Origin of the sequence: Streptomyces javensis (assembly GCF_039525925.1) — a bacterium.
Taxonomy (GTDB): Bacteria; Actinomycetota; Actinomycetes; order Streptomycetales; family Streptomycetaceae; genus Streptomyces; species Streptomyces asiaticus.
This window is the reverse complement of the sequence record NZ_BAAAIF010000047.1, coordinates 1-57,671: the sequence shown is the minus strand read 5'-3', so window position 1 is coordinate 57,671 and position 57,671 is coordinate 1. Positions and strand designations below refer to the sequence as shown.

The window sequence follows — 57,671 nt, the reverse complement described above, 5'->3', positions numbered from 1 at the left end:
CGGACGCGGGGCCGGTCCCCGGTGTGCTGACGGGTGCGGTACACGGAGTGATCCTGGTGTGACGGTTTCCCAGTGGGGAGCGGCAGGAACACCCAGTCGTTTGACTTCAAATGAAATGCATCCGGACCTCGCCTGTCAAGCCCCCGTTCGAGGCCCCGACTTCCCCACGGGTCCGCACACACCCCCGCGACCCTGCCCTGACCTGGACGGATGGGCGCAGCGTCGACGCCAGGCAGAGAGTGTGGCTTGAATGGATCATGAACACCCCCTTGTGCGGGGGTGGCTGGATCCATATTGTTTGGCTTCAAACAAGACGCGGCTCGGTGATGACGCCCTCCGCGTACCCCGATCGCCGCGCACCGTCGCCGCGACACCGCGCACCCCACTCCCCCTCCCAGGAGCCACCGGTGGATGCTCAACAACCCCCGACTGTCCAGCAGCGCGTCGACCAGCTCGCCGCCGAGGGCATTGACGTCGTACGCGTCGGGTATCCCGACCTCATCGGCGTCGACCGGGGCCGCGATGTCCTCCTGAGCCACCTGCCCTCCGCCATGGAACACGGACTGACCTTCTGCCAGGCCGTCTACCACACCTCACCCCGAGGAGACGTCGTCGACATCGCCGGCGGCCTGGCGGAGGGGCTGCCCGACGTCTGCGTGCACCCCGACCTGGACACCCTGGTCGCCCTGCCCTGGGAACCCGGAGTCGCCTGGTGCCTGGGCGACCCGACCGATCCCGCGACCGGGCAGCCCGTCCCCGAATCCCCTCGTGACCTGCTGCGGCGCGTCACCGGTGCGCTCGCCGGCTCCGGAATCAGCCCTGTCGTGGGGCCGGAACTCGAGTACTTCCTACTGGAACGGGATGCCGCCGCTCCGCGGGGGTGGCGCCGCTACCAGGGGCTGGTCGGCAACGTCTACAGCAGCGGACTGCGCGGCGACCCGGGCCGTCACCTGCTGCGCACGCTTCGGCAACTGGACCGCCTCGGCATCGGGGCCTCCGCCGGCAACCAGGAATTCGACGAGGGCCAGTTCGAGATCAATCTGACCCACTCGGACGCCCTGGACGCCGCGGACCGAGCCTTCCGCTTCAAGGCGGCGGTGCGCGAGTTGGCCCGCGCCGAGGGACGGCTGGCCACCTTCATGGCCAAGCCGTTCAACGACAGCGGTGGCTGCGGCTTCCATCTGCACGTCTCCTGCCTGGACAGGGAGGGCCGGAATGTCTTCGACGCCCCCAGCGGCACATACGGCCTATCGGCCACCGCACGCCATGCGATCGCCGGACTGACCGGCCACGCGCCCGCCCTCGCCGCGCTGCTCAACCCCACCATCAACTCCTACAAGCGCTTCGGGCGCGGCTCACTGGCCCCTTGGCTCATCGACTGGGGGCTGGACAACCGCAGCGCCATGCTGCGGGTTCCACCGGAACGAGGGCCGGGTGCGCGTCTGGAGCTGCGGCTGGGCGACGCCAGCGCGAACCCCTACCTGGCGATCGCCGGCCTGCTCGCCGCCCTGCGTCTGGGGCTGGAGGCCAAGGCAGAACCGCCCGCTCCCCTGGAGGGCTACGGCTACGACCCATCGCGCGCCGCCCGGCTGCCCCAGACGCTGGATGCGGCGCTGGACGCGCTGGAGGCCGACACCGAACTCACCGATGTGCTGGGCAAGCCGTTCGTCGACACCTTCCTCGGCTACAAGCGCAATGAGCTGGAACGTTTCGAGCGATATGTCACCGACTGGGAGTTCGGTGAGTACGTCCAGCACGTCTGACCCCCGCAGACAGCCCCAGACGGGATGCGGTTGTCGGCGAACCCCGAACCCCGAACCCCAACGAGGAGAAAACCATGGATCTGCGGCGATGGGTCAATGCGGCGGTCGACGAGATCACCGCCTGGCAGCACACATACGGACCCTACGACCGTCATGCAGCGCTGCGTGTTGACGACAAGGCGTTCGCCGACGCCTTCGGTGAGCTGACCTCCCGGCTCCACGACAACTACCCCTTCTTCCATCCCCGCTACGCCGGCCAGATGCTCAAGCCCCCGCACCCGGCCGCCGTCGTCGGCCACCTGGCCGCGATGCTCATCAACCCCAACAACCACGCACTGGACGGCGGGCCAGCCACCGCCCGCATGGAACGCGAAGCCGTCGACGCGCTCGCCACCATGTTCGGCTTCGGACAACACCTGGGGCACCTCACCACCAGCGGTACCGTCGCCAACCTCGAAGCGCTGTTCGTCGCCCGCGAGATCCATCCGGGCAAGGGCATCGCCCACAACGCCGATGCCCATTACACCCACGCCCGGATGTGTCACCTGCTCGGCGTCGAATCCTTCCCGGTGGCCACCGACACCGCCGGGCGAATGGACTTGGACGCCTTGGAGGAGCTGTTGCGCACCGGCCAGGTCGGAACGGTCGTGCTGACCGCCGGCACCACCGGCCTCGGCGCTATCGACCCCATCCACGAGGCGCTCGCCCTGCGCGAGAAGTACGGCGTACGCCTTCACGTGGACGCGGCCTACGGCGGCTTCTTCACCCTCATCGCCGACGACACCCCGGACGGTGTCACCGCCGCCCCCTACCGGGCCATCCCCCACTGCGACTCTGTCGTCGTCGACCCCCACAAGCACGGCCTCCAGCCCTACGGCTGCGGCGCGGTGATATTCGCCGACCCGGCCGTCGGCCGCTTCTACCAGCACGACTCGCCGTACACGTACTTCACCTCCGCGGAACTCCACCTCGGCGAGATCTCCCTGGAATGCTCCCGCGCGGGCGCTGCCGCCGCCGCCCTCTGGCTCACACACCGGCTGCTGCCGCTCACCCCGGACGGCCTCGGCGCGGTGCTGCGGCCCGGTCGACGGGCGGCCCTGCGGTGGACCGAGCTGCTGGAGAATTCCGATCTACTGGCCCCCTACCAGCAGCCGGAACTCGACATCGTCACATATCTGCCGCGCACCGGCCGCCTCTCGGAGATCGACCGGATCTCGGCCGCCGTCATGGAGGCCGGCATGTCAGCCCACCCCGACAAGGCGGTCTTCCTCGCCACGTATGGCATCGAAGGCCGGGCACTCGCCGACCGAGGCCACCAGATCGAGGCGGACGTGCCCACCGGGCGGATCTTGCGGAGTGTGCTGATGAAGCCGGAAAGCGAGAACTGGCTCGACGCGCTGCACGGCCGGGTGGAGGAACTGACCGCGGCCACCGGCTGACCCGACCCGGCCCCCCGGAGGCGCCCGCCCAGGCGCCGTCAGGGCCCCGACCACCGGAGGAGAAGCAGACCATGGCCACCGCACCGAAGCCGACCGCGCCCGCACGCGTCTATGACGTCATCGTCGTGGGCTCCGGCGGCGCGGGGCTCGTCGCCGCCTGCGCAGCCGCCGACCGGGGCGCATCCGTCGCCGTGCTGGAACGTGCCCCACTCATCGGCGGCACCACCGCGATCTCGGGCGGGCACCTGTGGATCCCGTGCCACCCACACCTGGGCGCGCTGGGCCTGACGGACACCCGCGAGGACGCCCTGCACTACCTCGACCGCATCACCCTCGGCAGTACCGCCGGCCCGGTGATCGAGGCGTTCGTCGACAACGGCCCCCGCCTCGTCACGTACCTGGAGCGGGACCTGGGTATCCCGCTGTTCGCGGTACGCCGTCCCGACTATCACCCGGATTTCCCCGGCGCCGCCGAGGCCCGCACCCTCGAACCACTGCCCCTGGACGCCTCCGCGCTCGGCCCCGGCCTGCCCGGTGTCCGCACCTCGCCCACCCGCCCCCCGCTCACCAGCGCCGAGGGCCGCACCGGCGTTCCCGCCGGACTTGCCGAGGAGCGCCGCGCCAAAGGGATCCTCACCCAGGGGGCCGCACTGGTGGCCGGTCTGGTGCTGGCAGCCGCACGACGGGGCGTGGACCTGTGCACCGGACAGCGGATGGGGGAGCTGATCGAAGAGGACGGCGCCGTGCGAGGTGTTGTCGTCCACACCGCAGAAGGGGAGCGGGTCGCGCTCCGGTCTCGCCGTGCGGTGGTTCTCGCCTCCGGCGGCTTCGAGTGGAACCCTGCGCTGCGCTCCGACTTCCTCCCCCGGGTGCCCGCGCTGCCCGTATCACCGCCCGGCAACGAAGGTGACGGGCTACGCCTGGCGATGCGGGCCGGGGCACGGATCGCCGGGATGTCGGAAGCCTGGTGGACGGCCGCGATCGCGGTCCCCGGCCAGACCTACGACGACCGGCCGATGACCCGCAACGCCGTCCGCGAACTCGCCTTCCCCGGCTCCATCCTCGTCAACGCGGCGGGCCACCGCTTCGCCGACGAGGCCAGCTCCTACAACGACCTCGGCAAGGCCTTCCTCGCCTTCGACCAGCAACGCCACACTTTCCCCAACGCGAGGGCCTGGCTGATCACCGACTCCGCGTTCCGTCGGCAGTACCCGATCGCCGGCCTCGCCCCGGGAACCCCAACCCCGTCGTGGATCCCCACCCACAGCGACCTCGGCGGCCTTGCCGCCTTGGCCGGAATCGACCCCCTGAACCTCACCGCCACGGTGAGCACCTTCAACACCCATGCCCGTAACGGCGTCGATCCGCAGTTCGAACGCGGGCACAACCCACATGACCGGTACAACGGGGACGGTGGCCACCAGCCCAATCCGTGCCTCGGCCCGATCACGACCCCTCCCTTCCACGCGGTGCCGGTGACCCTCGGCATCAACGGAACCAAGGGAGGCGTGGTCACCGACCACCTCGGACGGGTCCTCGGATCGTCGGGGAACCCCCTTCCAGGGCTTCTCGCCTGCGGGAATGTCGCGCAGAGTCTGATGGGCCCCGGCTACGCCGGATCAGGCGCCAGTCTCGGCCCTGCCCTGACAGCGGCCATGACGGTCGGCGGCGAAGCGGCCCGGCAGCTCCCGGCACCGCGCACCTGACCCGCTCGGGCCACCCCGTTCAGCTCCTGCGCTGCCGCAGAGCACCAGACCTCGTAAACCCCCCGCGCCCCTGTGTCCGCTCACCTCACACTCAAGGGTTCACCATGGCAGCACAACACGACGTTCCCGAAGGCAACGGGGGCGCCCCCGCGACGCGGCCCATGAAGATCGTGGGAGCCGCTTGCTTCGGCCACATGATCGAGTGGTACGAATTCGGCGTCTACGGCTATCTCGCCACGGTCATCGCCAAGGTCTTCTTCCCCGCTGCCAGCGACTCCGCCGGCCTGCTCGCCACCCTGGCTATCTTCGGCGTGGCGTTCTTCGCCCGACCTGTCGGCGCCGTGCTCTTCGGCAACCTTGGTGACAAGTTCGGCCGCCGCACCGTGCTGGCCAGCACCATCCTGCTCATGGGCGGCTCCACCGTGTTGATCGGTGTGCTTCCGACCTATGGCCAGGTCGGCGTCCTCGCCCCGGTCCTGATCGTCATCTGCCGGCTGATGCAGGGTCTCTCCGCCGGAGGAGAGACCTCCGGCGCTGCCACGTTCCTCGCCGAATACGCACCCCAGCGCCGCCGAGCCCTGTGGGCTACGAGCATCCAGGCGGTCGGCGTCATCGCCTTCGTCATCGCTGCCCTGTTCGTCGCCGGCCTCACCGCTGTCCTCACTGAAGACCAGCTCTACAGCTGGGGCTGGCGCATCCCCTTCCTGATGGCCGGTCCGCTGGCCGGCGTCGGGCTCTATCTCCGCTTCAAGATCGCCGAGACCCCCGCCTACCAGAAGGTCCAGGAGGCTGCCCCGGTCAAACAGCCGTCCCCCGCCAGGGAGGCCCTGGTCCGCCACTGGCGGCCGATCCTGCTGCTCTTCGCGATCGTCACCATCGAGTCGGTCGCCTCCTACACCGCCAAGACCTATCTGCCCACCTACCTCATCGCCACGGTCGGCCTCAGCAAGACCACTGCGCTGCTCACCACCTCCGCGACCCTGGTCCTCAGCGCCGTTCTGGTTCCCTGTTACGCGCTGCTCAGCGACCGTGTGGGCCGCAAACCGCTGTTGATCGGCGGCACGGTCACACTGTTCGCGGTCAGCGTCCCCAGCTTCCTGATGATCGGCAGTGGCAGCGTGGCGGGCGCCGTGGCGGGCCAGATGCTGGCGATTATTCCGGGTACGGCCATCTCGGTGGCCGTCGTGGTGATGCAGACCGAACTGTTCCCGACCTCCGTGCGCTACACCGGCGCAGCCATCGGCTACAACACCGCCTACGCCGCCTTCGGCGGCAGCGCGCCTTTTGCGGCCGCCGCCCTGATCACCGCCACCGGCACCAAGCTGGCCCCCGGGTTCTACTTCATGGCCATCGCCGCGGTGTTCTTCGTAGCGCTGGTCAAGATACCCGAGACCTTCCGCCGGTCGCTCTCTGCCGACGCCGACAGTGGCTTCGGCACCGGAGCCGACAGTGCTTCCAGCGCCCGCGAACAGCAACCCGCCTAGCCCAGTCCCGCACTCCGGTGGCGGGCGCGCCGTGTCACCGCCCGCCACCGGGTCCGTCACCAACCGAGAGAGACCACCATGACCTCCCCCACCGGACGTTTCCAGGACAAGACCGTGATCGCCACGGGCGTGGCTTCGGGCCTGGGCCGTGCCACCGTCAAGCTCTTCGCCGCCGAGGGCGCCTCGCTGGTCCTGGTGGACCGCGATGGGGACCGCCTCGACGTTGTCGCACGGGAACTCGACGCCATGGGCGCCAAGACCGTACCGGTCGTCGGCGACGTTTCGCAGGCCGCGACGGCTGACGGGGCGGTACGCGCCGCCGAAGGGCACTTCGGACGTGTCGATGTGCTGTTCAACAACGCCGGGATCGATCCGCTGGAGGCGCGTTCCCTCGTCGACACCACCGAGGAAGTGTGGGACCGCACCATGGGCGTCAACGTCAAATCCGCCTTCCTCTTCGCCCGCGCGGTGATTCCCCCGATGCGGCGGACCGGCGGCGGCTCCATCGTCAGCACGGCGTCCTCCGCCGGGATCAAGGCATCGCCCAAGGAGGCTGTGTACGGCATCTCCAAGGCGGCCCTGATCGCGCTGACCCGCTCCCTGGCGCGGGACTTCTCCTCCCAAGGCATCCGTGCCAACTGCATCTGCCCCGGCTTCCTGGAATGCGTCATGACCGACCGCCGTCAGGAGATGACCGAGGACGCGCTGGTCAAGCGATCCGCGCGGGCCGGAGATCTGGTGCCCATGGGACGCGAAGGCCAGTACGACGAGGTGGCCCACTCCGTGCTCTTCCTCGCCGGACCGGAGTCCAGCTACACCAGCGGCGCGGCCCTGGTCATCGACGGCGGCTGGATCGCCTGAACCACTCGGCGCGCCACCGGGCGCCGCGACTTCGAGCAGGCATTATTCGGGTTCTGCCGCCGCGCGACGTGCAGATGGGCGCCTTCCAAGCGGCATCCGCAGACAGCGGTCCAGCTGGTTGAGGCCCTAGGTGTGCGTTTGCGCGGCGGCCTCGAGAACGGCACCGATCTCGTCAGGTCTCATTGCCGACAGGCGCTCGAAGCTGGTGCTCGTGCGCAGGGCGATGACGCCGATCAGGCAGGCGATCAGGACCTCGGCCCGGCCGACGGGATCGTCGGCACCCTCGGCCGCCAGCCGGTTGGCGAGCGGAGATATCAGGCGGGTGCGTGCTTCGTCTGCCGCGGTGGTACGCGCTTCGGCGACGTCGCTCCGGGAGAGGAGCGCCTGGACGAGAGGGCCCGGCGCGCCTCTACGGTCGGCTCGGTGCAGCGCCTCAACGGTCGAGCCCATGAGTCGTCCTCTCCGGCTCGGGTCCGTCATCGGCCGGAGCCGCGGCGGACGGTACCCCACCCGGGCGCGGCGGCCATCCACCGGACCGAAAACCTCAGTAGCACCGCCGCTACCCCGTCATGGGGTACATCGCCCCGCGCCGCCCCTCCGGCGACGCCAGCCATTCCAGCTTGCCCGCGGTATCCGCCTCGTTCAGCGGCGTGTGCAGCACGATCGACAGATCCGGCCGCGCCGGCAGCCTCATCACACTGGACTCGAAGCACAGCGCCCCCAGCACCGGGTGGACCATCTCCTTGCGGATCTGGCCGTACCTCAAGCAGGTACTGGACGCCTTTGGAGCCGACCGCTGCATGTGGGGTTCGGTAGGTAATCGGGCCTGCGGAGCCGCAGCTCGTCTCCGCTCCGTAGTGGTCGTCGGCCACCATCCCCGCCGCGCGGGAACGGAGTTCCTCACGCGGCGCGGCGGACCGGGCATCAGTACTGCGGGGCGCTGGGCAGGCAGACGAACTGCCAGGTGGCGGGCGGACCGTCGTCTCGCCCACCTGGGTCGCCCGTGCCACCACCCGGATACCGCCGCACTTCCCAGGATCCGGGTCTGGGCCCCATCACCAACCGCCGCGGTACGCCGATCGCGGGTGCGACCACGACCTCTACTGGCGAAGGCTTCGCGAACGGCGCATCACTCCGCGGATCGCGCGTCGCGGCCAGGCCCGCGGGTCGGGGCCGGGCCTGCGAGATATTTCGGAGTTGGTCGCGAATCTTGCGAGAGGTATTGACGCCGTCCACCGGTCCCCTACCATCCAGGTTGCTCGACACTTCGACCCTTGTTCGATATCGCGAACACGCAAGGTCCGCTCCACGCGCACAGCAGGGCACCTCCGTCACGCCCACCGAAACGGCCGAGCCGCAAGGAGCACGCCGCTGATGTATATGTCATGGCTTCATCAGTCCTACTCCCGGCGCCAGCGCGAGGACGGAGCCAGGCGGACCGTTCCGGGCAGCCGCAGCTGGCCGCACACGAGCACGGACATCCGCTCCGGCAGCAATCCGCCGCCGAGGGTCTCGCAGGACCGGAATGCCGCAAGGGATCGGCCCGGTGCCCACGGACCGCCACGAACCGCACGCGCCACGTCGACAGTCCGGAAAGCCTCTGACGGGGCCAACCGGAACCGCTTACTCAAGGATCAAGGGGTCCTCATGAGCAGAGGAAGTTTCAACCGCAAACGTCTGTCTGTGATGCTCGGCGCCTCGGTCGCGGCCCTGGTCTCGTTGGCGGCGACGCTCGTCGCCAACCCGGCTCAGGCGGCCACCAGCGCGTGTTCTCTTCCGTCGACGTACCGGTGGACGTCGACGGGTGTGTTGGCGCAGCCTGCGAACGGGTGGGTCTCGCTCAAGGACTTCACCAACGTGGTGTACAACGGCAAGCACCTCGTCTACGCGTCGAACGTGTCGGGATCGTCCTACGGCTCGATGAGGTTCGCTCCCTTCACGAACTGGTCCGACATGGGGTCGGCCGGCCAGACCGGGATGAGCCAGTCCGCGGTGGCGCCCACGCTGTTCTACTTCGCGCCCAAGAACATCTGGGTGCTGGCGTACCAGTGGGGTGCGTGGCCCTTCATCTACCGCACGTCGAGCGACCCCACCAACCCCAACGGCTGGTCCTCGCCGCAGCCGCTGTTCACCGGTAGCATCTCCGGCTCCGGCACCGGCCCGATCGACCAGACCCTGATCGGTGACGGCCAGAACATGTACCTGTTCTTCGCCGGTGACAACGGCAAGATCTACCGAGCGAGCATGCCGATCGGGAACTTCCCGGGCAATTTCGGCTCCTCGTACACGACGATCATGAGCGACTCGACGAACAACCTGTTCGAGGGGGTGCAGGTCTACAAGGTTCAGGACCAGAACCAGTACCTCATGATCGTTGAGGCGATGGGCGCGAATGGGCGCTACTTCCGCTCGTTCACGGCCTCCAGCCTGAGCGGTTCGTGGACCCCGCAGGCCAGCAGCGAGAGCAACCCGTTCGCGGGCAAGGCCAACAGCGGTGCCACCTGGACCAACGACATCAGCCACGGCGACCTGGTCCGCAACAACCCCGACCAGACCATGACCATCGACCCCTGCAACCTGCAATTCCTCTACCAGGGCAAGTCCCCCTCCGCGGGCGGCCCCTACGACCAACTGCCCTGGCGGCCGGGTGTCCTTACCCTGCGGCGTTAACCTCGCGCTTTCAGCGGGTGGGCTGTCCAAGGCCTGATCACGAACACGAGAAGTGCTTCTGACCCGCAACGACAGGGCTTGTCGAGAGTCCTGTTGGTTGCGAGGAAAGAAGCACTTCTCAGGTGGAGCGCGCAGCGTCCGTGGGGCCGTCGGGGGTGCTGGCGAGGGCATCGCGCCGGCCGGTGGTGGCCATGCGGGCGTGGGTGGGGACCTCGCCTCGGGCGTAGGCGTCCAGCAGACGCCGGTCACGTCAAGGAGGCCGAACGATCACGGTCACCACCCACGGTGGACCGCGGCGGTCCAAGTCGGCGGGCGGCATTGCCGAGTGCTTCGGATCCCTCGACGGCGGATCCCCGGTGCGGGTCCCGTTCAGGCGCCGCACCCGCAGCTCCACCGGCCGCTCGGTCGGCTCAGCCGGTGGCCGGATCCGCGGGCCGGGTCGGGCCGCCGGGTGCGAGGTCCGTCCAGGTGCGCTCGATGTGGTCCAGGCACACGTCCCGGGGCGCGGCCGGGTGCGCCTCGTGCCATCCGTCGGGCACCGGGGCGAAGGTGGGCCACAGGGCGTGCTGGTTCTGGTCGTTGACCACGACGAGGAAGGTGCCGTCCGGGTCGTCGAAGGGGTTCACGTCTTCCTGCCGATCTCTGCGGGGTCGGGGTGGAGAAGCCGGTCCGGCGGCCGTGGGGCTTGGCCTGTATGGCTCAGCGTGGCGGGGTCGTCTCCGGCGCGCCGGTGTCGGCGCAGGTGGCGGCGGGGCCCCTGTCCTTGGCGAGGAAGATGGTCTGCGCCATCATCCGGTAGCCCGACATCCCCTCCCGCAGGGTCTCGATGGACTCCTCCGGGTGCACCGAGTCGATGACCGCGTTCGGACCGACCGCGTTGAACTGGTGCGAGACTCCGCGTGGTATCTGCATGTCCACCCAGGCGTTGGGCGGCACGATCACGTTGTGCCGCTCGCGGCGCACTCCGTCGGGGGTGCCGGGCAGGTCGTCGGCGAAGCAGGACAGCGGTGCGAAGCGTCCCGTCGGGGGGCGGACGGTGATCGGCGACAGGCTGGACACGCGGATCGTGGTGTCCGGGCCGGTCATCATCCGCACGAACCGCAGCCCGGTGTGCAGGTGCATGCGCGAACAGAGGTCGCGTGCGGCGGTGTCGTAGAAGTCCATGAGGTAGCGGTCGGCGAAGAAGCCCGGGAAGGGCGGCTCCAGCATGAAGACGTCGCCCTCCTCGAAGACCTGCGCCCGCTTCAGCTCGCCTGCCGGTGTGGTTCGCTCCCCCTCCTCCCGGTGGGCCGCCCGGACCAGGCCGGACAGAGCGTCGACAACGGTCAGGGCGGTCTCCGGGGGCAGTTGCACCACCGGGGTGAGCCGGTTGCGGTCGGGGTCCCGGTGGCCTCGGATGTCGAGGATCTCGTCCTCGTGGTCGGGCGACCGCTTCATCCGGCCGATGGTCTCGGTGGGCTGCGTCATCCTGTCGCTCCCATGTGCTCGTTCGGTCCGGAACCGGGGTGACGCGCCCAGAGCACGCCACCCGTGTCGTGTCGCCCGGCGCGGAGCACCGAGCAGCCGGTCAGGGCTGTCCCACCGCCCCGCTGCCGGGACAGCCACTCCCAGCGGTCCGCTCCCCCGCTGCCGGGGACGTCGAGGAAGGACAGCAGCGGGCCCAGCGGCCAGGCGGGACCGCCCGGCGCGGGCCCGTGCGGGAGGAGGACCAGTGTGCCGCCGTCGAGGCGGGTCTCGACGCCCCACGGCACCGGCCCCTCCTCGACGCCGTGCCGGGCGGCCAGCTCCGCGGCCAGTTCCCCGTGCACCGAGAGCGGCCATGCGGCGAGCAGCATCGCGCGCCACCTCGCCTTGGCGCGGGCGAGTTCCGCGTCGTCGGGGGCGTGCCAGTGCTCGCGCAGGAAGTCGTAGGCGGCCAGGACGGTGTCGTCCCCGGTCCCGGCGTGCCGGGCGGCGCTGTGTTCGGCGAGGGACCGCAGGGCCGGGTCGTTGGTCCCGGAGTCCAGGAGGTGGCGTGCGGTGGCCGCGGCGTGGCGCAGCAGTCGGTCGTACCGCGCGGGCGCCAGGCGGCGGGCGGCCAGCGGCCGGCTCATCGCCCGGCGTTGCGGCTTTCCGGTGGCGGTCGCCCGGTACCCGCCGAACTGGACGACCGCGGGCCGCAGCGGCGACCGCTCGTACAGGGTGCGGACCTCGGGCACCGGCTGTTCCGTCGCGACGAGGGCGACGTCGTCGCCGAGCGTGGGCTCGTCCACCGCGACCGCCGCGAACCGGCCGGTGAGGCCCGCCCGGCGCCAGCCGTGCTCGAGGTCGAGGGGGTGGTGCTTCTCCCCGCCTCGGTTGATGCGCTCGCCCGCGCGGCCCCGCAGGACGAGGAGTCCGTCCCGGAGCTCGCCCAGGTCGCCGGTGCGCAGCCAGCCGTCGTCGGTGACGGTGGCGGCGGTGGTGCGCGGGTCCTGCCAGTAGCCGGTCATCAGATCAGGTGTTCTGATCCAGACCTCGCCGGATTCCAGGTGGAGTTCGGTACCGGGCAGTGGTACGCCCACCGGGGGTGTCCGCTCCAGGTAGTGGGTGCGGAAGTCGGTGTCGTCGAGCAGCGGCATGGTGAAGCTGAAGTTGACCGCCTCCGTCAGGCCGTAGCCCTGCCGCAGCCTCGGGCCGTAGCGGGAGTGGAAGCGGCGGGCCAGGTCGGCGGTGAGCGGAGCCGCGGCGGTGATCAGATAATCCAGCCCGTCGGGCCAGGCGGGAGCGGCCTCGACCAGGTCCGCGAGGAGGGCCGGGACGATGGAGGCCGTCCTGGCGCCGGAGGCGTCCAGCGCGGCGAAGTAGCCGACCGGGTCGAAGGCGGGGTACAGGGTGAGCGGTGTGCCGGTGAGGTGGGTGCCGAGCAGGGACATGACCAGCGCGTTGCAGTGGTACAGCGGCAGGCAGGTGCCGTGCGGGCGGTCCGGTGTGATGCCGTGCAGGACCGCTGTGCGGCGTGCGTTGCCGAGAACCGCCCGGCGGCTGAGCACGACCCCTTTCCGCGGGCCGGTGGAGCCGGAGGTGAACATGATGAGCGCCGCGGCTTCGGGCGTCGGGTGCGCGTCGGGCAGTCCGGTGGGCCGGACTCCGTGGGTGTCCATGATGGCCGCGGCGGCGACCCGGGCGGCGCCGGCGGAGAGGTCCGCGTCCCCGGCCCGCGGGTGCAGCGGGACGGCGACGAGTCCCCTGTCGAAGCAGCCGAGCAGGACGTTCGCGAGGCGGTGGCCGCCTGGAAGCCTGATCACCACCCGTGCTCCTGCGGGCAGTTGGTCGAGTGCGGCGCTGTCCGCCTCGTACGTCGCGTCCTCGGTGGCGGTCAACGGGCCCTCCCGAGGGCTTCGGTGAGCTGGACGCCGACGGCGTCCACGTGCTGGGGCTGCATCACTTGGTGGTGCCGTGCGTCGACGTGCCCTACGGTCAGCTCGCCGCCGGCGTACGGCCGCCACAGTTCGTGCGAGGGCGCCGAGCGCCGGGGTTCGCCGGCGGCCTCGATGTAGGTGGTGGCGCCCGCGTAACGCGCGGGGCGGTAGGCGCGCAGCAGAGCGTCGTTGTGCCGGGAGACGGCGATGACGCGGGCGATGTCGTCCTCGGTGAGGCGGGCGAAGAGGCTGCCCTCGCGGCGCAGCAGTGCCGAGACGGTGGTGAAGTCGAGGGTCTCCGGGGCGAGGCGGTCGTCGTCGAACCCGGCGGCCGTCAGCAGCAGCCGGTGCACACGGTGCTCGTCGATGGGCTCGGCGGGCCCGGCCCCGGTGGCGGCGACGGCGTCGACCAGGAACAGCGTCCCTTCGGGCTCGCCGAGTTCCCGCAGCCGGACGGCCATGGCGTGCGCCACCAGTCCGCCGAAGGACCAGCCGACCAGGTGGTACGGGCCGGACGGGCGGACCGTGCGCAGCAGCCGCAGGTAGCGCTCGGCCATCTCCTCGATCGTGCCGGGCAGGTCCGCCACTCCCCCGGCGCCCTCGGCCTGGATGCCGTGGACCGGGTGGTGCCGGCCGATGTGCCGCAGCAGGCCGGCGTAACTCCAGCTCATCCCGGTCAGCGGGTGGACACAGAACACCGGCGCGGCCGCTCCGGTGGCCCGGAAGGGCACGAGGTGTGCGGGGGCGGGGGCGGACGCGGTCGGCGGCCCGTCGAGCAATCGGCTCAGGGCGGCCGGGGTGGGGGCCTCGAAGACGTTCCGGAGGGCGGGTGCGAGGCCGAGGACGGCGCGTACCCGCTCGGTCAGCCGGGCGGCGAGCAGCGAGTGGCCGCCGAGTTCGAAGAAGTTGTCCTCGGGGCCGACTCTCGGTACGTCGAGCACCTCGGCGAACTGGCGGCACATCAGGTCCTCACGGAGGTCGCGCGGCGGCTCGGCGCCGGTGGCGGCCGCCCAGTCGGGCTCGGGCAACTGGTCGCGCAGCAGCTTGCCGTTGACGCCGAGGGGCAGCCGGTCCAGGGTGAGCAGCCGGGCGGGCACCATGTAGTCCGGCAGGTGCCGGGTCAGGTGCGCCCCGACCGCGCCCAGATCCACGTCTTCGGGGGTGACGTAGCCGACGAGCCGACGGTCATCGGCGCTGCGGTCGTGCACGGCGACCGCTGCGGCGGTGACCTGCGGATGCCCGCCCAGCACGGCTTCGATCTCGCCGAGTTCGACGCGGTGACCGCGGATCTTCACCTGGTCGTCGGTCCGGCCGTGGAAGCGGAGCACCCCTTCGCGGCTCCATGACGCGAGGTCGCCGGTGCGGTACATCCGCCGGCCGGCCGGTCCGAAGGGGTCCGGCAGGAAGCGGGCGGCCGTGAGGCCGGGGCGGCCGAGGTAGCCGGTCGCCAGGCCCGCGCCGGCCAGGTACAGCTCGCCTCTCGTGCCCGGGGGGACGGGGCGCAGCCGGCCGTCGAGGACGTAGGCGCGGGTGTTGCGCAGCGGTCGGCCGAGCGGCACGGTGCCATCGGTGCGCGCGCCGACCGGGTGGGTGGTGGACCAGACGGTGGTCTCGGTCGGGCCGTAGCAGGCGAGCAGCGACGCGGTGGCGGCGGCCAGCTGCCCGGCGAGTTCCGCGGGGACCGCCTCGCCGCCGACGACGGCGCGTACGTGGCGCAGTTGTCGCGGTCGTCGTGCCACGAGCGTCCGCCAGAGCGACGGGGTCGCCTGCATCACGGTGACGCGGTGCCGGTCGAGCAGCGCGCACAGCTGGTCGGGGTCGCGCAGCGCGTCCTGGTCGGCGAGGACCATGGCACCGCCGGTGATCAGCGGCAGGTACAGCTCGGGCTTGCACATGTCGAAGCCGATGGGTGCGGAGGCCAGCATCCGGTCGTCGGGGCCGACCGCGAGCTGCTCGCGCAGGGCGAGCAGCAGGTTCACCAGCGCGGCCCGTGGCACGACGACGCCCTTGGGCCGCCCGGTGGAGCCCGAGGTGTACGTGACGTACGCGGTGTCCGGTGGCACCGGCAGCGGCTCGGCCGCCCCGGTCGTGACTACGGGTCCGGCAGCGGGTCCGGTGGCGTCGCGCACCACGAGGAGGGGTCGGGCGTCGGTCAGGAGCGCCGTGACGCGCTCGGCCGGCAGGGTGGGGTCGACGGGCAGGTAGGCAGCGCCGGTCGCCTGGACGGCGAGGAGGGCGGCGGGCAGGTCGGGGCCTCGGCGCAGCACCACGGCGACCAGGGCGCCGGGTCCCGCGCCGTGCGCGCGGAGTTCCCCGGCGAGGTGTTCCGCCCGCTCGGCCAGGTCCCGGTGGCTGAGCACGGTGTCGCCGTGCAGGACAGCGGGTGCCTCCGGGGTGCGGTGTGCCTGGGCCGCGGCGAGCGCCGCCACGGTGGTGCCGGGCGTCTCGCGGCCGGTGCCGCTCCCCTGCCCGGTCAGCCGCTCGTGCTCGCCGTCGACGAGCACCGGCAGGTCGGCGACGGGGAGCTGAGGATCGGCCACGGCCGCGCGGAGCAGCCCCTCCAGGCGGGCGAGCATCAGGCGCGCGGACGCGGGGGTGAACAGTTCGGTGTCGTACTCCAGAAGACCTTCGATCCCGGCCTCGCCGCCGTGGTCCGTGTAGTGCTGCCGCATGCTCCACAGCAGGTCCATCCGGGAGGCGCCGCCGTGCACGGCGACCGGTTCCGCCCGCAGGCCCGGCAGGTCGAACTCGGCCGCCGGGGTGTCCTGGAACGCCAGCATCACCTGGAAGAGGGGGTGGGCGGCGAGGGAGCGCGGCGGGTTGACGGCCTCGACCACCCGCTCGAAGGGGACCTCCTGGTGCGCGAAGGCGTCGAGGTCGGTGGCGCGTACCCGCTGGAGGAGTTCGGCGAACGTCGGCGCGCCGCTCAGGTCGGTGCGCAGCACCACGGTGTTGACGAAGCAGCCCACGGTGTCGTGCACCGCGGCGTCGTGCCGTCCTGCGACGGGTGTGCCGACGGGGATGTCATCACCCGCCCCGAGCCGGTGCAGGAGTGCGGCGAGCGCGGTGTGCACCACCATGAACAGGCTGGTCCTGGTGGTCGCGGCGAGCCGGTTCAGGCGGGCGTGCAGCGCGGCGTCGAGTGTGAAGGGGACGGTCTCCCCGCGGTGTGCGGAGAGCGGCGGCCGGGGGTGGTCCAGCGGCAGCCGCAGCACCTCCGGGGCGCCGTGCAGGATCCGCGTCCAGTGGTCGACGCCGGTGTCCGGGTCGCGGTCGAGCAGGCGGATCGTGTGGTCCGCGTAACTCACGGGTGCGCTCGTCCACCGCGGGGCGTCGCCCGCGGCGCGGGCCCGGTAGGCGGTGGACAGGTCACGGGCCAGCGGACCGAGCGACCAGCCGTCGGCGGCGATGTGGTGCATCAGGAGCAGCAGTACGTGCTGCTCGGGCGCGGTCTCGTGGAGCACTGCGCGGACCGGGAGTTCCGTCTCCAGGTCGAAGACGTGCGCGGACGCGGCGGCGAGCAGTCCGGGCAGTTCCGCCTCCGAGGTGACCACCGTCTGAAACGGCGGGCCGTCGGCGTCGCGGATCCGCTGGTACGGCTCGCCGTGGTGTTCCACCACGGTGGTGCGCAGGCTCTCGTGCCGGTCCAGCAGGTCGCCGAGGGCCGCCCGCAGGGGTTCCACCCGCAGCGGCCCGGTGAACCGGACGGCGAAGGACATGTTGTACACGGAAGTGGGGCCGGCGAACCGGTCGAAGAACCACAGCCGCCGCTGCGCGGGCGAGAGCGGTACGCGCTCCGGTCGCGGGGCGGTGGCAGCCCGGGCGGGAGCCTCGGCGGCGCCCTGCGGGAGGTGGCGTGCCAGGTCGGCGACGACCGGGGCGTCGAACAGGGTGCGGATGCTCAGCTCGCGGCCGGTCTCCGCGCGCAGCCGGTTGATCAGACGGGTGGCGAGCAGCGAGTGCCCGCCGAGGTCGAAGAAGTTGTCCTCGGCGCCGACCTCGGCAAGTCCCAGGGTCTCGGCGAACAGGTCGCACAGCAGCCGTTCTTGCGGGTTCTCCGGCCCGCGGCTCACCAGCAGGGCGGTCTGCGGGCGCGGCAGGGCGGCGCGGTCCAGCTTGCCGTTCCCGGTCAGCGGGATCTCGTCTACGGGGACGACGAAGGCGGGCACCATGTGCGCGGGCAGCACCGTGCGGGCGTGGGCGCGCAGTTCCGCGGCCCACGGCGCCCCGGCCGGGCCGGGCGCCACCGGCAGCGTGGCCGGGACGGCGTAGCAGAGCAGGCGGCCGCCGTCGGTGCCGGTGTCGGTGTCGGCGAGCACCACGGCCCGGTCCACGGCCGGGTGCTGTTCGAGGACGCGCTCGATCTCGCCGGGCTCGATCCGGTAACCGCGGATCTTCACCTGCTGGTCGATCCGTCCGAGGTACTCCAGCGTGCCGTCCGGTCGCTGCCGCGCCAGGTCCCCGGAGCGGTACATCCGGGTGCCGGGCGCGCCGAACGGATCGGGGACGAACCGGCTCGCGGTGAGCGCCGGCCGGTCCAGATAGCCGCGGGTCACGCCGGGGCCGGATACGTGGATCTCGCCGGGGCAGCCCGGCGGCACCGGTCGTAGCGCGTGGTCCAGCAGCCGCAGGCGGAGGTCCGGCAGCGCGGTGCCGATGACGCTCGCGGTCTCTTCGGGGTCGGTCAGCTCGGTGTACGTCGCGTGGACGGTGGTCTCGGTGATCCCGTACATGTTGACCAGGGCGGGTCGGCCCGGGCCGTGCCAGGAGCGGACGCGGGACGGTTCCAGCGCCTCCCCCGCACATACGATCACCCGCAGGTCGGGCAGAGCGTCCGCGCCGGCCTCCGCCTCGGCCCGCAGGAGCTGGTAGAAGGCCGAGGGAGTCTGGTTCAGGGCGGTGACTCGCTCCCGGCGCAGCAGCGCCAGGAGGTCCCTGGGCGAGCGGGCCACGTCGTCCGGCACCACCACCAGCCGCCCGCCGCGGCCGAGAGCGGTCCACATCTCCCAGACGGAAACGTCGAAGGCGTAGGAGTGGAACAGGGCGTGTACGTCGGCGTCGAACCGGAACCACTCGTCGGTCGCGGCCAGCAGCCGTACGACGTTGTGGTGGGTGACCAGGACGCCTTTGGGCCGGCCGGTGGAACCGGAGGTGTGGATGACGTAGGCGACCGCCTGGGGGTCCACGGTCACGGCGGGCGGGTGCGCCGGGTGGGTGGCGGCCGTGTCGGGGCCGTCGAGGAGGATCTGCGGGTGCGGGACCGGCAGCGGGGCGCCCGTCACGACGAGCACGGGGCCGGCTTCGGCGAGCACCCCCCGGATGCGCTCCTCGGGGTACGCCGGGTCCAGGGGCAGATAGCCGGCGCCCGACTTCAGCACCGCCAGGATCGCGATGACGAGGTCCGCCGAACGCTCCAGCACCAGGCCGACCAGGCGCTCCGGTCCCGCGCCGCGCTCGATCAGGAGGTGGGCGAGACGGTTGGCGCGCGCGTCGACTTCCGCGTAGGACAGGGTGGTGTCGCCGTGGGTGAGGGCCGGGGCTGCCGGCCGGCGGCGCACCTGCGCGGCGAACAGGGCGGTCAGCGTGGCAGGCCCGGTGTCCCGGTCCGGGGCGGGGGCGGGGGCTTCGAGGTCGGCGCGCTCGTCGGGCAGCAGCAGGTCGACGCGTCCCAGTGGTGCCGCCGGATCCTCGGCCATCCGGTCGAGGACGGCGCGCAGGCGGTCGAGCAGACGGCCGGCCGCGTCGCCGTCGAACAGGTCGGTGCTGTGGTCGAGTTGGAGCCGCAGTCGGTCGCCGGGCACGGCGATCAGGGTCAGCGGGTAGTGGGTGCCGTCGCGGCCCTGGACCTCCCGCAGCTTCAGGCCGGGTACCAGGGTGGCCAGTTCCTCGTCGTCGACCGGATAGTTCTCGAAGACGACGACGGTGTCGAAGAGTTCGGCGTGCCCGGTGACCGTTTGCAGGGTCGTCAGGTCGGCGTGCTGGTGGTCGAGCATGGACAGTTGCTGGGCCCGCAGGTCCGCCAGGCAGTCGGCGACCGGCCGGCGTGGGTCGAGGCGGACCCGGACCGGCACGGTGTTGATCAGCAGGCCGACGATCCGTTCCGCGCCGGGCAGTTCGGCGGGCCGGCCGGAGACCGTGGCGCCGAACACCACGTCGTCCCGGCCGGTCAGGGCGCCGAGCAGGACCGCCCAGGCCAGTCGCACGACGACGCTGGTCGTCAGGCCGCCTTCCCGGGCCAGGGCCTCGACGCGGGCGGTGGACTCGGGGTCCAGCTCGGCCGTCGTGCGGCGACGTGCCCCGGTCGCGCCGCGCCGGCCGGGGCCGCCGACCAGGGTCGGGCCGTCCACGGACGCCAGCAGCGCGCGCCAGGCCGATTCGTCCGCGCGGGCGTCCCTTGCGGCCAGCCAGTCGAGGAAGTCGCGGTACGGCGTGGCGGGCGGCAGCGGGTGACCGGCGTAGAGCGAGAACAGTTCGTGGACGAGGATGGGCATGGACCAGCCGTCGACCAGGAGGTGGTGCGTGGTCAGGACGAAGGTGTGCCGGTCGGCGGACCTGCGCAGCAGCGCGGCGCGCATCAGTGGGGGGTCGGCGAGGTCGAAGCGGCGCCGGCGGTCGGCGGCGAGGAAGTCCTCCAGGTCCTCCGGTGCGGGCGTCTCGCGCCACTCCACGGCGGAGCCCGGTACCACCGCCTGGACGGGCCGGCCCGACGCGCCGGGCCGGACACCGGCGGAGAGCTGCGGGTGGCGGCGCAGCAGGCGGTGCAGCGCGTCCCGCAACGCGTCGGCGTCCAGTGTCCCGTCGAGGTCGAAGACGAACTGGACGAGGTAGGGGTCGACCCCGTCGTGGTCGTAGAGCGAGTGGAAGAGCAGGCCCTGGGCCAGCGGCGGCAGCGGCAGTTCACCGGTGGCGCGGGACCGGGCCCGGTCGACCAGCGCGCCCAGGACGTCGAACCACCGCCCGGCCAGGCCGGCGACGCGCGTCTGGTCGAGCAGGCCGCCGGGCCAGGACCAGTGGGCGACCAGTTCGGGGCCGTCCGGGCGGTCGGTGATCAGCGTGTCCAGCTCGACGGCGTGGCTCATGGCCGGCCCGGCCTCGGTGGTCGGGCCGTCGTCCGAGGGGGTCCCGGCAGCGGTCACGTCGGCCAGCACCGACCAGGGGCCGTCGCCGCCGACGCCGAAGCGGCCCAGGTAGTTGAAGGCGAACTGCGGCGTGGGGCGGGCGGCGAGAGCGGGAGCGCTCTGCGGGTTGAGATGGCGCAGCAGACCGTGGGTCAGTCCCGCGCGGCCGGAATCCCGGGTGCGGGAGCGCACCTGGGCGACCGCGCCGTCCAGGGCGATCGGGTCGGTCCGCGCCTCGGCCCAGGAGCAGCCGGGGTCGAGCACCACGGGATACAGGGTGGTGAACCAGCCGACCGTACGGGACAGGTCGAGGTTGTCCGCGAACTCCTCACGTCCGTGACCCTCCAGGTCCACCAGGAGCGCGTCCGGGCCGCCCCGCCAGTCGGCGGCGGCCAGGGCGAACGCGGTGAGCAGCAGGTCCTGTACCGAGCAGTCGAAAGCCGCGGTCGCGTCGCTCAGCAGGCGCGCGGTGAGCGCGCCGGGCAGGGTGGCGGTGTGACGGCGCCGGGTGTCCTCGGTGTCCGACGCGGGATCCAGGGGGCGCGCGGCGACCGGTGGTTCCACGGGCTCCGGCGGCTGGTGGGCGAACGCGTGCAGCACGGCCGGGTGATGGGCGTACCCCACCAGCGCCTTCGCCCACTGCGCGAAGGACGTCCCGGTCGGTTGCAGCGTCGGGGTCCGGCCGCGGCGTACCGCGTCCCAGGCGGTGTCGAGGTCGTCCCGGAGGATGCGCCAGGAGACGCCGTCGACCGCGAGGTGGTGCACCGTGAGGGTCAGCGCACCCGCCGCCCCGGGTCCGGGGTCCGACCAGCGCGCGTGCACCATCCGGCCGCGCTCCGGGTCGGTCGGCGGGCCCGGCCGGTTCAGCTCGACCGGCACGGTGGGCAGCACCTCCAGCGACCAGATCGGGCCCGTGACGGTCAGGGCGAGCCGCAGCATGGGGTGGTGGTCGACGAGGGCCTGCACCACCGAGCGGACCTGCTCCCCGGTGATGCCCACCGGGGTGCGTACGGTCAGGGACTGGACGAACCCGTGGAGTGTGCCGCCGCGTTCGCGCAGCCAGTGCATGACGGGCGTCAGCGGCACCGCGGAGTCGTCCGCGTCGTCCAGCGCGATCCGGTGTGCGGGGAGCCTGTCGTCCGCGAGTGCGGCGGCGAGTCCGGCGACGGTGGGGGTGCGGAAGACGTCCGGGGTGGTGATCGCCAGACCGGCGCGCTGCGCCGCCGCCGCGAGCTGGATCGCCTGGATGCTGTCCCCGCCGAGCCGGAAGAAGTCCTGGTCGAGAGGGACGTCCTGCACGCCGAGCAGCTCGCCCACCAGCCCGGCGAGCAGCTTCTCGGCGGGCGTGCGCGGGGCCGGGCCCCTTCCGGCGCTCCGAGCGGCGACCGCGGACTCGAGCGCGGGCAGCGCGGCCCGGTCCAGCTTGCCGTTGCGGGTCAGGGGCAGCCGGTCCACGGCCACCACCGCGGCCGGCAGCATGTAAGCGGGCAGCCGGTCCCGCGCCCGGTCGAGCAGTGCCACCGTGTCGAGGCCGTCCGCCGCACCGCCGGACGCGGTCACGTAGGAGACCAGCCGCCGCCCTCCCGGGTGCTCCTGTGCGACGGTCGCGGCCTGCCGGACCCGCGGGTCGGCGCGTAGCACCGCGTCGATCTCGCCCGTCTCGATCCGGTGGCCGCGCAGCTTGACCTGTCCGTCGGCACGACCGGCGAATTCCAGCCGACCGTCCGCACTCCACCGGGCCAGGTCGCCCGTGCGGTAGACGCGCGCCCCCGGCGGCCCCGACGGGTCGGGGACGAAGCGCTCCGCGGTCGCGCCCGCGCGCCCGACGTAACCGCGCGCCACCCCCGTTCCCCCGAGATACAGCTCCCCCACCGACCCCGGCGGCACGGGCCGCAGCGCGTCGTCGAGAAGCAGCACCCGCTTGCCGTCCAGCGGGCCGCCGATGGGGACGGACACGGCGTCCGCGGGTAGTTCCGGGACCGCGTACCGGGTCGCGAAGACCGTGGTCTCGGTGGGCCCGTAGCCGTTGACGACGGTGAGTTGCGGCAGTGCCTGGGACACCGCGCGGACGGCGTCCGGGGACACCACGTCCCCTCCGGTCCACACCTGGCGGACACCTGCCAGGCAGGCCGGGTCCTCGGCGGCGATGGCGTGGAAGAGTCCCGCGGTCAGCCACAGCCCGGTCACCCCGGTCTCCGCCACGGTCCGAGCCAGTTCGGCCGGGCCGAGATGTCCCGGCGCGGCGACGACCACCTCGCCGCCGGTCAGGAGCGGCACCCATAGCTCCAGGTTGAACGCGTCGAAGGCGTGCGGCGAGTGCAGCAGCACCCTGTCCGCGCCGCCCTCGGACCACCAGCGGTCGGCGGCGAGCCCGGCCAGGGCGCCCTGGGTGATGCCGACCCCTTTGGGCCGGCCCGTGGAACCGGAGGTGAACATCACGCAGGCGAGAGCGTCCGGTGACGCCCCGGCCCCGGCGGGCGCGTCATCGGCGGGCGCGTCATTGACGGCCGCGTCATTGACGGGCGCGTCGGAGCCGACTCGCACGTCCAGCAGGCGCAGACCGCGGTCGCGGGCGTACGTCACGATGGCGTCGCCCCCGGTGTGCCGGTCGGTGACCAGCAGCCGCGCGTCCGCGTCGGACAGGACGGCCTCCTGCCGGGGCAACGCGTCGTCCCGGTGCAGGGGTACGTACGCCGCGCCCGCCCGCACCACAGCCAGAGCGGCGACGACCAGATCCACCGAGCGTTCCACCAGCAGGGCGACCGTGCGCTCCGGTCCCGCACCGGCGGCGACCAGCGCACCCGCCAACGCGGCGGCACGCCCGTCCAGTTCGCGGTAGGTCAGCCGCTCACCCGTTCCGGCGCGGCGCACCGCGAAGGCGTCCGGGGTACGGCGTACCCGGTCCGCGAACCGGCCGACGGCGGTGTCGGCGGGTGCGGCCGAGGCGGGCGCGCCCGTGCCCAGGGCGACGAGACGGCGGAGCTCCGCCGTGGTGGTGGTCGCGATTCGTGCCAGGGGTGTGTCGCGTTCGGCCCGCGCCACCTGCCTCAGCACGTGCGGGAAGCGGTCGGCGACGCCTCGCAGGAGCTCCTCGTCGTGGTTGGCGGGGTTGGCGTCGAAGTCGAGGCGCAATTCGCCGTCACCGCGGTCGTGCGCGAAGAATGAGAGGTCCTCGGACGGCGGCGCCTGGAGGTTGCGGACGGTCGCGGTGACCGAACCGAAGCGCAGCGGCCGGTCGAACCGCTGGATGTTGAGGACCGGCCCGAAGAACCTGCGGCCGTCGTCGGGACAGTCCACCTCCCGGCGCAGGCGCTCGCCCCGGTAGCGCTGATGCCGACGTACCGCCCGCAGTTCTTCGGCCACTTCGTCGAGCAGGCGGCCGATGGACGCGGCCGGGTCGACACGGAGCCGCAGCGGCAGGACGTTGGCCGTCATCGCCGGGACGCGGCGGGCGAGTTCGGCGGACCGGCCGGCGACCGGCAGGCTCAGGACGACGTCCCGGTCACCGGTCATCGCGTGCAACTGGATCGCGGTAGCCGCGGTGAACAGCCGGGTCCAGCGGTGCCCGAGGCGCCGCGCGCCGTCCCTCAGCTCGTTGAACTCCGCCGCCGGCACGTCCCTGCCTGCGCGCAGCGACCGGTCCGACGCCGCCGCCGGACCCGCTCCGAGCGTCGGGAAGTGCGACCGGCCCGCCAACCGCTCCCTCCACCGGTCGCCGTCCACGTCGTGCTCGGCGGAGCCGCGGTATGCCTCCTCGGCGTCGATCAGCGCCCGAAGCCCGCTCCAGCCACTTGGCGGCACCGGGCTGCCCGCGCACAGATGGCTGTAGACCTCAGCGGCCCGTTCGGCGAACAAAGCCATGCCCGCCCCGTCGAGGGCGATGTGATGGACCCGGTGGAACAGCAGCGTGCGGTCGTCGCTCACGCGCAGCACCGCGCCGAAGAACACCGGCCCCGCGTCGCAGCCTCCCGCCTCGGCCATGGCCGCCCGCATCCACTCCAGCGCCGCGGCATCCGGGTCGGGCGTCTCCCGCAGGTCGACCGTCTCGACGACGTGCTCGACATCGGCGACGAGCCACTGCACGGGGGCCGCCGAACCGGCCGCTTCGATACGGACGTTCACCGCCTCGCAGTCGGCGGCCGTCCTGGCGACCGCGGTCGCCAGCAGATCGACGGCGACCGGGCCGTCCAGTTCGAGATACTCCGCCCACTGGTACGCGCCCGGCTGGCCGAACCCTCCCCGTTCGGCGAGCCATACCCCCAGCTGCGCGTCGGTGAGCGGCAGTTCGACAGGGTTGTCAGGCATATGTGTGAGGGTCCCCATCCGTCCCGTCGGCGGTATGCCGACAACTGCCGTCCGATGTGTCCGTGTCGGTCGAGAAACGATGCACACCATCGAAACACGGAAGGCAATGAATGGGTAAAGCGATGGCAATGTGAGAGATCTCACGATTAATCAGCTAACGGTCAAAGGCGCAGGTGAAGAGAGTCTTACGAGACAGGAAGGAGGAGTTTCAGCCGCGCCTGCGGCTGCTTTACCTTCCTCGCTGGGAACTCGGCCAAAAAGTCACTCCGATGGCCGATTGATCTCTCTCGCCGACAAGGAATCCTTTCCGGCCTCAGTGCGAGCCGGCGGCGAGGATGGCTTGGACAAGGGCGGTGACAGGAGGCTCGGACGTGCGCTGGTCGGTGTCCTTGCGGCCAGGTTCGCTCACTGGTGCACCAGCTTTGTGTCGGTGGTCTTGACGCGATCGCGGTGCGGTGCGGTGCGCGTCACTTTCGACGAGGTCGACCATCTTGTCGCGGCCCTACCTCGACGGTGGGGCACCCGTTTCACCGCCACCGGCAAGCGCATCTGGACGGAGCGAACGCCGCCACGCGGCACCGCGCCGCCGCTGATCCACCGCAACACCTGTCACACGTGTGGAGTTGCTCCTCCTCGCCCGTGGCACCACAACCTTGTCGGATCGTGGGTGGGTTGGCGGGTTATGGTGCCCGCATGAGCGGACGGTTCACCGGCTGGCCTGAGCGCGCCATGGACGTGTTGCTGCATCTGGAGGGCGAACCGTCACGCACGGTGCGCGAGCAGTACCGTGCGGATCGCGAACGTCTCGTCCGGCAGCCGATGATCGCGCTGCTGAACGATGTGGCGGACGCCGATCCCCGGTACGAGGACTTCTCCGTCTGGCACTACCGCACAAACTCCTGGTGGTGGCAGCACCAGGGCGCGGTGATCCGGCTCGGTCGCAAGATCGAGATCGGTCTGCGGTTCGACCTGGACGGCCTGCGGGTCCAAGGCGCTTGGTGGTATCCCAACCCTGGCCAGGTCACCATGTTCCGCAAGGCGGTCGCCGCCGAGGGAAGCGGCCACGAACTCTCGGCCATCGTCGAGGACTTGAAGGCGAAGGGCTACGACATCTCCGGGGACGTGATGAAGCGCCCCCCGCGGGGCTATCCGTCCGACCACTCCCGCACGGACCTGCTGCGCCACCGCTCACTGATCGCTGCCCAACCCCTCGGCTGCGACGAGTGGCTCCACACCCCTGAGGCTGTCGGCAAAGTCCTCGCGGCCGCCGATGACCTCGACGCCATGCTCACGTGGCTGGTCCGTCATGTGAACAGCACCGCACACGACGCCTGAGGAAGCCGCGTTCACAACCGACGCGGAGTCATGGCGAGCTGACCAGCGCAAAAGAAACATGGGATGGATTGGGTTCCGATTGAGGGGGACATGCCTATTGACAGTGCGAGGAACCGGTGGAATCACTATGGGACATGGGATGTCTGAGGGTTCTCTGTGGATGCTCTCGGACACCCTTGCCTCCAAGGGAGAGTCACCCATGACCTCATCCGGATCACACGCTCGCCCGCGCGCCCCACCCCCGACCGGACCCTGATGGGATGGCGACGGCTACGCGCGGCCGGCCTTCCCGTGAGCCGAATGGAAGGGCAAGCCGAACGCACTGGCGGCAACGCCAACAGGAACGCCCTGGCCCCGCATCCATACCGGTGGCAACGGCCTTGAGCGTTTCCCTCGGGACGGACCCGGCACCCTCTGTCCCTTCCTCACATATTCAAGGGACCAAATGCGGCTTTCATCTGTTTCGCTCCGGAGCCCCGCGGCTCGTGGACCACGCTTACCGGCGGCGGCCGCCGTATGCGTGATGGCGCTGCTGACCATGTTGTCGGCGACCGCGCCGACATGGTCGGCACCGGCGCCGGCGGTGGCGCTCCCCCTGGTGAGCCCGGCATCGGGGCGGTGTCTGGACGTCAAGGGCAACGTCGACACGCCGGGAACGGCATTGGACATCTGGGACTGCAACGACCAGGTGAACCAGGCGTTCGAGTTCACGTCGGCGGGCGAGCTGAGGACGATGAGCGGCACCCGGTGCGTGGACACCCGCGACAGCCAGAAGGCTCCGGGGATCCCGGTGATCATTTGGTCGTGCGACGGGCGGTCGACCCAGATGTGGAGACAGAATTCCGACGGGTCCATCACCAGTGCCCAGTCCGGCTTATGCCTGGACGTCAACGGGGCGGGCACCACCAACGGTACGGCGGTCATCCTGTGGACCTGCAATGGCCAAGGCAACCAGATGTGGAGCAAGCCGATACCTCCACCCGGGTCCGGCGGGCCCGGCCCGTGTGACATCTACTCCGAGGGCGGTACGCCGTGCGTGGCCGCGCACAGCACGGTGCGGGCGCTCTACGGTTCCTACAACGGCGCCCTGTACCAGGTCAGGCGCTCCTCGGACAACGCGACCAGGGACATCGGCGTGCTGGCGCCCGGCGGCTTCGCCGACGCGGCGGCACAGGACTCGTTCTGCGCGGGTACCTCGTGCGTGATCACGGCAGTCCACGACCAGTCCGGACGCGGCAACGACCTGTGGTACCAGGGATCGGCCCAGGTCCCCGGATCGAGTCAGAGCAGCCCCGCGAAGGCGACCTCCGAGTCGCTGACCGCCGGGGGCACCAAGGCGTACTCGCTGTACATCAACCCCGGGAACAGCTACTGGCGGGACGGTCACCTGACGGGCGTGCCGACCGGTGCCGCACCCGAAGGGGCGTACATGGTGACCAGCGGTACCCACGTCAACAGTGGCTGCTGCTTCGACTACGGCAACAGCGAGACGACCAGGAAGGCCGACGCCGCCGGGGCGATGGACGCGATCAACTTCGGCACCCAGTGCTGGTTCGGCGGCTGCGCCGGCAGCGGTCCCTGGGTGCAGGCCGATCTCGAATGGGGCCTGTACTCCGGCGGCAGCCAGTCCTGGAACACCAACCAGCGGGCCTTCACCAGCAAGTTCGTCACCGCGATGCTCAAGAACAACGGGACGTCGAGGTTCGCCCTCAAGGGCGGCAACGCGCAATCCGGCGGCCTGACCACCTTGTGGAACGGCGGGCTTCCCAGCGGTTACAGCCCCATGAAGAAACAAGGAGCCATCGTCCTGGGCAGCGGCGGCGACTGCTGCAAGCCCGGCGGCGGGGCCAACCTGAGCGCCGGCACCTTCTACGAAGGAGCCATCGTATCCGGCTACCCCTCCGATGCGACCGACAACGCGGTCCAGGCCAATGTCACGGCGGCCGGCTACCGCTGAGCTCCTTTCACTTCCGCGGGAGGTGGCGGCCCCCGGCACGTCCAAAGAACGGCCACGAAACCTGCCCCGCTGCCAGGCATGCCCCGCTCCCGCGGCGACCGCACCGTCCGTGGCCGTCGCTGGCTCCCTCGGCGGCGGACGTGCCGCAGGGGTGGGCGCCTCTCGACTCCCGTGCGGCATCCGACCGCTGCCCCGGCACGTCGCCGCGCCGCGCCCCGTACCCACGGGAGGCGGCCCCCGTCCAGCACTCGCGCCGCGGCACAGCGGCGCCGAACCGCAGGAGGATCGGATGAGGACGAGAGCGAGACCCGCCCGTCTGGGGCTGGTGGCCGGCATCGTGCTGGCACTCGTACTGCCGCTGCTGGCGACGGACACGAGCCAGGCCGCCTCGGCCACATCGCTGAGCGTGAACCTGGCGTCGACCCGCGGGCCGTCGACCGGCGTGGGGGAAGGCTTCCTCTACGGCTTCAGCGAAGACGGCAGCCGGCCGGCGGACCAGTTCATCCAGCCGCTGGGGATCAACGCCTTCCGCGGCGGCGGATGGTTCTCCGGCGGCTGGATCAGGGACGGCTACCAGTACGGCTCGGCCACCCGGGCCGACCTCGACTCGATCATCGCGCAGGCGAAACGGCTCACCCGGCCGCCCTACCACGCGCAGTACCAGGTGCTCGTCAGCGACATCTATGGCGCGAACGGCGGCCAGCCGTCGAACACGAGGTACCCGTGCGACAACGGCGACTGCTCCAACTGGGTCGGCTTCATCGATTCCACCGTGGGAGCGCTACAGGCTTCGGGGCTCCCGTTCTCCTACGACATCTGGAACGAGCCGGACATCTCCGCCTTCTGGACCCGGGGTGTCAACAGCGCCCAGTACTTCCAGATGTGGGACACCGCCTACCGGGAGATCCGGCGCATCGCCCCCGGGGCGCAGATCGTAGGACCGTCCTTCGCGTTCACCCCGGAGCGCAACCGGGGTGAATGGCGGACCTGGCTCGCGCACGTGAAGGCGGCCGGGACGGTGCCGGACATGATCGCCAACCACAACGAGGGCGATGTCGACGACCCGGTCACCGTCGCGCGGGCCCTGAACGGCGCCCTGACCGCGGCGGGCATCGGTCCGCTGCCGCTGTCCTCGAACGAGTACCAGCCGGCCGACCGGCAGACCGCCGGGGTGACGGCCTGGTACCTGGCGCGGTTCGCGCAGTCCGGGTACACCAACGCGATGCGCGGCAACTGGGTGTGCTGCGTCACCCCGAACCTGACCGGGGTCCTGACCCAGAGCGGGGGCAGCTGGCAGCCGACCGGCAACTGGTGGGCACTTCGGGACTACGCCGACATGACCGGCACCCTCGTGGACACGTCCGGCCAGGTCGGTTCGATGGCGATCTCGGCCTCCGTGGACTCCACCGCCAAGCGAGCGGTGGCGGTCATCGGCGACTCGAACGGGTACAGCGGCGCCGCGTCCGTGACCTTCAACGGGCTGGCGTCCCTGCCCTGGCTCACGAACGACGGCCGCGTGCACGTCACCGTGCACCGCATCCCCGACCAGGCGCCGCTCGGTGCCCCGTACATCGTGTACGACCAGAACGTGAGCGCCTCGGGCGGCTCGATCACCGTGCCGTTCACGTTCCAGGGCTCGCACGACGCGTTCGCCGTCTATCTGACACCCGCCTCGTCCAGTGGCGGCGGCTTCCCGGACGGCTACCACCAACTCCAGAACCTCATCCTCCGCTGACCGCGGCTGAACGGACGCCGACCCGTGAGCGACCTCCGGCAACCGTGGAGCCACGGCCACCACGAGCAGCACCGCCACCACGAGCAGCACGAGCACAGCACAGTCACCGCGCCCCGTGGCCGGACCCGGCGGCCACGGGACGCCTCCGACCGGCGAAAGGAACCCATCGTGTCAGCATTCACACGGCTGTTCCGGCGTCTGCGCGCCTCGACCGCCGTGCTCACGGGCCTCGTCCTGGCCGCCGGCGGCCTCGTCGGCACGGCTGCCGTGCCGGCCCAGGCAGCCACCTCCATCACGATCAACGGCGCATCCGGCGGCCGGACCTTCGACGGCGTCGGCGCGATCAGCGGCGGAGGCGGCAACAGCAGACTCCTGATCGACTATCCCGAGCCCGAACGCGGCCAGATCCTCGACTACCTGTTCCGGCCCGGCTACGGTGCCTCCCTACAGATCCTCAAAGCGGAGATCGGCGGCGACACCAACTCCACCTCGGGGGCCGAGCCCAGTCACCAGCACACCCGGTCCGACCTGAACTGCGACCGGGGCTACGAATGGTGGCTGATGGAGCAGGCCAAAGCGCGCAACCCCGACATCAAGCTGTACGGGCTCGCCTGGGGCGCGCCCGGCTGGATCGGCGGCGGGAACTTCTGGTCCACCGACACGATCAACTACCTGCTCTCGTGGCTGGGCTGCGCCAAGCAGCACGGGCTGACCATCGACTACCTCGGGGGGTGGAACGAGCGAGGCTACAACGTCTCCTGGTACGAGCAGTTGCGCAGCGCGCTCGACGGCAACGGCTACGGCAACACCAAGATCGTCGCGGCGGACTCCGACTGGGCCGTGGCGAACGACGTCAACTCCAACCCCGCGTTCGCCGCCGCGGTGAACATCATCGGCACGCACTACCCCTGCGGCTACCGGTCGTCCCAGTCCAACTGCTCGGTGCCGTCGGCCGCCACATCGTCCGGCAAGCCGCTGTGGGCCAGCGAGAACGGCTCGGACGACTACAACGCGGGCGCCCCGGCCGTGGCCCGCGGCATCAACCGCGGATACATCGACGGCCGGATGACCGCGTATCTCAACTGGCCGGTGGTCGCCGCGATCACGCCCAACCTGCCGTACCCCACCATGGGGCTCGCCGTGGCCGCTCAGCCGTGGTCCGGGCACTACAGGATCGGCAAGAACGCCTGGGTGATGGCTCAGACCAGCCAGTTCACCAGCCCGGGGTGGAAGTACCTCGACGCTTCCAGCGGCTACCTCGGCGGCAACCGGAACAACGGCAGCTACGTCTCGCTGAAGTCCAAGAACAACTCCGACTACTCCACGGTCATCGAGACGATGGACGCCGGCGGCGCCCAGACGCTGAACTTCACCGTCACCGGAGGGCTGTCCACCGGGACCGTCCACGTCTGGTCGACCGACGTCAACTCCAACAACCCGGCCGACTACCTCGTGCACGCCACAGACATCACGCCGTCCGGCGGCGGCTTCAGCCTGACCGTGCAACCCGGTCGCGTCTACACCCTGACCACCACGACTGGTCAGGGCAAGGGCACCGCCACCGGCCCCGCCCAGGGCACGATGAGTCTTCCGTACGGCGACTCCTTCGACAGCTACGCGACCGGCACCGAGGCCAAGTACCTCATGGACTGGCAGGGTGCCTTCGAGGAGGTGGGCTGCGGCGGCGGCCGCGGCGGCAAGTGCGTGCGCCAGATGAGCCCGCAGAAACCGATCACCTGGGACGCGCTGTCCGATCCGCACGCCTTGCTCGGTGACGTGGGCTGGAGCAACTACACCGTCTCGTCCGACGTGATGCTCGAACAGCCCGGATACACCGAGCTGATCGGCCGTGCAGGCGCACAGGACTACAACAGCACCGGCGGGCTCAACGCCTACCACCTGCGGGTGAGCGACACCGGGGCCTGGTCGATCCTGAACTCCAACACGGGCGGCAATGTCTCCACCCTGGCCCGCGGCACGACCGCGGCGCTGGGCACCAACCGGTGGCACACCCTGGCCCTCACCTTCTCCGGCACCACCATCACCGCCGTCATCGACGGTGCCACGGTCGGTTCCGTGAACGACCGCACCTGGGCCGGCGGGCAGATCGGCTATGCGACCAGCCAGGGCGAGACGGCGCAGTTCGACAACCTGTCCATCACCCCCGGCAGCGGCGGAAACGACGGCACGACCGGCGCGATCGTCGGGGTCGGCTCCGGGCGTTGCGTGGACGTGCCGAACCAGTCGCAGACACCCGGAACCCAGGTGGAGCTGTGGGACTGCAACGGCGGCGGCAACCAGCAGTGGACGGACACCCCGGCCGGCGAGCTGCGGGTCTACGGCAGCGACTGCCTGGATGCCTCGGGCCAAGGCACCAGCCCCGGCACCAAGGTGGACATCTGGGACTGCACCGGCGGAAGCAATCAGAAGTGGACGATCCATGCCGACGGCACGATCACCGGTGTCCAGTCCGGCCTGTGCCTGGACGCCACCGGCGCGGGAACGGCCAACGGCACCTTGCTCCAACTATGGACCTGCAACGGCAGCAGCAACCAGAAGTGGACGCGCGAGTGATCCGGTGACCGGCTGACGATCACCGGCTCCCGCACCACCTCCGTCGATTCCCCCGAGAGGCCCCACATGTCTTCCTCTTCCCTGCCGCTCAGCCGGCGCCGACTGCTGGCGGCGGCCGGCGCGGCCACGGCCTTCGGGCTGCTGCGGTTCGCCCCCGAGGCCGCCGCGACCGACGGTCCCGGAAGCTACACCGCGAGCTGGTCCTCCGTGGACCAGCACCCCCCGGCCCCGGCCTGGTTCCAGGACGCCAAGTTCGGCATCTACTACCACTGGGGCGTCTTCAGTGTTCCCGCGTTCGGGAACGAGTGGTACCCGCGCAACATGTACATCGGCGGCTCGGCCGAGAACAGGCACCACATCGCCACCTACGGCGACCCCTCGGCCTGGCCGTACAACAACTTCATCGACGGCGCCCGCGACAAGGCCGGCAACTACGTGCAGTTCGCTCCCAAACCCGTCTCCCAGGGCGGCAAGTGGGATCCGGACGCCTGGGCGCAGCTGTTCAAGGCCGCGGGCGCCAGGTTCGCCGGGCCGGTCGCCGAGCACCACGACGGCTTCTCCATGTGGAACAGCCGCTCCAACCCGTGGAACTCGGTCCAGCACGGTCCCAGACTCGACCTGGTGGGTCTACAGGCGCAGGCCATCCGCGGGCAGGGGCTGAAGTTCATGGCTTCGCTGCACCACGCCTACCACTTCAACGGCTACTACGACCACGTGCCGTCCCAGTCGGACCCGACACTCCGCGTCCTCTATGCCCAGCAGGGCTCGGCCGCGGAGAACAAGCTCTGGTACGACAAGCTGATCGAGATCATCGACGGCTACCAGCCGGATCTGGTCTGGCAGGACTTCGACCTGAACCTGGTGCAGGAGTCCTACCGGCTCGAGTTCCTCGCGCACTACTACAACCAGGCCGTCTCGTGGAACAGGGACGTGGTCGCGACCTACAAGGACGGCCTCAACAACAAGGGTGAGGTCTTCGACTTCGAGCGCGGCGGCCCGGCAGGGCTGCTCACCCCCTACTGGCTGACCGACGACAGCATCTCCTCCTCCAGCTGGTGCTACACGGAGGGCATCGGCTACTACTCGACGCAGGCACTGCTGCACTCGCTGATCGACCGGGTCAGCAAGGGCGGCAGCATGCTGCTGAACATCGCCCCGATGTCCGACGGCACCATCCCCTCCGGGCAGCGGTCCATCCTGCTCGCCATGGGCGACTGGCTCGGCCGCTTCGGAGAGGCGGTCTACTCCACCCGCTCCTGGACCAGTTACGGCGAGGGCCCCACCAAGATGGGCGGAGGCTCGTTCAGCGGACCGGTGGCCGGCAAACCGCAGGACGTCCGGTTCACCCGCAGCCGGGACAACAAGGTCCTCTACGCCACCGCGCTGGGCTGGCAGGGCGGCACCATGACCATCACGACACTGAACTCGAACCAGATCAACCTCAGCAGCCTGACGGGCGCCAAGCTGCTGAACAACACAGCCGGCACCTACATCGACCTGCCCGCACCGGTCCAGGACGCCTCCGGCCTGCACCTCACCATGCCCTCGTCCAACCCGCCGTTCAGCGCCCTGGCGTACACGGTCAAGCTCACCTTCTCCGGTGAGATCCCCGTCCTGGGCGCGCCGGGCGGCTCGACGACCTGGGTGAAGATCGCCAACGTGACCAGCGGACTGGCGCTCGACAGCGGGGGCAACGTCGCATCCGGCTCCAACCTCAAGCAGTGGAACTACGACGGGAGCACCAACCTTCAGTGGCAGCTGACCGACCTCGGCAACGGCTACTACCGCATCATGAACCGCACCAACGGCATGGCCGCCGACAGCTGGGGCGATTCCACCAACGGCGCTCCCGCCCGCCAGGAGGCCTGGAACGGCGGCGACAACCAGCAGTGGTCGCTGGGCAGCCTCGGCGGCAACCGCTACCAGATCATCAATCGGGGCACCGGTACCGCCCTTGACGGCAATGGCAGCACCACGGCCGGCTCGACCACGGTGATGTGGACTCCCAACTCCAGCACCAACAACGAATGGACCATCACCGGCGTCTGAACCATCCCCCCACAGGCGGTGCGGCCCGCGCCGGCCACGCCTTGCCCTCGGTATCCGCATGCCAGAAACGAAGGAACCCGCGATGAACAGCTTCTCCGGACGACGCCGTCTGACCGTCGCAGCCCTGACCTCCCTGGTTCTCGCCGCCGGTGCCACCGCCTGCGGCTCCGGCTTGGGCGGCACCGAGACGAGGACCGCGGACAGCGGCACCTACACCATCTGGGACCCGTACCCACAATTCGGCAAGGACTCGGCTTGGGCGAAGCTGCTGAACGGCTGTGGCGACAAGGCCGGCGTGAAGATCAAACGGACCGCTTTCGACACCAGCGACCTGTCGAACAAGGTGCTCCTGGCGGCCCAGCAGGACAACTCCCCGGACGTGCTCATCGTGGACAATCCTGTGGTGCCGACCTTGGCGGAGGCCGGAGTCCTCACCACCACCGACGACAACAAGCTGGACACCTCCAAGGTCGACCCGAACCTGCTCGGGGCCGGCCAGTCGGGCGGAAAGACCTACGGAACACCAGTCGGTGCCAACACCCTCGCCCTCTACTACAACAAGGACGTCCTCAAGGTCGCGGGCGTGGACATCACCTCGGTCAAGGACTGGACGTCGCTCACGGCGGCGCTCGAGAAGGTGAAGAAGGCGGGGAAGAAGGGCATCACCTTCTCCGCGATCGGCACCGAGGAAGGGAGCTTCCAGTTCTTGCCCTGGTTCTGGGGGTCGGGCGCGAAGCTGACCCGCCTCGACTCTCCCCAGGGCGTGTCGGCGCTGTCCCTGTGGACCGACTGGCTGGAGAAGGGCCACGCCCCGAACTCGGTGATCAACAACACCCAGACCACCAGCTGGCAAGAGTTCGCGAGCGGCGACTACGCGTTCGCCGAGAACGGCACCTGGCAGCTGGCCAACGCCGAGAAGGCCGGCTTCGGCTACGGCGTCCTGCCCATCCCCGGCGCCGAGGGCGGCACCGCCGCGGCGCCGACCGGCGGCGAATTCGTCACCATCCCCGTCCAGAGCGACACAGGCCGCTACACCACAACGCGGAAGCTGGCCTCCTGCCTGACCGGCGCTGAAAACCTCTACACCACCGACACCACCCTGTCCTACATGGCACCCACCAGCGAAATCCAGGACAAGCAGGTGGCGGCCGACGCCAAGCTCAAGCCCTGGGCGGAGGCGGTCAAGGCGGCCAAGGGCCGCACCAGTGGCGGCCTCGGCACCAAGTACCCCAAGATCTCCGAGCAGATGTGGAAGGCGGTCCAGTCCGCCCTCAGCGGAGCCAAGTCGCCGAAGGACGCGCTCGCCGCCGCGCGGAGCGCGGTCAACCAGCCGTGATTCCGGGGGTTGTTGATGAGCCGTACGACACACCTGCCGGACCGCCGGGCTGTGCCCGACCGGGACGAGGCGGCCACCACCGCGCCGGACCGTACGTCACCACGGCACCACGCCCACTCGCGGCACTGGACCGCCTGGGGCTTCCTCGCCCCGGTGACCCTCTACCTCATCCTCTTCTACGCCTATCCGCTCTACCGGAATCTCGACCTGAGCCTGCGCGACTACACTGTCCGTTCCTTCGTCCAAGGAGGCGCGCCCTTCACCGGTCTCGCCAACTACCAGACCGTATTCGACGACCCGACGTTCGCACCGGCGCTCGCCCACACCGTGATGTTCACCGCTGTCTGCCTGTTCTTCCAGTACGCCATCGGTCTGGCCCTCGCGGTCTTCTTCAACCAGCACTTCCGGCTCTCCACGACCCTGCGTGCCCTGTTCCTCGTGCCGTGGCTGCTGCCGCTGATCGTGTCGGCCTCCACCTGGTCGTGGATGCTCAACAGCGACTCGGGCATCGTCAACGCCGTCCTGAACGCCGTCGGCGTCGACTCGGTGAACTGGCTGACCTCTCCGTCCTGGTCGCTCACCTCGGTGATCATCGCGAACATCTGGATCGGCGTCCCGTTCAACCTCGTCGTGCTCCACAGCGGGCTGCAATCGATTCCCTCCAGCCTGTACGAGGCTGCCGCCCTCGACGGCGCGGGCGCCTGGCGACGCTTCTGGAGCATCACCCTGCCGCTACTGCGCCCGGTGTCCGCCATCACCCTCCTGCTGGGCCTGATCTATACGCTCAAGGTCTTCGACATCATCTGGATCATGTCCAAGGGCGGCCCGGCGGACTCGTCCACCACCTTCGCCACCTGGTCCTACCGGCTCGGCTTCGGCAACCTGGTGCCCGCGTTCGGTCCCGGCGCGGCCGTCGGTAACCTGCTCGTCGCCGCCGCTGTCGTGTTCGGCCTGGTGCACCTGAGGGTCCAGCGAAAGCAGTACGCCTCATGACAACCACCACGCCCCCACCCCGCCCGCGCCGGATACGCACCACTTGGTGGAAGACGGCCACGGGCCTCCTCCTCACCGGCGTCATGCTCTTCCCGGTCTACTGGATGCTGAATGTGTCCTTCACCCGCGACCAGGACATGCGCAAAAGACCGCCGGACCTGTTCCCCGTGCACGGCACGCTAAGGGGCTACCGGGCCGTCCTGGACCAGCAGCTGCCCTACCTCGGCACCAGTCTGGCCATCGGTCTGGGCACCGTCGTCCTCACCGTGGCGCTGGCCGCACCCGCGGGCTACGCGCTCGCCAAACTACGCCCGCGCGGCGGCAGCGTGCTCAACTTCCTCTTCCTGATCGCCCAGATGATCCCCGGCATCGTCATGGCGATGGGCTTCTACGCCATCTACCTCAGCCTCGGCTTGCTCCAGTCGGTGCCCGGCCTGATCGTCGCGGACTCGACCCTGGCCGTCCCGTTCGCGGTCCTGATCCTCACCGCGTTCATGTCCGGCATCCCCGAGGAGCTGCTCCAGGCCGCGAAGACCGACGGAGCCGGCCCGCTGCGCACCTTCCGGTCGATCGTGCTGCCCATGAGCCGCAACGCCGTCGTCACCGTGTCGCTGTTCGCCTTCCTGTGGTCCTGGTCCGACTTCGTCTTCGCCAGCACCCTCGCAGGCGGCGGCAGTCACGAGCCGATCACCCTCGGCATCTACCACTACATCGGGAACAACAATCAGGAGTGGAACGCCATCATGGCCACCGCCGTCGTGGCTTCGCTGCCGGCGACGGTCATCCTCGTCCTCGCCCAGCGTTACGTCGCCGCCGGCGTGACCGCCGGCGCGATGAAGGACTGACCCCGCGCCGATCGCCCGTGATCCCCGCTGAAGAAACGAGTGGCCTCACGAGTGGCCTCCCCATGACCGCCGCTCGAACGGCATGCGGGCGTCCTGCGGCTCCTCCCCTTCGACCCCGCAACGGACAACCGGGCCGTCACCCGTGTCGAGACGGCGCCCGGCCTGTGACCGGGCGCCGATACCGGATCACTGCGCTGTCCGGCGCCGACGCCGAGGTCTTGGGCGGCCAGGCTTTGGGCAGCGGCGACCGGACCTCGCGATGCCCTCGCCCTGGCGCCCGGGGCGCCCGAGCTGGCCTGGGACCAGTTCTTGCTGCCGTTCGACCCACAGGACGAGAGCGGGTCGCCGCCCGACTCGGTGACCCACTCCGAGGTCCTCTCCAACTTCGTCAAACCACCCGTACACGGCTGGGCTCCGGCCCGGCTGCGCCGACGGTCGCCCGAACCGCCGGGGCGCACGGAAGTCTCCGAGGTCTACCGTCGGCTGCAACGCCGGCGCTCCGTGAACTCACCGCGACGGCAGGCGCGGGGAGCCGGGCGCCCGTCGGCGCGGCCGACTGCCTCAGGAAGGTCTCGACATCAGCGGGTCAGGCGAACCGCCGAGGTCGCACACCAGGCTCAGAGGCCGAAGAACTGCACGGCTGCCGCGGCCATGCCGCCCATCGGCAGTTGGTGCCCGGCCCCGGAGACGCTGATGGCCTCCAGCCGCACGGCGCCGTCGGTCCCGGCGAAGCGCTGCCGCGTCCAGCTCGGCTGCGGCTGGTCCGTCGAGGTCGGCGTCTGGCTCAGTCCGAAGACATCCGTCCACTGCTTGGTCTCTTCCTGCATGAGCTGGAAAGGCACGAGTGTGTCGTTGGTGCCGTGCCAAAGCTGCACGCGAGGACGGGTGCCGGAGTAGCCCGGGTACGCCTGCCGGACCAGGTTGCCCCACTCCTGTGCCGTCTTGTGCATGTTCCCGCCCACGCACTTGCTCGTCCACGGCGGGAAGTCGGCCTCGTTCGCGAAGCAACCGAAGGGGACGCCCATGAACGCCGAGCCGGCCTTGAAGACGTCCGGGTAGTCGGCCAGCAGCGCGGTGGTCTCCATGCCGCCGGACGAGCTGCCGGTGACGAAGACCCGCTGCGGGTCGCCGTTGTAGTGCTGTTCCACATAAGACACCATGGAAATGACCGAGGCCGGGTCGCTGCCGCCGTTGTGGTGTTTGGAGGCATCGGACCACACGTCGAAGCAGTTGCTCATCGCCGTCTGCTTCGTGGCGGTCGGGTAGATGACGACGAAGCCGCGCTGGTCGGCCAGCGACGCGAACTCGCTGCTCTGGTAGAACCCCGGCCCCGAGCCGCCACAGCCGTGCATGGCGACCACGATCGCCGGCTTGGCCGGGCGGGAGTCCGGCACGTACACATGCATGCGCAGGTTGCCCGGGTTGCTGCCGAAGCCGGTCACCTCCACGAGCGAAGCCGCCGTTGCCTGCGGCGCGAAAACGAGTCCAGAGACGAGAAGTGTCAAGACGCCGGCGACAGCCGCCAGCACGGTTCTGATTGCGGTCATGGTGCAACCACCTCCTGGTGATCACGAGATTCGCTCACGAGGTTAGGCATGGCCATGACAGCCGACAACATTCCGCCCCATATTGGCTGAAGGCGCTCCCGGGAACTCCCGAGACCGGCACACTTCCCGCTCGGCGTCCGAAACTCGCCCCTGCTCGCCCATCGCGATTCCCCACGTCACGATGACGGGCGCCCCCCACAGGTCCGCCCGCCCGCCACCGAACGCGCTGGCCACCGGGGACGCCGAACACCGTCTGAAAACTTTCGGAACGTTCCTAGATCCTTTTCACTGGCCGCGACTCCCCCGGCGAGTCGATACCCATTTCCACCACGGCCCAACAGCTCTCAGGTCAGCTACGCAATCCGGTATCAGCCATCCACACAGGAACGAACAGCGACCGGTAATTTCCGGAAGCATCCGATGGCGCCGGTCATTGACGCGCTCGATGAGCCGCCCACCATGCCCACCGTTCAGCAGTCCGGTCGCCCGGCGCCCGCACCTTCCTCTTCGCCATGTGATGGCCAGTCAGCTCATCGCACAAAAGCGCACCCTCGAACGGGCAATGGCGAGCTGTAGCGGGAGCACTAGCCGCGCCGGGTCGGCACTGCTATAACCAGCACTGGTTGAATCGTTTTAGCCGCCCTGCCGACGGCACCTGGCCGAGCCCCCTGCGAAAGGTCCTCAACGTGTGCGGACGCAGCAGACTCGCATCTGCCCGACGTGTGCTCGCGCCTCTTGGTGCCGCCGCACTCCTGGCCACGGCGCTGGTCACCGGCAGCCCAACTGCCGTCGCCGACAGCGGACTCCACGTCAGTGGCGCCACCGTCGATGGCCGGGCCGGACCGCTCGGAGTCGACGCTGCTCGCCCTCTGCTGGGTTGGAAGCTGGACACCGAGTCGCGCAACGCCATGCAGACGGCCTACCAGGTCCTGGTCTCCACGTCCGCCGAGCGATTGGCGCACAACCAGGGCACCGTCTGGGACAGCGGCAAACGACACTCCGACGAGTCCGCAGGGGTGCCGTACGGCGGTCAGCGGCTCAGCCCACGCACGCGCTACCACTGGAAGGTGCGCGTCTGGGACGAGCACGGCAGAGCGTCGGCGTGGAGCGCCCCATCCTCCTGGGAGACGGCGCTGCGCGCGCCCGAGGACTGGGAGGGCGCGCGGTGGATCGGGCCATCTGATCCACAGGCCGGGGCTCCCCTGCTGCGCAAGGAGTTCTCGCTGGACAAGGAGGTGGCCGGAGCGCGGGCCTACGTGGCCGGTCTCGGCTTCCACGAGCTGCGCCTCAACGGCGCGAAGGTCGGCGACCGCGTCCTCGCACCGGCGAACACGCCCTACGACCGGCGGGTGCTGTACGACACGTACGACGTGACCAAGGCACTGCGCAAGGGTGGCAACGCCGTGGGGCTCTGGCTGGGCCACGGCTACGGGGAGAACTTCAGCCGGTACGGCTTCCGTTGGAATGGTCAGCGGCAGGCGATCGCGCTGCTGGACGTCACCTTCACCGACGGCACCCGGCGTCGCCTCACCACCGACCCGTCCTGGAAGTGGTCCACCGGGCCGATCACCGCGGATGATCTGTACGACGGCGAGTCCTACGACGCCCGGAAGGAGCAGGATGGCTGGGACGAGTCCGGCTTCGACGGCCGTTCCTGGGAAAGCGTGTCGGTGGTCGACGCCCCGCAGGGCTCACTGCGGTCCAACACCATGCCGCCGGTCCGGGTGACGGACACCCTGAGGCCGAGGAAGGTGTCCGAGCCCCGACCGGGCACCCACGTCTACGACTTCGGCCAGAACATCGCCGGCTGGGCACGCCTGAGCGCCAAGGGAGCGGCCGGCACGCGCATCACCCTGCGTACGGCCGAGGAGCTCAACGCCGACGGCACGCTGGACGCCGCCACCAATCGGGATGCCGCGGCGACCGACACCTTCACCCTCGCGGGTACCGGCCGTCGCGAGACCTATGAACCGCGCTTCACCTACCACGGCTTCCGCTATCTGGAGGTCACCGGCTTCCCCGGGACGGCGGGCCTCGGGGACGTGCGCGCACGCGTCGTCCACGCGGATGTGCCGTCGACCGGCGCCTTCAGCTCCTCCAGCGAGGTTCTCAACCGCATCTGGCGCAACAACCGCTGGAGCGTCCTCAACAACTCCATGAGCACGCCCACCGATACCCCGGTCCGCGACGAGCGCACCCCTCCGGCCATGGACGTCCAGGCCTACCGGGACGCCGCGACGCGCGAATTCGGCATGGGGGGTTTCTACGCGAAGTATCTGGGCGACCTGCCGCCGGGCACGGCGCTGCCCTCCGACGACGTCAAGGCGCAATACCCCGACATGGCCGGCGGTCAGGTCACCTTGGCCTGGACCCTGTACGAGCAGTACCGCGACCGGAACGCGCTGGAGACGGCCTATCCGGACATGAAACGGTTCGTGGACCGCAACGCCACCGAGGTGCCCGGGCTCATCTGGCCCGCGGACAAGGGCTTCGGCGACTGGTGCCCGCCCGATCACGGGCCGCAGGCCAACGACGGCATGGGCAGCCCGACGGCCGGGGACTGCTTCAGTGAGGTCTCCCTGGTCAACACCGCCCTCTCCTACCAGCAGGCCCGGGCCACGGCGAAGGCGGCGGACGTGCTCGGGCACCGGCAGGACGCGCGCCACTTCGCGTCCCTGGCAGGCCGCGTCAAGGACGCGTTCAACGCGCACTTCCTCAACGAAGCCGGTGATACGTACGGCAGCGGACGCCAGGTGACCAGCGTCCTCCCGCTGGCGTTCGGGCTGGTGCCCGCCGACAAGGTCGACGACGTCGGCGACCAACTCGCCCGAACCATCGTCGAGCACGACGACGGCCACCTGGACACCGGCATCTTCGGCACCCGCTACCTGGTCGACGCGCTGGCCCGCACCGGGAGGGTCGACCTGGCGATGACCATGCTCCACCAACGCACCTATCCCGGCTTCGGCTTCCAGCTCGCCAACGGGGCCACGACCACCTGGGAGCAGTGGCTCTACCGCTCCTCGATGGAAACCCATGACCACGCGATGTTCGCCGGTATCAACACCTCGTTCTACACCGTTCTCGCGGGGATCAGGCCCACCGAGCCCGGCTACCGCGACATCGCGGTCGAGCCGCGGATCCCCGGCTCCCTCGACCAGGTGTCCGCCGCGCAGGAGACGGTGCGTGGCCGCGTCGCCAGCAGTTGGAAGAAGACCCGGGGCACCTTGCGGCTGACCGTCACCATCCCGGCCAACAGCCGCGCGGTGGTACGGGTACCTCTGACCGACGAGGACCACCGCGTCCAAGCCCCCGCCGGAGCGAGGAGGACACAGGTCACCGACCAAGCGGTCTCGTACCGAGTCGGCTCCGGGACCTGGGTGTTCACTGTCCGAGCCCATTGAGAGCCGTGACCTGAAACGGAAAACGCCTCAAGTGGCGACGGGCGACCTCAAGGCTGACTCACTAGGTGAGGGCCGCTTGCCAGGAAGTGCCGTTGCTGGTGGCGTCGCTCCGCAGGCGGTCGCGGGCAGCGGTGTCGCCGTACAGGCTCCAGCGGAACCAGTCCAGGAAGGTGTTCTTGGTCTGGGCGTAGTACCGGTAGTCCGGGGTCAGGTACTGGCCGTGGTCGGCCCCGACGTGAGTGAGGAACGCCTTGGGCGACGGAAGCTCCGCGTACGCGGCGCGCGCCGAGTTGTAGTCGCAGGTCGGGTCATGGTCACCGTGGATGAACAGCACATTGGCGTGGAGTCCGGCGGGGTTGCCCATGTCCACGCAGGCGACCGGGACAGCGGCGGCGATGCGGTTGTCCGGCCAGGCGGTGAGCAGGCCGTGGGTGGTCATCCCGCCCATCGAGTGACCTGACACACCGACACCGACCCGGGTGTCCATGTGCCCGGCGAACGGGTCGCCCGTGGTGCTGTTGAGCGCCAGTGTCCGGGTGAGGACCTCGGAGACGTCCTTCGACCAGTTGCCGTTGTAGACGCTGCCGATGTTGGTGTTGTCGGAGAACGAGGGGGCGGGGCAGATGAAGCCCGCGGCGGCCAGATCGTGGGTCTGGGAGGAGTAGCAGTCGGAGTTGCACCCCATGCCGTGGCTCCATTCGGCGATGGGGAAGACGCCGTTCGCGATGGGCGCGTTCGGGATGGGGTTGCCGCCCGCGGTGCCGGCGGCCGGGTAGAAGATCTTCGTGTTCAGTTGGCGGTTACCGCGCGACCAGAAGAACTGCCGCACGCCGATGGCGAACTGCGCGGTGGGTGCCTGCCGCGGTGAGGCCATCCGTGGTGACAGGGCGCCGGCGGCCGCGCTGCTCCCGAGCAGGGACATGCCCACGCCCGTCGCCGCGGCCGCGCCGAAGCCCAGTAAGGTACGCCGTCGCATCGACATGGGTGACTCCTTGTTGTCGTAGGGGTGAGCGGGGCACGCAGGCGCCGTGCGCCGGCGTGAGGGGGGATCTCGCGGAAGTTGCTCAGGGGCCGGGGTCGCTGCTGGTGGGACCGGCCTCGGCAGGAGCGGCTGACAGCGCCACTGTCAAGCCGAGCAGGAGAGTTACCGCGGCGCGAACGTATCGCGAACGCGGTCGGCATCCTGGATGCATGGAAGGCTCCATGTGGTCGGCTAACCGGTACGGATGGTGCCAGTACTGCCGTGGTCGATCTGGAGGAGGAGCGTCGCAAGCGGGATCGCGAGCGGGTCCAGCCACCCGGTGCGGAGGCGGGGAGCGCACATACGGGACGGGCAGCATGGGGCGCCGATACATCCCATGTCTCTCTAGGGGTCCCATGGGATCTTGGGAGCTGTCAAGAGGCCTGACGTCGAACGATCCAGGGGTCTGTGGCGACGTTCGGAACGACGACTCTGCGACATGGCGGCGGGAGGAGGTCAAACATCACATGTCGCCGATGATTTCGCCTTGCGGGACCACCTCCGGACTGCGGTTTCGTCGCGATCACCGAGCCGGTCCGGTGCGGGGTATTGACAGTTTTCAGCGCTTCCCTATCATCCATCTCTGTCCGATGCTTCGACAGTGATTCGAAATATCGAACAATGAACCGCCCCTGCGACATCCGGTGGACATACGGCGCCCCTGCGGCATGTCATGTCCACGATGACCTACAGGAGGAGACGGTGCTGTCTTCATGGGTTTCCGTGCCGGGCGGCGTGTCCCGCGGACGGCGTTCGCCCGCCGCCTTGGCCACGGGCTCGGCGCTGATGTTGATCGCGGTACTGGTGGCGGTGTTCGGCCGACCGGCACCGGCGTCCGCCGCCGGAACCGGCCCCTGTGACATCTACGCGTCGGGCGGCACGCCTTGTGTGGCCGCGCACAGCACGGTGCGGGCGCTCTATGGCTCGTACACCGGCAAGCTGTACCAAGTCAGGCGCTCGTCCGACAACGCGACCCGGGACATCGGCGCCCTGACGGCGGGCGGCGTCGCCGACGCCGCCGCCCAGGACTCGTTCTGCGCGGGTACCTCATGCGTCATCACCTGGGTCTACGACCAGTCCGGGCACGGCAACAACCTGGGCTACCAGGGGCCGGGCGGAGTCGGTGGCTCCGACACCGCCGCGAACGCGACGAGTGAATCCCTGACAGTCGGGGGAAACAGGGCCTACTCGCTGTACATCAACCCCAGGAACAGCTACTGGCGCGACGGCCACACGACGGGCGTCCCCACCGGCAGCGCGCCCGAGGGCATGTACATGGTAACCAGTGGCACGCACGTCAACGGCGGCTGCTGCTTCGACTACGGCAACAGCGAGATCACCCGCAAGGCCGACGGCCCCGGAGCCATGGACGCGATCAACTTCAGCACGCAGTGCTGGTTCGGCGGGTGTGCGGGGAGGGGCCCATGGGTCCAGGCAGACCTCGAATGGGGCCTGTACTCCGGGGGCAGCCAGTCCTGGAACCCGAACCAGAGGGCCTTCACCAGCAAGTTCGTCACCGCCACACTGAAGAACAACGGGACGACCCGGTTCGCGATCAAGGGCAGCAATGCGCAGTCCGGGGGTCTGACCACGCTGTACGCCGGCTCCCTCCCCGGTGGCTACAACCCCATGAAGAAGCAGGGGGCCATCATCCTGGGCAGCGGCGGTGACTGCTGCAACGGCAACACCAACCTCAGCGCGGGCACGTTCTACGAGGGAGCCATGGTCTCCGGCTACCCCTCCGACCAGACGGAGAACGCCGTGCAGGCCAATATCACCGCGGCCGGCTACCGCTGACCGGGAAGGAACCATCTCGTGTTGAAACCAGGCGGACGATTACTCCGCTTCCTCACGGCTGCCGCGCTGATCGGCACCGTCTTCACCACGGCCTCGGCCCACTCGGCCGCCCAGGCGGCCCCGGGCAGTCCGGCGCTCACCCCGCCACTGGGCTGGAACAGCTGGAACAGCTTCGGGTGCGGGGTCACCGAGGCACAGGTGCGTCAGGCCGCGGACGCGATGGTCTCCTCGGGTATGCGGGACGCCGGTTACCGATACGTGGTGGTCGACGACTGCTGGTTCGACCCGCAACGCGACACCGCGGGCAACTTGCGGGCCAACCCGACAAAATTCCCGAGCGGAATGAAGGCGCTCGGGGACTACATCCACGGGAAGGGCCTGAAGTTCGGCATCTACCAGGTGCCCAACGAGCGCACGTGCGCCCAGGGCGGGGGCAGTTACCCGGGGTCCACCGGCAGCAAGGGGCATGAGACCCAGGACGCTCGCACGTTCGCCTCATGGGGTGTGGACTACCTCAAATACGACTGGTGCTCCTCCGCCGGTACCCGGGACGAGCAGGTCGCGCGGTTCACGCTCATGCGCGACGCACTGCGCGCGACCGGGCGCCCGATCGTCTACAGCATCAACCCGAACAGCTACCACGCCATCACCGGCGACACATACAACTGGGGCGACGTCGCCGACCTGTGGCGGACGACCGAGGACCTGCTCGACATCTGGCAGAACGGCAACACCAACAGCTATCCGATGGGCGTGGGCAACGTCGTGGACGTCACCGCGCCGCTGGCCGCGCAGTCGGGTCCGGGCCACTGGAACGACCCCGACATGCTCGTCGTCGGCCGCCCCGGGCTGTCGCTGACCGAGTCCCGCTCCCACTTCGCCCTGTGGGCGCTGATGGCCGCGCCGCTCATGGCGGGCAACGACATCCGCACCATGTCGGCCGATGTGAGCGCGGTCCTGCGCAACCCGCGGCTGCTGGCGGTGAACCAGGACCCGCTGGGCGCGGGCGGGCGCAGGGTGCGCGACGACGGAGACACCGAGGTGTTCGCCAAGCCCCTGTCCGACGGCTCGGTCGCCGTGGGCCTGTTCAACCGGGGGAACGGCACGGCGACCGTCACCGCCACGGCGGCACAGATCGGCCTGTCCGGCGGGTCGTTCACCCTCACCGACCTGTGGACCGGCGGCACATCGAGCACGACCGGACAGGTCTCGGCGAGTGTGCCCGCACACGGCGTCGCCGCGTTCCGGGTGACCGGCGGCACTCCCCTGGCCGCCACCACGTCCCGGCTGCGCGGTGACGGGTCCGGCCGTTGCCTGGGCGTGGAGAACGCCTCGACCGCGGCCGGGGCGAGGGTGCTGATCCGGGACTGCCACACGGCCGCCGACCAGCTGTGGACCACCTGGACCGGCGGCGAGATACGCGTCTTCGGCGACAAGTGCCTGGACGCCTATGACCAGGGCACCGCCAACGGCACCCGCATCATCACCTGGCCCTGCAACGGACAGGACAACCAGAAATGGACACTCGACGCGAACGGTTCCATCCGCAACGTCCACGCCGACCTGTGCCTGGATGTCGACAACGCCGGCACCGCCAACGGAACCCCGCTGATCCTGTGGACCTGCAACGGTCAGGGCAACCAGCGGTGGAGCCGCACATGAGAAGGCGACCACAACCCACTCGTACGAGACTCACGCGAGCGGTCGCCTGGGCGGCCAGTCTCCTGCTGGCCTTCGTCCTCGCACCCGCAGCGGTACATCCCACGGAGGCCAGGGCGGACAACCCGATCGTGCAGCACGTCTACACGGCCGACCCCGCGCCTCTGGTCCATGACGGCCGCGTCTACCTCTACACCGGACACGACGAGGACAACTCGACCAACTACACCATGAAGGAGTGGCGGGTGTGGTCCTCCGCCGACATGGTCAACTGGACCGACCACGGCTCTCCGCTCAGCGTGGCCTCCTTCAGCTGGGCGTCCGCCAACGCGTGGGCGGGCCAGGTCGTGGGCCGCAACGGAAAGTTCTACTGGTACGTGCCGACAACGGAGCGCGCGACCGGCCGCATGGCCATCGGCGTGGCGGTGTCGGACAGCCCCACCGGACCGTTCCGCGACGCCCTCGGCCACCCGCTGGTGGGAAACGGCGAGATCGACCCGACCGTCTTCATCGACGACGACGGACAGGCGTATCTGTACTGGGGCAACCCGAACCTGTGGTACGTCAGGCTGAACGCCGACATGATTTCCTACTCCGGCAGCCCGGCCAAGATCCCGCTCACCACGGCGGGCTTCGGCACTCGCACCGGTGATCCCAACCGGCCCACGCTGTTCGAGGAAGGGCCCTGGGTCTACAAACGAGGCGGCCTGTACTACATCGTGTACGCCGCCAAGTGCTGCTCGGAGTTCATCGCCTACTCCACCGCCCCCGGCCCGACCGGACCGTGGACCTACCGCGGAACGATCATGCCCACGCAGGGCTCCAGCTTCACCAACCACCCGGGCATCGTCGACTTCAAAGGCAATTCATATTTCTTCTACCACAACGGCGCACTTCCGGGCGGGAGCGGCTACACCCGCTCGGTCGGCGTGGAGAAGTTCTCCTACAACCCCGACGGCACGATCCCGACGATCAACATGACCAGTACGGGGGCGCCCCAGGTCGGCACGCTCGACCCGTACATCCGTCAGGAGGCCGAAACGATCGCCTGGGAATCCGGGATCGAGACCGAGCCGTCCAGCGAGGGAGGCATGAACGTCGGGTACACCGAGAACGGCGACTACATCAAGGTCAAGGGTGTCGCTTTCGGCACGGGCCCGTCCTCCTTCACCGCACGCGTGGCCTCGGCGACCGGCGGCAGCACCATCGAACTGCGTCTGGGCGGCCCCAATGGAACGGTCGTGGGCCGGTGCGGCGTGCCGAACACCGGCGGCTGGCAGACCTGGACGACGGTGTCCTGCCCGGTCGGCGGCGCCACGGGCACCCAGGACCTGTACCTGCGGTTTGTGGGCGGCAGCGGCTACCTGGTCAACGCGGACTGGTGGCGGTTCACCGCCGGCGCCCCCACTGCCCCGCCGGGGCGGCCGGTCGGGGCCCCTCGTAAATGAGGGGGGGTTCCTACGGCTCGCGCCGTAGGTGCGGACGCCGAGCGGCATCTTCCCTCGCAGGGTGCCGCGGGCGGAGCACGGCTCGAAGGAGGAAACAGCGCGTTGGCGCCGTCGCCCGCGCGCACGCCGTGTCCGGGTGCCGCCTGGCCTGAACGGAGATCCGATGCGCCCCGTCATCACAGCCTCGGTGCCATTGCTGGAGCCACCGGGCTGGGCCACCGCGCAGCGGGCGCTCTTCGACCTGCTCGACGACGCCTGGCGCCGGTTCGCAACGGACTTCACGGAGGGCGACGGGCGGCTGAGGTACCGCAGCCGGCTGAGTTCCCGCGACGGCGCGGACGACTTCTACGAGGCCTTCTTCAACTGGCCGCAGCTCTATCTGCTCGGCGGGCACAGCGATCTCCTCACGGCCTCCGAACGGCACTGGGAAGGAGTCACCCGGCAGCTGACCGAGCTGGGCATGCTCCAGGACGAGTTCGAACGGGGCTACGACTGGTTCCACCAGGGCGAGAGCATGCTGCCATTCTACTTCCTGTGCATGGCCGCTCCCGAGCGCTTCGCCCGGCGGGCGCGCCGCTTCGCGGAGCTGTACGTGGACCCCGGGCACGGCAATTACGATCCCGCACACCGCATTGTCCGCCGGCCGCACAACGGCAGCGACCCGCGCCGCGAGGGGCTGTTCGACGGCGACGCGTATCCCTGGCTTGCCCAGGAAGCCCGGATGTACGGCTTCCCCCTGGAGTGGACGCTGGAGGCGGGGTCCGAGACACCGCCACCGGCCGGTGACCCGCGGCTGGGCGAGGAGATGCGCCGCAGGATGGGCGCGGGAGACACCGCGGTCAATCTGGCAGTGACCGGACTGGTCCTCAACGCCTGGATCCTCACCGGGGAGGACCGCTACCGCGATTGGATCGCCACGTACGTGGGTGCCTGGCGGGAGCGGGCGGCTGCCCGCGGCGGCGTCCTGCCGGACAACGTCGCCCCCGACGGCACGGTGGGCGGCCTGCTGGAGGGCCGCTGGTACGGCGGTCACTACGGCTGGTCCTGGCCACACGGGTGGTACAGCGTCGGGCATGCCGCGATCATCGCCGCCCTGGCCGGGGCGGCAGCCACGGGCGACGACTCCTGCCTGGACCTCGTGCGTCCCGCCCTGGACGAGATCATCGCCCAGGGCAAGGTCATGGCCTTCATGGACTCGGACTCCAGCCTACGGTCCAAATGGACCGTCCAACTGGGCGAGGACGTGGTCACCCCCACGCTGCATGTGCCGTTCCGGCACGCGGACCGGGGCTGGTTCGACTACAACCCGATGCTGATGGCTGTCCCGATGGCCCTGTGGCACCACTCCGCCTCGGCCGCGGACAGGGAACGCCTCGAACGGCTCCGTTCCGCCAGCGGCTACGACTGGCGCACGGTGCGCCCCTTCCGGAGCAAGGAGGAGGCCGGACACGAGGAGCCCTGGTTCGCCTTCCTCAGCGGCGACGACCCCTCCTATCCGGAGCGGATTCTGGCCGCCGCGCAGGCCCAGGTCCGCCACCGGCTGGCCCGTATGGAACGCTTCCGCGGCACCGACGTGCCCGAAGCCGACATCCACCTGTGGCAGCAGTCGAACCCGGTCGTCACCGAGGCCCTGGTACAGCTGACCTGGGGCGCGCCACAAGTCGTCTACAACGGCGGCCTCCAGCAGGCACGAGTGCGGTACTACGACGCCACCGCCGCACGCCCGGGCCTGCCCCCTTCGGTGGCGGCCCTGGTCTCGCGCATCGATCCGGAGGCCACCGTCGTCGACTTGGTCAACCTCGATCCCCGAGCCCCGCGATCGGTGATCGTGCAGGCCGGAGCCTTCGCCGAACACACCATCCGAACTGTCCACCACACCGTCTGCGAGGACCCCGCCTGGATCGGCGACCTGTACGACTACGGCCACGGCCGACCCGCCGTCACGTCCGCCACCAGCCGGGCCGACGCCCCCTGGCTACAGGTGGACCTGCCCCCTTCCACCCGGATCCGTCTGACACTCCAGCTCGACCTGCGCACCCGGCCGCCGTCCTACCGGACGCCGTTCGGCGGGCGCGACCACGGTGTGACGTCATGAACGCGCCTGATCCACTCGCCCCACCCCACGCCCACGGTACGGACCGGCCGTCGCTGACCGACTCCACCACTTCAACCCCGGGACCAGACATGCGTCGAAATCCAGCAATGGCCCTCGCGGCCCTCGCCGCGGCCGCGACCGCCCTCACCGCCCTCACCCCGGCTCCCGCGAACGCCTCGGTCGCCCGCGTCGCCACGATCGTCGTAGCCCCCGAGGGAAGCGACCGCGACCAGGGCACAGCAGACCACCCCCTGGCCACCCTCGCCCGGGCCCAGCGCCTCGCGCGTGGCCTGTCGGACACGTCCGACGTGGTCGTGGAGTTGTCCGGCGGCACCTACCGCCTGACCCAACCCTGGAAGCTCAGCAGCGCCGACTCGGGCCGCAACGGCCACACCGTCACCTGGAGGGCGCAGCCCGGCGAAGCACCCGTCGTGTCCGGCGGCCGGCGGGTGACCGGCTGGCAACTCCAGAACGCGGCGTCGAACATCTACGTCGCACAGGTGCCGAAGGGCAAGGATTCACGGCAGCTCTATGTGGACGGCACCCTCGCACCCCGCGCCTCGATCACCATCTCGCGCAACGACGTCAGGGTGACGCAGACCGGGCTGACCATCGTCAACCCCGCCCTGAACTACCTCGCCTCACTGCCCCGGCAGAACCGCATCGAAGTGGAGAGCCAGAACTCCTTCACCGACCGGTACGCGCCCGTGCAGAGCATCAGCGGCACCACCATCACCATGCAGCAGCCGGCCTGGAACAACAACAACTGGGGCTACGACACCATCGCCAAACCCTTCGCCGGTGGCACCCTCCTGCTGGAGAACTCCTACTCCTTCCTCAAGACCGCGGGCCAGTGGTACCTCGATCCGGACGCGGGCCTCCTCTACTACAAAGCACCCGCCGGCCAGGACCCGGACGACAGCGACATCGAACTGCCGCAGCTCACCTCGCTGCTACAGATCGGAGGCACCTACGACAACCCGGTCCGGAACATCACCATCGAGGGTGTCCGCTTCGAGCACTCCACCTGGCTCCGGCCGGGCACCTCGACCGGTTACGCCAACCAGCAGAACGGCGCCTTCATCCCGTCCGCGTACCCCCAGCCCACCGACTTCCTCACGTCCTGTCAGTCCGGCTGCCGGCTGTTCGAAGGCGCCCGCAACGGCTGGCACCAGATACCGGCGGCCGTGCAGGTCTCGGCGGCAACCGAGATCACCTTCACCGGGGACACCTTCACCCACCTGGGCCAGGTGGCCCTGGGCATCGGCAACGACGCGAACGCCCATGCCTCCGGTGTCGGCCTCGGCACATCCGGAATCACCGTCCACGCCAACACCTTCATCGAAGACTCCGGCGCGGGCATCGTGGCCGGCGGCGTGCAGCCCGACGCCCACCACCCCTCGAACCCCGCGATGACCAACAAGGACATCACCATCACGGACAACCTGGTGACCAAGGTTGCCCAGGACTACAAGGACATGTCCGGCATCCTGTCCACCTACGTCACCCACGCGGCGATCGAGCACAACGAGGTCTCCGATCTCGCCTACGACGGCATCGACGTCGGCTGGGGCTGGGGCGCCAACGACCCCGGCGGCAGCACGGACTACAAGAACCGCGGCCTGTACGACTACCAGCCGGTCTACACCTCGCCGACGACGCTCTCGGACAACGTCATCCGCTACAACCTGATCCACGGCACCAAGAAGGTCTTCCACGACGGCGGGAGCCTGTACAACCTGTCGGCCAGCCCCGGAACCGTCATGGAGGGCAACTACATCTACGACAACCACAACACCGTCGGCCTCTACCTGGACGAGGGGTCCCGCTACCTCGCACTCCGGCACAACGTGATCCAGGACGCCGGCGTGTGGGCCTTCACCAACGCCAGCGGAACCAATAACACCAATGACAGCACGTTCTCGGAGAACTGGTACAACACCGGCGCGACCCAGGTGGCGACCGGCGCACCGCACAACAACGTCCTGAGCGGCAACGTCAAGGTGAGCGGCGCAAACTGGCCCACGGCGGCGCGTCAGGTCATGGAACAGGCCGGCATCGAACCCGGACTGCGCGCCGAAGCCGGTCATTCTCGTACGGCGTCACTCCGCCACGACGTCTCGTCGCCGGCCGGACCCGGCCGGCTTGCGCTCTCGCCGTGCTCCAGGTGCTGACGCAGCCACTGCTCCGTCGTGCTCACATGCATCAGCGCCGCGGCCTCGGCCAGTGCGGAGTCCCTGCGCAGCAGGGCGGCGTAGATCGCCTCGTGCTCGGCGATGGTCCGGTCACCGGCATGGTCGTCGACCATGCCGCGCCATACCCGGCCGCGCAGGGTGCGGCTGGAGATGCCCTCCAGCAGCGTAGCCAGGGTCCTGTTCCCGGCGGCCGCGACAACCGCCCTGTGGAAGGCGGCGTCGTGCTCGTTGAGCAGCTCGACATCGTCGCGGGCGGCCCTCATCGCGTCAAGGTGGTGCCTGACGCCGACGAGGTCGTCGTCGGAGATCCGGGCGGCGGCAAGCCTCGTGGCGATGGGCTCGAAGAGCCTGCGCACTTCGGTCAGTTCCAGCAGGGTGTCACCATGGAGCAGTTCCACCGCCGAGCCCAGCCCCTCGAGCAGCAGCGCGGGCTCCAGACTCGTCACATACGTCCCGTCGCCCCGCCTGACATCCAGGACCCGCGCGACAACAAGCGCTCTGACCGCCTCACGCATCAGGTTCCTGGACAGACCGAGCTCCGTGGCCAGCTGCTGCTCGGGCGGCAACTTGGCACCCGGCGGCAGTTCACCGGACTGGATCAGCTCCCTGATGCGGGCGATTGCCTTGTCGGTCAATGACATAGGCAGACTCCACACTCCCTGCTCGCCCATGCCACGCTAACAGGACCTCCCATGTTCCAAAAGGGACGGGAAGCCCTTCATGGGAACCCTCACTCGTCGATGGCCGTGCTCTTCGGCCTCCATCTGCGAAAGTGCGGTCCTGCCGCCCGAACCATAGTGTGGTCGTTCGACTGCGCTCGAATGAACACATCCCATGTCACGGCCCGAGATCCCCGACGGCGGCTGCACTCTCGCTCCCTCACTTGACCAACGCCCACACCGCGACACGTCAAGCGGACGACGTCGCCCCGTGGTTCCAGCCCGCCGCTGTGGGCCGGGATCGCCAAGTCGCCGGAGCCGGCCACTGCGGTGGCGGCGGGCACCAGTCGGCCGGCCTCGCGCGGCGCTCCCGCGCCCATGTTGTCGTTGGCGGCGAACGCCCCGCCCATGTCGGGGTGTTCGCCAGCAGTGCGGCCATGGCGGCGGCTCCGTCGGGCTCGGTGAAGTCCCCCTCCTGCGGCGGGAACGGATCGAGGCCGCCCGCCAGCGCGGCATCCCGGTGGCCGCGGTACCGGGCGCGTCCGGCCCCGGTGTCCAGACGCCCGCAGATCGCGGTTACGCGAGTCCGGCCGCACGAGACCAGGTACGCGGTCGCCTCGCGCGCCCCACCGACGTTGACCCGCTCGACCGCCTCGCGTTTGGCGCGGCTGACCTGCGGTGCGTTGTTGACCGCGCGGGAAGCCGCGGAGCGGGAGACCGGTCACCTCATCGAGCGTCGGCTGCCGGCGCACCGCGTGCTCGCCCCGTGAAGGGCGAGTTGTACGTCGACCCTTGACAGCTTCACCAGCCCGCAACACGATACCCCCACACCCCAATTGCTCTCAGCGCGATGGGGAGCGCTTCCAGTGGGAGCGCTCCCATACTCGCAGCGGCTTTCACCCTGTCGCCCCCGCCGGAGAGTCGTCAGGCACAACGGGGCCTCGTACCACCGCACTTCCTCAGCGCGTCGCTCACTCATGACCGAGAGCGTGCGACGCACCCCTGCCAGGAAACCGAGGTACAGTCATGCGCCACAGACTCCGCGCCCTGGTGGCAGCGCTCTTCGCTCTACCGCTGGCGCTCGCCATCGCACCGTCCGCCCACGCGGCCGACCCGACCACCATGACCAACGGGTTCTACGTGGACCCCGACTCCAGCGCGAAGAGGTGGGTCGCCGCCAACCCCGGCGACGGCCGTACACCCGCGATCAACGCCTCCATCGCCAATACCCCGACGGCCCGCTGGTTCGGCTCCTGGAGCGGCACCATCGGCACCGCCACCGGCGCATACGTGGGTGCCGCGGATAGTGGTGACAAACTGCCCATCCTCGTCGCCTACAACATATACAACCGCGACTACTGCGGCGGGCACTCCGCGGGCGGGGCCGCTTCGCCGTCCGCCTACGCGACCTGGATCGCCCAGTTCACCGGCGGGATCGCCAACCGCCCGGCCGTCGTCATCCTCGAACCGGACTCCCTCGGGGACTACGGTTGCATGACCCAGGCCCAGATCGACGAACGCGAGGGCATGCTCACCGGTGCCCTCGCCCAGTTCAACCGTCAGGCCCCCAACACCTGGGTCTACCTCGACGCCGGCAACCCGGGCTGGGCGGACCCGGCGACCATGGCCCGGCGACTCCACGAAGCCGGCCTCCGACAGGCCCACGGCTTCTCCCTGAACGTCTCCAACTACTTCACCACGGCCGAGAACACCGCCTACGGCAACGCCGTCAACCGTGAACTCAACGCCCGCTACGGCTACACCAGGCCGTTCGTCGTGGACACCAGCCGCAACGGCAACGGCTCCAACGGCCAGTGGTGCAATCCCTCGGGCCGCCGTATCGGCGCCCCCACGCAGCTGGGCGGAGGCGCCGAGATGCTCTTGTGGATCAAGGTCCCGGGCGAGTCCGACGGCAATTGCGGCGTCGGAGCCGGTTCCTCGGCCGGACAGTTCCTCCCCGAGGCCGCCTACAAGATGATCTACGGCTACTGATCCACCACGGTTCGGTTCATGTCATTGAGCCCGCTGCCGTGCGACATCACCACGACGGGCAGCGGGCCCTTGACGCCACTCGGGTAGGTGAGTCCACCGTTGGCGACGGGCGGCGCGGAGGCGTCGGCAGGGGTTGGTGCGGCAGGGTTCGGGGACGCGACCGCCCACGGCCTCGATTGCGAACCGTTACGTCTCGGTTCGATTCATGTAGCCTCGGAACCATGCCGTCCGCACCCGAGCCGGTCCGACCCGGCCGCAAGCGCAGCCAGAGCAGCCGCACCGCGATCCTGACCGCTGCCTGGGAGCTCACGGTCGAGTCCGGCTATCAGGGCCTGACGGTGGAGGGGATCGCCGCGCGGGCAGGCACCGGCAAGCAGACCGTCTATCGCTGGTGGCCGTCCAAGGCCGACGTACTGCTCGACGCGCTGGTACTCAAGGCCGACGTCCAGATCGGGCTCGACGACCACGGCAGCTACGCGGCAGACCTGCGCCAGTTCCTCGACCGGTCCTTCACGCTGGGCCTGGACCCGCCGGTGATGCGCGTGATGCGCACGCTGATGGCCCAGGCGCAGATCGACCCGGAATTCGGCGCCTGCTTCCGTGAACAGTTCCTCGCCCGCCGCCGGGCCGCCTTCGAGGTCCTGGCGGGCCGCGCCGTCGAGCGCGGCGACTTCCCGGCAGGCCGTTCACCTGCGCTCGACGCCCGCATCGTCTTCGGCCTCCTCTGGTACGAGGTGCTCGCCGCACCTCCGCCCCTCGATTCCGGCTCCGCCGACACGGCCCCCCATGCCCTCGCCGACGCCCTCATCGACCTCCTCACCCGCAGTCCCGCTCCGGAGGAACCGGCATGACCACCACGACCATCGCGATCACCGGCGCCACCGACGGCCTCGGCCGCGCCCTCGCCATGCGCCTCGCGGCCGACCGCGACGTCCGCCTCGTGCTGCACGGCCGCGACCCCGCCAAACTCGAACGGGTCGCCACCGAGGTCGAAAGCACCGGCGCCGCCGCACCCCTCACCGCGACCGCCGACCTGTCCGACCTCGCCCAGGCGGCCCGGCTGGCCGACACCATCGCCGGCAGCGTCGACCGTCTCGACGTACTGGTGAACAACGCGGGCATCGGCTCCGGCGAGCCCGACGGACGCGAGCGCCGTACCAGCCACGACGGCCATGAGCTGCGCTTCGCGGTGAACTACCTCGCCGCCTTCGTCCTCACCGAGAACCTGCTCCCACTCCTGCGGGCCTCCGCGACCACCCAGCACGCCGCCCGCGTCGTCCACGTCTCGTCCCTGGGCCAGCACCCGCTCGACTTCGACGACCTCATGCTCGAGCGCGCATACTCGGGCACACGCGCCTACGGCCAGAGCAAACTCGCGCAGATCATGCACTGCCTCGACCTCGCCGGACGGTTCGCGCCCACCGAACTGACCGCCACCTGCCTGCACCCCGGCACCTACATGCCGACCAAGATCGTCCTGTCCGAAATCGGCGTCACCGCCGACACCCTGGAGTCCGGGGCCGAAGCCACCCGCCGACTCGCTCTCGATCCTGCCCTGGAAGGCACCACCGGCCAGTTCTTCGACCGCCTCCGGCCCGCCCACGCGACCGGCCAGGCCTACGACGAACAGGCCAGAGCGGCCCTGCGGGCCCGCAGCCTCGCGCTCGTCAACGGCCACCTCACGACGGGCGACTGACCCCGGCACCGCTCACAGCACACCCACGGCAGGAACCCCCGGCTCACCGTCCACGGCGGACGGCTCCCGGCCGACCGGCCTCGTTCGCCTCTGCCCATGAGGTCCGGCCCCAGCCCATGAACGGTCAGCGCCTTGACGACCCGCAACTCACGCCGCCCGTGCCCGCGGCCGCGTTGGTCTTGTCCGGCACCCGTAGCTGACTGTTCGTCTGCCCGTCGTCGGCCATCGCGGCCAGCGGCCACAGCGGCCCATTGCCCGATCGCCGTGTACGAGCGGGCGCCGACCACCACCGCGAACGCCGCGATCAGCACCACACTCACGAACGGATGACGGCGTGGCAGACTGACGCCACATCGAAGTTCCGTCGCAGGAGGAGGACTTGGGAAGGTCATCGGCATCAGCGGTGCTTCGTTGCGTCAGGCACGGCCGTCCGGCCTGAGAGGGTAGGAGATCACGCGACTTGCAACGGCCCCGCGCCGGAAATTGCGACGCTGAGCACGTTCGGTTCCATCCGCACACCCTGCCTTGGAGGTCTTGATGCGTACGGGCGTCATTGTCGCCGCCCACCCCGGTGTGGAGGACCTCGCCGTGCGGGCCGAGGAGTTGGG

The 57,671-nt window shown here is 70.1% G+C and carries 29 protein-coding genes and 5 pseudogenes; 24 read left to right on the top strand and 10 right to left on the bottom strand.

Translation table 11 applies throughout. From position 1 onward, the window contains the following. Positions 1 to 407 precede the first annotated feature (407 nt). The 5 genes from ABD329_RS32425 (at position 408) to ABD329_RS32405 (ending at position 7,253) form a co-directional block, all read left to right on the top strand. Positions 408 to 1,763, top strand: coding sequence for a glutamine synthetase family protein (locus tag ABD329_RS32425; protein ID WP_309142954.1), 1,356 nt, complete (start codon positions 408 to 410; stop codon positions 1,761 to 1,763). A 74-nt stretch (positions 1,764 to 1,837) separates the two neighbouring features. Beyond that, complete coding sequence (locus tag ABD329_RS32420; RefSeq protein ID WP_344317298.1) at positions 1,838 to 3,202, top strand: pyridoxal phosphate-dependent decarboxylase family protein; 1,365 nt, start codon at positions 1,838 to 1,840, stop codon at positions 3,200 to 3,202. A 71-nt stretch (positions 3,203 to 3,273) separates the two neighbouring features. Continuing rightward, entirely contained in the window at positions 3,274 to 4,908 is a 1,635-nt protein-coding gene (locus tag ABD329_RS32415; protein WP_344317297.1) for an FAD-dependent oxidoreductase, read from the top strand. Between the two features lie 104 nt (positions 4,909 to 5,012). Next, positions 5,013 to 6,392 carry an MFS transporter gene (locus ABD329_RS32410; protein WP_198279513.1) on the top strand — a complete coding sequence of 460 codons (1,380 nt, stop codon included), beginning with the start codon at positions 5,013 to 5,015 and terminating at the stop codon, positions 6,390 to 6,392. A 78-nt stretch (positions 6,393 to 6,470) separates the two neighbouring features. After that, the gene (locus ABD329_RS32405) at positions 6,471 to 7,253 is read left to right on the top strand and encodes an SDR family NAD(P)-dependent oxidoreductase (RefSeq protein WP_198279514.1); all 783 of its coding nucleotides are present in this window, start codon (positions 6,471 to 6,473) and stop codon (positions 7,251 to 7,253) included. Between the two features lie 126 nt (positions 7,254 to 7,379). On the opposite strand, the gene ABD329_RS32400 is transcribed toward ABD329_RS32405, so the two are convergent. Then, complete coding sequence (locus ABD329_RS32400) at positions 7,380 to 7,703, bottom strand: TetR/AcrR family transcriptional regulator (protein WP_246618783.1); 324 nt, start codon at positions 7,701 to 7,703, stop codon at positions 7,380 to 7,382. A 109-nt stretch (positions 7,704 to 7,812) separates the two neighbouring features. Further along, a pseudogene (locus ABD329_RS32395) lies at positions 7,813 to 8,010 on the bottom strand (XRE family transcriptional regulator); the annotation flags it as partial. A 314-nt stretch (positions 8,011 to 8,324) separates the two neighbouring features. Here ABD329_RS32395 and ABD329_RS32390 point away from each other — a divergent pair. After that, a pseudogene (locus ABD329_RS32390) lies at positions 8,325 to 8,432 on the top strand (IS5/IS1182 family transposase); the annotation flags it as partial. Positions 8,433 to 9,020: 588 nt separating this feature from the next. Next, positions 9,021 to 9,923, top strand: a pseudogene (locus ABD329_RS32385) (non-reducing end alpha-L-arabinofuranosidase family hydrolase); the annotation flags it as partial. A 410-nt stretch (positions 9,924 to 10,333) separates the two neighbouring features. Here ABD329_RS32385 and ABD329_RS32380 read toward each other — a convergent pair. From ABD329_RS32380 to ABD329_RS32365, 4 genes are all read right to left on the bottom strand, one after another. After that, positions 10,334 to 10,549: an MbtH family protein gene (locus tag ABD329_RS32380; protein ID WP_086883781.1), complete on the bottom strand. Its 216-nt coding sequence runs from the start codon at positions 10,547 to 10,549 to the stop codon at positions 10,334 to 10,336. Positions 10,550 to 10,622: 73 nt separating this feature from the next. After that, positions 10,623 to 11,390 carry a hypothetical protein gene (locus tag ABD329_RS32375; protein ID WP_246618784.1) on the bottom strand — a complete coding sequence of 256 codons (768 nt, stop codon included), beginning with the start codon at positions 11,388 to 11,390 and terminating at the stop codon, positions 10,623 to 10,625. Beyond that, positions 11,387 to 13,264, bottom strand: a complete 1,878-nt coding sequence (locus ABD329_RS32370) for a class I adenylate-forming enzyme family protein (RefSeq protein WP_198279515.1) — start codon at positions 13,262 to 13,264, stop codon at positions 11,387 to 11,389. Before ABD329_RS32370 ends, ABD329_RS32375 begins: the two co-directional genes overlap by 4 nt. Continuing rightward, positions 13,261 to 24,726, bottom strand: a complete 11,466-nt coding sequence (locus ABD329_RS32365) for an amino acid adenylation domain-containing protein (protein ID WP_344317295.1) — start codon at positions 24,724 to 24,726, stop codon at positions 13,261 to 13,263. The genes ABD329_RS32370 and ABD329_RS32365 overlap by 4 nt, the downstream gene beginning before the upstream one ends. Positions 24,727 to 25,419: 693 nt before the next feature. On the opposite strand from ABD329_RS32365, the gene ABD329_RS32360 reads away from it, so the two are divergent. From ABD329_RS32360 to ABD329_RS32325, 8 genes are all read left to right on the top strand, one after another. Continuing rightward, the gene (locus tag ABD329_RS32360; RefSeq protein WP_246618072.1) at positions 25,420 to 26,061 is read left to right on the top strand and encodes a DUF2461 family protein; all 642 of its coding nucleotides are present in this window, start codon (positions 25,420 to 25,422) and stop codon (positions 26,059 to 26,061) included. Between the two features lie 523 nt (positions 26,062 to 26,584). Next, positions 26,585 to 28,018, top strand: coding sequence for an arabinofuranosidase catalytic domain-containing protein (locus tag ABD329_RS32355; RefSeq protein ID WP_198274801.1), 1,434 nt, complete (start codon positions 26,585 to 26,587; stop codon positions 28,016 to 28,018). Positions 28,019 to 28,307: 289 nt separating this feature from the next. After that, the gene (locus tag ABD329_RS32350; protein WP_246618071.1) at positions 28,308 to 29,753 is read left to right on the top strand and encodes a hypothetical protein; all 1,446 of its coding nucleotides are present in this window, start codon (positions 28,308 to 28,310) and stop codon (positions 29,751 to 29,753) included. Positions 29,754 to 29,921: 168 nt separating this feature from the next. Beyond that, entirely contained in the window at positions 29,922 to 32,327 is a 2,406-nt protein-coding gene (locus ABD329_RS32345) for a ricin-type beta-trefoil lectin domain protein (protein ID WP_198274800.1), read from the top strand. Positions 32,328 to 32,393: 66 nt separating this feature from the next. Next, a complete protein-coding gene (locus tag ABD329_RS32340; RefSeq protein ID WP_198274799.1) occupies positions 32,394 to 34,376 on the top strand; it encodes an alpha-L-fucosidase in 1,983 nt (660 codons plus the stop codon). An 82-nt stretch (positions 34,377 to 34,458) separates the two neighbouring features. Beyond that, positions 34,459 to 35,712, top strand: coding sequence for a sugar ABC transporter substrate-binding protein (locus tag ABD329_RS32335; protein ID WP_198274798.1), 1,254 nt, complete (start codon positions 34,459 to 34,461; stop codon positions 35,710 to 35,712). Between the two features lie 15 nt (positions 35,713 to 35,727). Continuing rightward, positions 35,728 to 36,705, top strand: coding sequence for a carbohydrate ABC transporter permease (locus tag ABD329_RS32330; protein ID WP_198274797.1), 978 nt, complete (start codon positions 35,728 to 35,730; stop codon positions 36,703 to 36,705). Continuing rightward, positions 36,702 to 37,550 carry a carbohydrate ABC transporter permease gene (locus tag ABD329_RS32325; protein WP_198274796.1) on the top strand — a complete coding sequence of 283 codons (849 nt, stop codon included), beginning with the start codon at positions 36,702 to 36,704 and terminating at the stop codon, positions 37,548 to 37,550. Before ABD329_RS32330 ends, ABD329_RS32325 begins: the two co-directional genes overlap by 4 nt. Before the next feature lie 617 nt (positions 37,551 to 38,167). Here the strand turns inward: ABD329_RS32325 and ABD329_RS32315 are convergent. After that, a complete protein-coding gene (locus ABD329_RS32315) occupies positions 38,168 to 39,097 on the bottom strand; it encodes an extracellular catalytic domain type 1 short-chain-length polyhydroxyalkanoate depolymerase (protein WP_198274795.1) in 930 nt (309 codons plus the stop codon). 686 nt (positions 39,098 to 39,783) lie between these two features. Here ABD329_RS32315 and ABD329_RS32310 point away from each other — a divergent pair. Next, entirely contained in the window at positions 39,784 to 42,501 is a 2,718-nt protein-coding gene (locus tag ABD329_RS32310) for a family 78 glycoside hydrolase catalytic domain (RefSeq protein WP_425574407.1), read from the top strand. Between the two features lie 61 nt (positions 42,502 to 42,562). On the opposite strand, the gene ABD329_RS32305 is transcribed toward ABD329_RS32310, so the two are convergent. Continuing rightward, positions 42,563 to 43,483 carry an alpha/beta hydrolase gene (locus ABD329_RS32305; protein WP_198274793.1) on the bottom strand — a complete coding sequence of 307 codons (921 nt, stop codon included), beginning with the start codon at positions 43,481 to 43,483 and terminating at the stop codon, positions 42,563 to 42,565. 882 nt (positions 43,484 to 44,365) lie between these two features. Between ABD329_RS32305 and ABD329_RS32300 the strand changes: the two are divergent. The 5 genes and pseudogenes from ABD329_RS32300 to ABD329_RS32280 all read left to right on the top strand — a co-directional run. Next, positions 44,366 to 45,319: pseudogene (locus ABD329_RS32300) on the top strand (arabinofuranosidase catalytic domain-containing protein); the annotation flags it as partial. An 18-nt stretch (positions 45,320 to 45,337) separates the two neighbouring features. Next, positions 45,338 to 46,981: a glycoside hydrolase family 27 protein gene (locus tag ABD329_RS32295; RefSeq protein ID WP_425574406.1), complete on the top strand. Its 1,644-nt coding sequence runs from the start codon at positions 45,338 to 45,340 to the stop codon at positions 46,979 to 46,981. Between the two features lie 128 nt (positions 46,982 to 47,109). After that, positions 47,110 to 48,426, top strand: a complete 1,317-nt coding sequence (locus ABD329_RS32290) for a glycoside hydrolase family 43 protein (protein WP_309142586.1) — start codon at positions 47,110 to 47,112, stop codon at positions 48,424 to 48,426. A 163-nt stretch (positions 48,427 to 48,589) separates the two neighbouring features. After that, on the top strand, positions 48,590 to 50,521 hold the full coding sequence (locus ABD329_RS32285) for a DUF8034 domain-containing protein (RefSeq protein ID WP_198274791.1): 1,932 nt from the start codon (positions 48,590 to 48,592) through the stop codon (positions 50,519 to 50,521). 107 nt (positions 50,522 to 50,628) lie between these two features. Continuing rightward, the gene (locus tag ABD329_RS32280) at positions 50,629 to 52,695 is read left to right on the top strand and encodes a right-handed parallel beta-helix repeat-containing protein (RefSeq protein ID WP_198274790.1); all 2,067 of its coding nucleotides are present in this window, start codon (positions 50,629 to 50,631) and stop codon (positions 52,693 to 52,695) included. On the opposite strand, the gene ABD329_RS32275 is transcribed toward ABD329_RS32280, so the two are convergent. Beyond that, positions 52,608 to 53,357, bottom strand: a complete 750-nt coding sequence (locus tag ABD329_RS32275; protein ID WP_198274789.1) for a FadR/GntR family transcriptional regulator — start codon at positions 53,355 to 53,357, stop codon at positions 52,608 to 52,610. The two genes, ABD329_RS32280 and ABD329_RS32275, sit on opposite strands and share 88 nt — an antisense overlap. Positions 53,358 to 53,674: 317 nt before the next feature. Then, a pseudogene (locus ABD329_RS48345) lies at positions 53,675 to 54,018 on the bottom strand (substrate-binding domain-containing protein); the annotation flags it as partial. Between the two features lie 383 nt (positions 54,019 to 54,401). On the opposite strand from ABD329_RS48345, the gene ABD329_RS32270 reads away from it, so the two are divergent. From ABD329_RS32270 to ABD329_RS32260, 3 genes are all read left to right on the top strand, one after another. Beyond that, positions 54,402 to 55,367 (top strand): glycoside hydrolase family 6 protein, encoded by a 966-nt coding sequence (locus tag ABD329_RS32270; RefSeq protein WP_198274788.1) that lies wholly within the window; start codon positions 54,402 to 54,404, stop codon positions 55,365 to 55,367. 221 nt (positions 55,368 to 55,588) lie between these two features. Continuing rightward, positions 55,589 to 56,218: a TetR/AcrR family transcriptional regulator gene (locus ABD329_RS32265; protein ID WP_198274787.1), complete on the top strand. Its 630-nt coding sequence runs from the start codon at positions 55,589 to 55,591 to the stop codon at positions 56,216 to 56,218. Further along, on the top strand, positions 56,215 to 57,063 hold the full coding sequence (locus ABD329_RS32260; protein ID WP_198274786.1) for an SDR family NAD(P)-dependent oxidoreductase: 849 nt from the start codon (positions 56,215 to 56,217) through the stop codon (positions 57,061 to 57,063). Before ABD329_RS32265 ends, ABD329_RS32260 begins: the two co-directional genes overlap by 4 nt. Positions 57,064 to 57,671: the final 608 nt, after the last annotated feature.

What these genes read in the sequence shown, in the direction of transcription:
- ABD329_RS32265 (WP_198274787.1), top strand. Translation starts at nt 55,589, where the DNA reads ATGCCGTCCGCACCCGAGCCGGTCCGACCCGGCCGCAAGCGCAGCCAG.
- ABD329_RS32340 (WP_198274799.1), top strand. Translation starts at nt 32,394, where the DNA reads ATGTCTTCCTCTTCCCTGCCGCTCAGCCGGCGCCGACTGCTGGCGGCG.
- ABD329_RS32415 (WP_344317297.1), top strand. Translation starts at nt 3,274, where the DNA reads ATGGCCACCGCACCGAAGCCGACCGCGCCCGCACGCGTCTATGACGTC.
- ABD329_RS32420 (WP_344317298.1), top strand. Translation starts at nt 1,838, where the DNA reads ATGGATCTGCGGCGATGGGTCAATGCGGCGGTCGACGAGATCACCGCC.
- ABD329_RS32365 (WP_344317295.1), bottom strand. Translation starts at nt 24,726, where the DNA reads ATGCCTGACAACCCTGTCGAACTGCCGCTCACCGACGCGCAGCTGGGG.
- ABD329_RS32350 (WP_246618071.1), top strand. Translation starts at nt 28,308, where the DNA reads ATGAGGACGAGAGCGAGACCCGCCCGTCTGGGGCTGGTGGCCGGCATC.
- ABD329_RS32260 (WP_198274786.1), top strand. Translation starts at nt 56,215, where the DNA reads ATGACCACCACGACCATCGCGATCACCGGCGCCACCGACGGCCTCGGC.
- ABD329_RS32375 (WP_246618784.1), bottom strand. Translation starts at nt 11,390, where the DNA reads ATGACGCAGCCCACCGAGACCATCGGCCGGATGAAGCGGTCGCCCGAC.
- ABD329_RS32315 (WP_198274795.1), bottom strand. Translation starts at nt 39,097, where the DNA reads ATGACCGCAATCAGAACCGTGCTGGCGGCTGTCGCCGGCGTCTTGACA.
- ABD329_RS32270 (WP_198274788.1), top strand. Translation starts at nt 54,402, where the DNA reads ATGCGCCACAGACTCCGCGCCCTGGTGGCAGCGCTCTTCGCTCTACCG.
- ABD329_RS32355 (WP_198274801.1), top strand. Translation starts at nt 26,585, where the DNA reads ATGGCGCTGCTGACCATGTTGTCGGCGACCGCGCCGACATGGTCGGCA.
- ABD329_RS32285 (WP_198274791.1), top strand. Translation starts at nt 48,590, where the DNA reads ATGCGCCCCGTCATCACAGCCTCGGTGCCATTGCTGGAGCCACCGGGC.
- ABD329_RS32405 (WP_198279514.1), top strand. Translation starts at nt 6,471, where the DNA reads ATGACCTCCCCCACCGGACGTTTCCAGGACAAGACCGTGATCGCCACG.
- ABD329_RS32400 (WP_246618783.1), bottom strand. Translation starts at nt 7,703, where the DNA reads ATGGGCTCGACCGTTGAGGCGCTGCACCGAGCCGACCGTAGAGGCGCG.
- ABD329_RS32360 (WP_246618072.1), top strand. Translation starts at nt 25,420, where the DNA reads ATGAGCGGACGGTTCACCGGCTGGCCTGAGCGCGCCATGGACGTGTTG.
- ABD329_RS32410 (WP_198279513.1), top strand. Translation starts at nt 5,013, where the DNA reads ATGGCAGCACAACACGACGTTCCCGAAGGCAACGGGGGCGCCCCCGCG.
- ABD329_RS32280 (WP_198274790.1), top strand. Translation starts at nt 50,629, where the DNA reads ATGGCCCTCGCGGCCCTCGCCGCGGCCGCGACCGCCCTCACCGCCCTC.
- ABD329_RS32335 (WP_198274798.1), top strand. Translation starts at nt 34,459, where the DNA reads ATGAACAGCTTCTCCGGACGACGCCGTCTGACCGTCGCAGCCCTGACC.
- ABD329_RS32275 (WP_198274789.1), bottom strand. Translation starts at nt 53,357, where the DNA reads ATGTCATTGACCGACAAGGCAATCGCCCGCATCAGGGAGCTGATCCAG.
- ABD329_RS32330 (WP_198274797.1), top strand. Translation starts at nt 35,728, where the DNA reads ATGAGCCGTACGACACACCTGCCGGACCGCCGGGCTGTGCCCGACCGG.
- ABD329_RS32305 (WP_198274793.1), bottom strand. Translation starts at nt 43,483, where the DNA reads ATGTCGATGCGACGGCGTACCTTACTGGGCTTCGGCGCGGCCGCGGCG.
- ABD329_RS32325 (WP_198274796.1), top strand. Translation starts at nt 36,702, where the DNA reads ATGACAACCACCACGCCCCCACCCCGCCCGCGCCGGATACGCACCACT.